This window comes from Pseudarthrobacter sp. DSP2-3-2b1 (assembly GCF_049895945.1).
In the GTDB taxonomy this organism is placed as follows: domain Bacteria; phylum Actinomycetota; class Actinomycetes; order Actinomycetales; family Micrococcaceae; genus Arthrobacter.
In genome coordinates this window covers 1-54,816 of the sequence record NZ_JAFCTI010000006.1, presented here as the reverse complement: position 1 = coordinate 54,816, position 54,816 = coordinate 1, and the positions used below count along the sequence as shown (strand labels likewise).

Here is a 54,816-nt window from a genome sequence, read left to right as displayed (position 1 = left end):
GCTGGACGTACGGGGTGGACGGACTGGTGGGCGCGACACCCGAGATGCTGATCCAGGTGGAGGGCCGCACCGCCCAGGCCCGTGTCCTGGCCGGAACACTGGACCGCCGCGATGCGCATGGCGAGGTTGGGATTCCGATGGAGTATGCCGAGCGGGTGCTGGCCGGATCAGAGAAGCAGCGGCATGAACACGAGATCGCCATCCAGTCGCTGACCTCGCAGCTGGCACCGTTTTCGGAGGCCATGAACGCCCACGACGAGCCTTTCATCCTGGAGCTGCCGAACGTGTGGCATCTGGCCTCGGACGTGAAGGCGGAGCTCGCCGAGGTGGAGGGCCACGTTCCCACCTGCCTCGCCCTGATCAACGCGCTGCATCCCACGGCCGCCGTCTGCGGGACGCCCACACTGGTGGCGGGGGCGCTGATCCGTAAGCTCGAACACCTTGACCGGGGCCCCTACGCCGGGCCGGTCGGCTGGCTGGACGCAGCAGGCAACGGTGAGTGGGGCATCGCGCTCCGCGGCGCCGTGATCGAGGATCCCCACACCGTAAGGCTCTATGCCGGCTGCGGAATTGTTGACGGTTCGCAGCCGGAGGCCGAGCTCGCTGAGACCTGGGCCAAGTTCCGGCCCATGCTGGAGGCACTGGGCATCCGGAGCTAGGGCTTGATCTGCCTGTGGTTAAGTTATCCAATAGTGAAACTATGTTTCGTGTGATGCACATCTCGCATTCAGCGATACACTATGAACCGATTTAGTACCGCACACCCCTGCAACAAAAGGTAAGAAACATGCAGCTCATGTCCCTGGCTTCGGCCAAAATGACCGCCAAGGCAGCAGCGATCCTGGCTGCCGGCGCTCTCACCCTCACTGCATGCGGCGGTGGCAGTTCCACCCCGGCAGCCTCCGAGGGCGGAATCCAGCTCATCAACGCAGGCAAGCTCACGGTCTGCTCGGACGTCCCCTACGAGCCGTTCGAATTCCAGAAGGACGGCCAGATCGTTGGCTTCGACATCGACATCGCCAACGAAGTAGCCAAGGACCTCGGCGCCGAACTCAGCGTTGTTGACAGCTCCTTCGAGGCCATCGAGACCGGAACCGCGCTCACCGGCTGCGATCTCTCCATCTCCTCGGTCTCCATCACGGACGTCCGCAAGGCTGTCATGGACTTCTCCGATCCGTACATGGATGACGACCTCACGCTGGTGGCCACCACGGAGTCCGGCATCACGGACATCAACAGCGCCAAGGGCAAGAAGGTTGGCGTCCAGCAGGCCACCACCGGCGCGAAATACGCGGCTGAAAACGGCATCGACGCCCAGCAGTTCGAGGACAGCGGCCTCCTGGTCCAGGCACTGCAGGCAGGCACCATCGACGCCGCGCTGGGCAACCAGTCGATCCTGGCCTACGCCATCAAGGACGATCCCAAGTTCGAGCGCGTGGAGGACTACGCCACGGGCGAGAAGCTGGGCATTGCCATCAAGAAGGGCAACACCGCCATGGCTGAGAAGGTCAACGGAACCCTCAAGCGCCTGACCGATGACGGCACCCTGAAGAAGTTCGAGACCACCTGGTTCGGCGAAACCGCCAAGTAACCCGCACGTCGGACTGATTTTTCACAGCCCTGAGAATTACGCCGCTGGGGCCCCTGACGAACTGCACTGCGGTCCGTCCGGGGCCTCAGCCACGCAAATGAATGTGAGCACCCCATGGCAATGACCGCACGTCAACGGGCCAGAGTGAGCCTCTATGTCCAGATCGGCATATTCGTCGTGGCCGTAGCCGCGCTGATCCTGGCCACCGACTGGAAAACCATCGGCACCAGCGTCTTCAACTTCGGCAAGATCGGCCCGATGTTCCCGGACATCTTCCTGGTGGGCCTCAAAAACACCCTGATCTACACGTTCCTCGGCTTCGTGGTGGGCCTCTCCGGCGGCCTGCTCCTGGCCCTGATGAAACTCTCCAGCTTCCCGCTGTACCGCTGGATCGCCACCGGCTACATCGAGTTCTTCCGCGGCATCCCGGCCCTGCTGGTGTTCATCGCCTTCGGTTACGGCGTGCCCCTGGCTTTCGGCGTCCAGTGGAACGTCACCGTGGTGGTCATGGTTTCGCTGGGTATGGTCGCCTCGGCATACATCGCCGAAACCCTCCGCGCCGGCCTGCAGGCTGTGCCCAAGGGCCAGCTCGAAGCTGCCCGTTCCCTCGGTATGCCGCAGTGGCGGGCCATGGTGTCCATTGTGATTCCGCAGGCGTTCAAGATTGTCCTGCCGCCGCTGACCAACGAAGTCATCCTGCTGACCAAGGACTCGTCCCTCATTTACGTGCTGGGCCTGACCGCCTCGCAGTACGAGCTCACCAAGTTCGGCCGCGACGGCATCTCCAGCCTGGGCGCAGGCCTCACGCCGCTGCTGGTCGCCGGCGCCTTCTACCTGGTGATCACCATCCCGCTGAGCCTCCTGGCCCGGAAGTTCGAAAGCCGCTCCGCGCGGACCAAGCGATAGGCAGGGAAGCCATGAACGACGTCGTAAATTCCTCCGCCGGAAACACCGGCACCATCAACGCAGCCGGAGTTTCCATCAAGGACCTCCGCAAGTCCTACGGCAGCAACGAGGTGCTCAAGGGCATCAGCCTGGACGTGGCGCCGGGCGAAGTGGTGTGCCTGATCGGCCCATCGGGTTCCGGCAAGTCCACCCTGCTGCGCTGCGTCAACCTCCTGGAGCAGCCCAACGAAGGCGTGATCCATGTGGGCGGCTTCGAGGCCACCCATCCGGATGTGGACATCGACAAGATGCGCCGCAAGGTGGGCATGGTGTTCCAGCAGTTCAACCTGTTCCCGCACCTGGACGCCAAGCGCAACTGCTCGATCGCCCAGACCAAGGTCCTGAAGCGGTCCCAGGAAGAAGCGGATCAGGTCTCCCTGCACAACCTGGAGCGGGTAGGCCTGGGGCACCTTGCCGACCGTTTTCCGGACCAGCTTTCCGGCGGCCAGCAGCAGCGTGTGGCCATTGCCCGCGCGCTGAGCATGGACCCCGAGCTGATGCTGTTCGACGAGCCAACCTCCGCCCTGGACCCTGAGACCGTGGGTGATGTCCTCTCGGTCATGCGGAACCTGGCCAAGGAAGGCATGACCATGCTGGTGGTGACCCACGAGATGGGCTTCGCCCGCGAGGTGGCCGACCGCGTGGTCTTCATGGACGGCGGCGTGGTGGTGGAGGAAGGCGTGGCCGAGCAGGTCATTTCCGCCCCCACCCAGGCACGCACCAAGGAATTCCTGCGCCGCGTCCTGGACCCGACACACATCGAGATCGAGGAGTAGGCCGCCTTTCGCCGCGCTTGCTGCCTTTCGACGCAGTGATGCCCTGACCCTGCCGGACCCTGGTAGCGTCAGGGCATTTGCGTGTCACGGAATCACTTGCGCATCGGATTCCCTACCCGGCGCTGCGGGCACAGCCACGATGTCGAAGCCGAGATCGAAGTAGCGGCCCACCCATCCCCTGGATCCAGTAATGCCAAATGAGAGCCTGTCCAGGTGCTCCGCCCGGGCCAGTACGCGGATCCGGCCGGACGAGGACTGTTCCCAGGAGGAGACGCGGACCTCCACCGGCGCCACTACGCCGTGCATCGCCACATTCCCCACGAGCACCATGCCGCCGTCGGCAGCCCTGACCTCCGTGGAGGAGAAGACAATATCCGGAAAGCGCGCGACGTCGAGCAGCCCCTTGGCTTTGACGTCGCTGTCGCGCCTGGCATTGCCAGACCTGAAGCTCGCCGCGTCCATAACTGCACCGGCGCCGCACTCCTCAAGCGATGCCCCGGATTCCAGCTGCCCGGCCGAGATGCTGAATTCCGCCCGCACAGTGCCCAGCCCGAACATGTGCCGGCTGGTGTAGGTGATGGTGGAACGTTGGGTGTCGATGCCATAAGTCCCGGCTGCAGGAACGGCTTGGACGGTTGTGGCTGGCTGGCTGGTCATGGCGCTACTCCTTGGATGGTGCCGGACCCCAATCGCCGGGCATTTTGCTGATGTATCAACAACCTTCCCGCTGGTATGCTGACATGTCAACAACTTTCTTATACCCCGGCACGAAAGGACATCCCGTTGCCAAAGACGCGCTGGCTGAGCAAGGACGAGGAGGAGGTCTGGTCCGCCTACATCCTTTTCAGCCGCCAGCTGGCTGCTGGGATGGAACGGCAGCTGGCGTGGAGCGGCGTCTCGGGGGCCGACTACCAGATGCTCGCCCCGCTCGCCGAGGCCGGACCGGCGGGAATGCGCCCCCGGGACCTCGGGCACAGCGCCGGCTGGGACCGGAGCCGGCTGGCGCATCAGCTGCGCCGGATGGAGGAGCGCGGGCTCGTCAGCCGTGAACAGGCTGCGGACGATGGCCGCGGCACGGTAGTCCACCTCACCGAAGCCGGCCGGGCTGCCCTGCGCTCGGCTTCCCCGGGTCACATCGGATGGGTGCGGGAGAACTTCCTGGACATCATGACGCCTGAGGAGCGGCGGATGTTGGTGGAACTCTCCGCCCGTGTCATGGCCAAACTCGAGCCTGAAGAACTGCCCTAACCCGCCAGGACTCCGGCGACGGCGGTAGCCGCGGCCTTGTTGATCCGCGCGTGCAACGTGCGAAGGTTGCTCCGGTCAGTGCGCACTTCGATGATGTTGCGCCCCGCCACGGGGATGGAGAGCGCCTCGGCGAGTCCCGCCGTCGTACTTACCGAGCAGTGCCCGACGCCGTACGCCGCGGCAAGTGCCGCGATGTCCACGGTGTGCGGGGTTCCAAAGAGCCGTTCGACGGCGTCCGCGTAGCGCCCGGATTCACGCACCGCCCCGTGCTCCAGCAAATCAAAGATGGCCCCGCCGGAGTCGTTGAGGACCACCATCCGGAGCTGGGGCTGGTCCTCACCGGAGCCCAGGAGCAGGCCGCCGGCGTCGTGCAGGAAAGTGACGTCGCCCAGCAGCAGCGTGGTTTCCTGTTGGCCGCCCAGGGCAATTCCGGTGGCGGTGGAGATGGTGCCGTCGATCCCGGCGAGGCCGCGGTTGGCGTAGACAGTTGCTGCAGGAGCGGCTGCGGGAAGGCCTGCGAGGTCCACGTCCCGGATCCCGTTCGAGGATCCCAGCATCAGCTGGCCGGCGGTGTGCTTCCAGACCAGTGAACCCACGGCTGGCCCGGTGGCAGCGACCTCCGCAGCGAGGACGCCGTCGAGTGCGTGCTGCGCGGCGGAACCGGCCAGCAGCCACGTGTCCAGCCAGGCGGACGGGCCGCGGCCCGCGAATTCGGCGAGATCGGCCAGGTTCTCGAGCGGCAGCTCGGTCCGCCGCCCCGGCTCGTACCAGGCCACCGGAACCGGCTGGTACAGGGCGGAAGGGACGTCGGCGCGCTCCAGGAGGGCGGACACCGGCCGGGACAATGTTGGCCGGCCGAACAGCACCACCCGCTCGACGGGCGTCGCTGAATCCGGCCCGAAGTGCTGCAGCAGCAGCCGGTAGGGCCCCACGGCGTTGGGGCCGAAGCGGGCGTTCGATGACGGTTCCGCCAGCAGCGGCAGGCCGTGCGCGCGGGCGAACGCCTCGGCGACAGGACCGGCGTCGTGCCCTGCCAGCACCACGGTGCGCCGCTCCGCCAACGTGGTGGCAGCGGGCGGGAGGTCCATGGTGAGGGGGTCGGTGCCGATGCGAAACCGCTGCCGCGCGGCCGCCGTCGGAAGCTCCTCCCCCGGAGCAGGAACCAGCGGATCCCGGAAGGAAAGGTTGAGCTGGACGGGTCCGGGCGCGAGGTCGGAGAAGGCCCCGGTGGCAGCGGACAGTGCGGTTTCCACGGCGCGGACCGGGTTGCTGCCGGCCGGGACGTCGGTTGCGAAGCGCACGTGCTCCCCGAAAAGGTCCAGCTGGATCGTGGTCTGGTTCGCCCCGGTCCCCAGCAGCTCCTCGGGCCGGTCAGCAGAAATAACCACCAGCGGAACGGCAGCGTGGTTGGCCTCCATGACGGCAGGCATGAGATTCCCGACGGCGGTGCCGGACGTCGTGAGGACGGCCGCCGGCGATCCGGTTGCGAGGGCGAGGCCTAGCGCGGTGAAGGCCGCGGACCGCTCGTCGATGCGGACCAGGAGTTCCACCCGGCCGGCAGCCTCCGCCTCAGCCAGGGCGTAGGCCATGGGGGCTGAACGCGAGCCGGGCGAGACCACCACGTACTGGATGCCGCCGTCGGTCAGGGCGTCGACGGCGAGCCTCGCCGCCGCGAGGGAGTTCAGGGAAGTCACCGGTCCAGTCTGCCACCCCCCGACCCTCTGGCAGTTCCTGCCGCTTAAACCCAAACGCTCTTTCACTTCCCGCGGGTTAAACCCAAACGCTCTTTCACTTACCGCGGGTTAAAACCAAACGCTCTCGCAGTGGCCGTCCTGGATTGGCCGGACAGTGCGAGAGCGTTGGTCAAAAACCTGCAGGAAGTGATAGAGCGTCTGCAGGGGCAGCGGCGGGTTTAGCCGCCGTGGAACACCTGGATCACGGACGGACGGGGCGCGCGTGCCTGGCCGCGTGCCGGCGTCGTGCCTTCGGCAACGTAGTCCGGGAAGAAGGAGAGCTGCTTCTCAAACGTGCCGTCCTCGCCCGGGTGCTGCACGGCCACGAACACGGTGCGCTCTTTGTCGTGGATGATGGGTCCGCAGGTCTCGCCGTCACGCGGGACCGCCAGGAACTGCTCCACTTTGCCGCGCTCGGCACCGTCAAGGGTGACCTTGAACAGACCGTCGGCCTTGCCGATGCCGGCGGGGGCGCCGTCGGTGGAGATCCAGAGGTTGCCCACCGAGTCGAAGGCGAGGTTGTCCGGGCAGGAGATGGGCGAGACCTTATCCACCGGGAAGCCGGAGAAGTAGGTGACGTCGCCCTGCGCCGGATCGCCGCAGACCATGAGCAGGTTCCAGGTGAACTTCGTGGAGGTCTGACCGCCGGTTTCCGTGATTTCCACAATGTGGCCGTCGCGGTTCTGGTTCCGCGGGTTGACCTCGGTGGCACCTTCGCTGGAGCCGACACCGCGGTTGGAGTTGTTGGTGCAGGCCACGTAGACCTTGCCCGTGTGCAGGCTGGGCTCAACGTCCTCGGCGCGGTCCATCTTGGTGGGGCCAACCTTGTCCGCGGCGAGGCGGGTGTAGACCAGGACCTCTTCGATCGACATGCCGGGCACCGCAGATGCGCCGTCAACCACCAGGGGAAGCCATTCGCCCGTGCCGTCGAACGAGCCGTCGGCCGGGACCGCGCCCGTGCCGGTGATTTCGGCGGCCGGTGAGCTGCCGGTGAACTTGGCGACATACAGGTTGCCGGCGGAGAGCAGCGTCATGTTGTGCGCGCGGTTGCCTTCAATGTACTTGTCCTTGGACACGAACTTGTACAGGTAGTCGAAGCGCTCGTCGTCGCCCGAGTAGGCAACCACGTGCCCATTTTCGGCGATGATGACGTTGGCGCCCTCGTGCTTGAAACGGCCCAGCGAGGAGTGTTTCTTGGGGGTGGAGGTGGGATCGAACGGGTCAACTTCGACGATGTAGCCGAAGCGGTTGGCCTCGTTCTCGTAACCGGCCTTGTTGGTGTTGAAGCGGTCCTCGTCCAGTTCCCACTGCCTGGCGGTGGCCTTGTTGGTGATGCCGTAGCGCTTGTCCCCCGCGGACGTGCCGTTGCCGACGAAGTAGCCCTGGAAGTTTTCCTCGCCGGAGAGGATGGTTCCCCAGGGTGTGGTACCGCCGGCGCAGTTGCCCAGGGTGCCCTTGATGAAGCGGCCCTTCGGGTCCTCGACGGTCTTGACCAGTGATGAACCCGCGGCCGGGCCGGTCAGTTCGTAAACGGTGTGGTTCAGGAAGCGGCGGTTCAGGTCCGCGCCCTTGACGTAGCTCCACGGCCGGGCAGCGTTGGGGCGCTCGAGCTCGACGACGGAGAGGCCGTGTGCAGCCTGGCCCACGGCCCGCATCTGGTCGGCAGGCATGGTGGCCGGGAACATGATGTTCTCGTTCGTGTATTCGTGGTTGGCGAACAGCACGGCACGGCGGCCCTTGGTGCCCGGGATCTCCAGGATGTCCACGTAGTCGTTGTTGTAACCGAACTGCTTCTCCTGCGCCGCGGCCGTCTGGTTGTGCAGGTCGAAGTCCGGCGTGCCGTTGAAGATCGGGTCACCCCAGCGGATCACGGGCTGCCAGGTGAAGCCCTTGGGAACCGTGACGGCGTCGACGGCGGCGTCCACCGATGCGATGGGCGTGAACTTGAGCTTCGAAACGCCGAAGCCCTCTTTCGCCGTGGGTGCCAGGCCGGGGCCGCCGGCGACTGCCGGTTCCGCGGACGTGACGGCACTGCCGAGCACGACGGCGAGCGCCCCGGCGGCGCCGAAGCCCAGGGCGGCGCGGCGGGACATGGTGGCGGATGCGATGTCGCGGAAGTAACTGTTGGAGCTGGTGTTGCAGACGTCACCGGAGCAGGCGTTGTCGCACTTCAGGGCACAGGTGACGGGGCTGCGCTTGCCCTTGGTGTGGCCAAGCATGGGGAGCAGGGAGAATTTGCGGGCTGTCGTTTCAGACAAGGGTTGCCTCCATTGTTGCGATTGGGTCCCGCTCACCCTGTCAGGCCGTCCCGACGCCAAGCCATCAGTAAGATGAAATCCCGGTTAATCGCCGGTGACCTGCAGGGATATGCAAGAGCGTTGCCCCGGAAGCCGCGTTAAGTGAGAGAGCGTTGCCCCGGAAGCCGCGTTGAGTGCGAGAGCGTGTGGGGGTGGTTCAGGCGGTGGGGGTGGGGGTGCGGGTGAGGAGGGTGTGGACGCGGCGGAGGCGGTCAAGCCACCAGTCCCGGCGGTCGGCGGGGGCCGCGTATTGCTCCAGCAGCCCGGAATCGGCGGCGACGTCGCGGAGGCGGATGGCGCCGTCGTCAGCCACGAGCGGGTCCAGGGTGATGTCCGAGGTGAACAGCGACACCGTTCCCAGCCCGCACGCATACGGCAACTCGGGCAGGGCCGCCGCCAGGGCGAGGCCCGCGCGGATGCCAACCGAAGTGTCCAGAGCGGAACTGACGACGGCGGGGAGTCCGGCCTGAGCCACGATGTCCAGGGCGCGCCGCACTCCCCCGAGCGGCGCCACCTTGACCACGATGAGATCGGCTGCGCCGGCCCGCGCCACCTTCAGGGGATCGGATTCCTTGCGGACACTTTCGTCCGCGGCGATCAGCACGGGCGTTCCCGCTGCCTGAAGCCGCGAGCGCACCTCGGCCAAGCCATCAATGGTTGGCACGGGCTGTTCGGCATATTCAAGTCCGACGGCGGCGAGCCGCGTGAGTGCCTCGACGGCGGTGGGCACGTCCCAGCCACCGTTGGCGTCCACGCGGATGGCGGCGTCCGGCAGGGCTGAGCGGACGGCGGCGAGGCGGGCGGCGTCGTCGTCGAGGGTCTGGCCCTGTTCCGCCACCTTGACCTTGACGGCGTCCACCCGCCCAAAGCGAGCCAGCACTTCGGGCACGCGCTCAGCGGGGACGGCGGGCACCGTTGCGTTGACCGGAATCACGGACCGAAGAGGGGAGGGAAAGCCTTGCCAACCGGCCTCCAGCGCGGAGGCGAGCCAACGGGATGCCTCGGCATCGCCGTACTCCGGGAAAGGGCAGAACTCGCCCCACCCGAGGGGGCCGCGGAGCAGCAGCGACTCGCGCGCCATGATGCCGCGGAACTTCACCCGCATGGGCAGGCTCACCACGTAAGCGGACGCCACCAGCTCCTCGATAAGAGGAAGGACGGCGGGATGAGCGGGGCTGGCGGGCATGGCTTCACTGTACCGGCGGCCCAAGCGGTCCATGCAGAACAAAGGAGCTATGTGGACAACCTAGATCCACTTGTTCCGCATCCCCGAGCCCAGGCCCTCATGCCGTCCCCGTTTCCCGCCGCCGCATGCCAACCATGGCCACGGCACCGGCAACAACCGCGATGGCGAGCATCCACCACGCACCGCTCCAGTCCGTCGTCGTACCGCTGGGAACCGGGGTGTGCGTGAACGGCGAGAGGTCACGGATGCTTTTGTCCAGTCCCACCAGCCCGCCGAAGATGCCCAGCACCACGCCCGCCCCGAGGAGTGCCCAGCCGCCGGCAATGGTGGCGGCCGGCCAGAAGACGAACACCAGGGCGGGGACGGCGAGGTAGATCAGGGCGGCGGGAAGCTGAGCCACTGCGGTCGCCCACACGATTTGCCCGTCTATGGAGGTATCGCCGGCAGCGGCCAGGGACGCCCAGGTACCGAAGGCGGTCAGGGACAGCACCAGCACCACCGACGCAGCACCCAGCACCACGTAGCTGACCAGCCAATGCAGCCGGCTGATGGGTGCAGCGAGCAGGAGTTCGGCCGTGCCGCCGGCCTCTTCCTGGCGCAGCCGGAGGATTGCCTGCAGTCCGCAGGCCGCCGCCAGAACACCCGCAATCGAGAACATGGCCGAAATCATCAGCTGGGTCAGCGACACGCCCTGCGTTTCGAGCATGGCGCGCAGCGTCGCCGTGATGTTGCCGCTGGGCGCATCCGCGGCGGCAATCGCGCTGCCCAGCGAGCCCGCCAGCATCCCCATTGTCAGGCCGCCAATACACCAGCCCATGATCGAACCGATTTGCAGCCGCAGGGCAAGGGCGGTGGGGCTGCTGAGTCCGCGCCGCGCGGAAGCGCGCCCGGGCAGCGCGCCAAAGACGCTCGCGCCGCTGTCCCGCCGTTGGAGGAGGAGCCACGCCGCTCCCCCGCTGACCACGGCGAGCCCCAGCGGCAGGAGCAGCGGCCACCACCGGTCACCGGTGAACGCGAAGGTCTGCTGGCCCCACCCGATCGGGGAGAACCAGCTGGCCCCGCCGGCGGTCATGGACAGCCCATCCGCGCTCGGGGTCCCGCCGGCATCGCCAATTCCCCGCAGGAGATACGCGAGCACAACGGCCGAAGCCGCGTACCCGTTGGCGCCGCGGGATGTCCCCATCAGTTGCGAAATAAGGAGCCCCACGCCCAGGAATGCCAGTCCGACGGCGCCCGTGGCGGCTCCCGCCAGCAGCGAACCTTCGCGGTCCAGCCCCGCCGCCGCGAAACCGCCGAACACCGCGAGCGCCACGAGGACGTTGGCGCTGATGCCGTGCAGGACGGTTGCCACGGCAGGGGTCAGGCGGCCCGCAGGCGTGGCGGCGATGAGCTCGGCACTTCCGGTTTCCTCATCGGCCCGTGAGTGCCGCACGGCCAGGAAGGTACTCATCAGGCCGGCCAGCAGGGCCAGGAAAGCGTAGATCAGGAAGAACATAAAGCCGCCCTGGCTGGCATCGCGCGGCAGGCCGCGGAGCATCAGGATGGCAGGGGTGGCGATGGCCACCTGGAGGATTTCGGCGCGGCTCGATTCCTCGCCGTAGGTCTGCTCGATGGCGGACGCCGCGAACAGGGTCAGGGCGCCGATGCCCAGCACCCAGGTGATCAGCTGCCAGCGGTCCCGCCGGAGGCGCTGCCCCCACAGGATCCGGAGTTCGCGCACGTCAGTCACGGCCCCTCGCACCGAGCAGACGCCGCCGCCTGTGGCGTTCAGCGGCCTCAGCACGCTCCCCCTCAACGGCTTCCCCGCGACCACTGCCCCCGCGGGCAAGTCCTGACGTGTCGCCGTAATGCCGCAGGAACAGCTCCTCGAGCGAGGGCGGCGTGATAATCAGGCCCTGCACGCCCAAGGCACCAAGAGCCGGAAGCACCTCAGCGATCCGGTCCGAATCGGCACCAAACCTGACCCTGCCGCCGTCGGACGTCAGGTCATGGACAGCGCCCAGCTCCCCCAGCGCACTAATGTCCACGCCGTCGGCCGCGAAGGACACCTCGCTGCGGGTCAGGTGCCGCAGCGACTCAAGCGTCCCGCCGTCCACCACTTTGCCGGCCCGGATGATGCTCACGCGGTGGCAAAGGGCCTCCACCTCGGAGAGGATGTGGCTGGAGAGGAGCACGGTTGCACCGCGTTCGACGGCGGCGAGCACCTCCCGGCGGAAGACCGCCTCCATGAGCGGGTCGAGGCCGGATGTGGGCTCGTCGAGGAGGTAGAGCTCGGCATCCGTGGCAAGGGCGGCGATCAGCGCCACCTTCTGCCGGTTGCCTTTCGAGTACGCGCGGCCCTTCTTGCCGGGATCGAAATCGAGGGCCTCGCAGAGCCGGGCCTTGCGCTTCCGGTACGCGGCGGCGGCGGCCGTCCCGCCCCGCAGGCGCGAGAGCAGGTCAATCGTTTCGCCGCCGGAAATGTTGGGCCAGAGCCGGACATCGCCGGGAACGTAGGCCAGGCGCCGGTGCAGTTCGACGGACTGCGTCCAGGGGTCCATGCCCAGGACTGTGGCCGTGCCTGACGTTGCCCTGGCCAGGCCCAGCAGGACGCGGAGCGTGGTGGATTTGCCGGCGCCGTTGGGGCCAAGGAACCCGTGGATCTCGCCGCGCCGGACCTCGAAGTCAAGTCCGTCCAGCGCCCGCACCCGGCCGAAGTGTTTGTGCAGGTCAGCGGTCTGGATGATGGTGTCCATAGTCCGAACATACTCAGATTCATGATTTTGGGAAGATCGTAAAGTCCCCCCACTCTTCCAACACATATCCATATGGGTATACAATTTCAGCATGGCACGGGCAGCAACAACGGCAGATGCATTCAACGCGGTGGCCGAGCCGCGCCGCCGGGAAATCCTGGACGCCCTCACGCAGGGCGAGCGCCCCGTCAACGAACTGGTGGAGCTCCTCGGCCTGGCCCAGCCGCACGTCTCGCGGCACCTGCGGGTGCTCCGTGAAGTGGGCGCGGTGGACGTCCGTGATGAAGGGCGGCAGCGGCTCTACCGGCTGAACCCGGAGGCCCTGAAACCCATCCACGACTGGGTTGCCAGCTACCAGCACCTCTGGGAGGAACGCTTCGAGCTCCTGGAGGACGTGCTGGCAGACCTCAAGGAAGAGGAAAACTAAGAGAAGGAGCAGGACAATGGCACAGACCAGCAGCGGCACCATGGACGTCACCTTCCCCAGCGACCAGGAAATCCTGATCACCCGGACGGTCAACGCGCCCCGGCACCTGGTGTACCGCGCCTGGACCACGCCCGAGCTCGTCCGGAAGTGGTGGCCCGGCCGGCGCGGGGAGATGACGGTGGCGGACATGGACGTCCGGGTGGGCGGCGCATGGCGGTATGTCATGGTGGCCCACGGCGAATTCGAGGTGGCGTTCCACGGCACCTACCGGGAAATTGTCCCGAATGAGCGGATCGTCCACACCGAGGTCATGGAGACGCCGGGTGCGGCAACGGACAGCGAGGAGGGTGCCGTGATCAACACGGTCACCTTTGACGAGGCCGACGGCGGCGCCACCACTGTCCGGATCCGCACCGATGCGGGAAGCAAGGAAGTCCGGGACATGATTGCGCAATCCGGCATGGAAGGCGGCGTGCGCGAGCAGTTCGAACTCATCGAGGAGCTGGCCGCGTCGCTCACGTTGTGACGTTCAGCGCTCTTTGGCGCGAGTTCTTCAGCGTTGTTTGACGCCCAAGCAGCACATTTGTGCTGACCGTCTTCCCTGGCTCGGCGTGGATGCACTGGTATTCTCCGCTGGGATAGCTATAGTGCAGCGCTGGTATCCCAGCAGGTGGACCGGAGGACAAGAAATGCCAATGTGGATGCAGGCACTGATCTGGGGCACCGTGGCTGGCTGTGCGCTTGTCCTTGGATCCGGGATCGCCTGGATGTGGAAGGTCCCCCCGAAAATCGTTGCTACCGTGATGGCTTTTGGCGCTGGGGTCCTGATATCAGCATTGGCTTTCGAGCTGGTCGATGAAGCCGTTGAAGGGGGCGGATTACTGCCGACCGTCATAGGATTCCTGGCCGGGGCGTTACTATTTGTCGGCTCGAACATCCTACTCGCCCGTGCAGGAGCGAAACACCGGAAGCGGTCGGGGGAGAAACAGCCCTCGGAAAAGGACGCGCCGGGGAGCGGGACTGCTATCGCTGTGGGCGCTTTGATCGACGGCATTCCTGAGTCTGTTGTCCTCGGCCTGGGTCTTGTCGCCGCTGGGACTGTCAGCCCGGCAATGTTGGCTGCCGTGTTCATCTCCAACGTCCCCGAAGGGCTGTCCAGTACAGCCGGCATGAAGAGGGCGGGTCGGGGGCCGAAGTACGTCTTCGGAATTTGGTCGGCAATCGCCCTTCTCTGCGGAATCGCTTCACTGCTGGGCTACACCGCGCTGGAGAATGCCTCGCCCGGTCTCGTCGCCTTTATTACCGCCGTTGCCGCGGGCGGTATCTTGGCCATGCTCGCCGACACAATGATCCCGGAAGCATTCGAAGAGCATCATAATCTGACAGGTTTCACCGCAGCCGTTGGATTCCTCACGGCGTTCACCATTCACCACGTAGGTGGTTAGCAATGCCCTGACCCAGCGAATACGCCATGGCCCTGCCAGTTCGAGAACGTCAGCGCCAGAATTCGGTCAGTTGCGCACTAAGGGCAGTGCCTTGGTTGTAACCAGCCCGAGCAGCCGCCGGACGCAGCGATAGATCCATGGCATTGGCGCCGAACATGTGCTCGGAATTGCTATCCGGAAAGATCGTTTCTACTCTGCTTCCACGTGCGCGGAGTTCTTCGAGCTGGGCTGCAAGATGCATGCCCCACTTCGGCGGGGTCCGTGTTCTTCCGCCGAATGGCGACAGCACCAGCACTCGGCCGTATCCGATCGCCAGATCGGCATTCTCATTGAGTCGGTAGCCGCCATCAATATACCGCTCGTCGCCGATCCTGTAGGCGAAGCCACTAGCGCAACTGGCGGCGACGGCGTCCACCAGGTCCACCCCGCTGGCGCGGTGGAACACGATCGGTTCACCGGTACGCGCATCGACCGCCGTGACGAGCAGCGCTCGTTGCGGCCAGCGCTGACTGGACAACCGGGCCGCGACGATCGCCCGCCACCGCGTGTGCTCAGAGCCGTCCAACGAAGCATCCATCTCAAGTGCCGCCGCCCCTATCCTGCGGCGCATGTCAGCTGCATCCTCAGCGACGGCGATAATTTTTCCCGTTCTCTCCATATGATCCGCCGCTGGCCTGACAGGAGCGCGGCCACTCTCGCCCGGACCGGAACGCTGCTGAGGTGCATCGCCACGAATGTCGGCAAGCAACTGGGCCGGGGTCGAGCCAGCGAACTGGGCCGCGGCTGTCGCTCCAGCCGACGTTCCGATGACCAGATCAGCCTCTGTCACATCCAGCCCGGCATCGAACAGGCCGGCGACGACGCCGATCAGCCAGGCGTTGCCCGTCGATCCTCCGCCACCTAGGACCAATGCTCGCTCACTCGCGGCGTCGACGTGCTTCGCGGCGTCGACCTGTGGCTGATCCTGGCCTGACTTTGGCCGGTCTGAGCCCCACATCGAGGTGAAATGAAGAGATGAAGAAGGGGTTGTGCTCATGGAAGTAGCCTTTCGCGTATGACCCGGGGGCCCTCCCGGCCGCGACTACTTCACCCGCGTGATCGCAGGCTGCAGGGGAGCACCCGTTGCTGATACTGCATACATGGGTCGCACCTCCTGCTGCCGATGGGTCACGATTAAGGGCATAATCGCACACCAACGACGGGTGCGCAATCGGCAGAATGCCGGCCGCCGTCCACCGGTTTGGGCCGCGCCGTCCACCGTCCCACCGACGCGGCAGGACCCCCAGTCACGTGAAGGCTGGTCACAGGTTTCTGTGACACCCTTAACCGATGACCTTTTCACGGCAGGCCCCGGCCCGGACACAGCTGCGCCCCGCCCCGGGCTCCGGCTTTATGTTCGCCTTCGCCACGCTGGCCTGCATCGTGGGACTGATGGCCACGTATTACTACTTCGTGCAGACCACCACGGGCCAGTTCATCGACGAGTCCGCGCTGGTTGAAGCCGTGGACATCCACGGGCCGGCGGGCAAGGCAGCCACCGAGTTCCTCGACTGGCTGCCCACCATCTCCCTGGTGGTGGCCGCCGTCGTGGTTCTGTTCGTCACGGTGATCCGCCAGCGCTGGACCGCGGCGGCAATCGCGGTGGCGGCGTGCGTCGGTGCCAACATTGCCACGCAGATCCTGAAGGAAATCCTCCCGGCCCGCCCGGACAAGGGTGTGGTGACCCTGGAGCTGAACTCGCTGCCCTCCGGGCACACCACCCTGGCGGCGTCCGCTGCGGCTGCAGTCTTCCTGATGTCCTCACCGCGGTGGCGTCCGATGGCAGGCTTTGTGGGCGGCACCTTCGCGATCGCGTCCGGCGTGTCCACGCTGATCAACCAGTGGCACCGCCCGGCCGACGTCGTGGCCGCCTTCTTGCTGGTGGGCGCCTTCATGATCCCCGCGGGCTGGCTCATAATCCGTTCGGGCGGGGCCTGGAACGTATGGGACGGCTTCGGCAACCACGTCGGGTCGGCCAAGATCTGGCTCACGCTGCCAGTGGTGATCGGGCTGGCATCGGCCGCGGTGGCCGTGTATTCGCTGGCCAAGATCGCGCCCGGGCCCGCCCAGGAGGGCAGCACCACCAACTACTTTTGGGCCGGGATCTCACTTATTGTGATCGCCGGGTATCTGGCCACCGTGGCCACCACGTCACTGTTTGCATACGCCGCACGACGGCGGGACACGCCAAGGCGCTGAGCTCACCGCACCGCGCGTCCCCGGCGCCGTGCCTGCTGGCCTCAGTGGCTGTGGGGAGCCGGCGGAACCCCGTCGTCCTTGCCCACGTTCTGGACGCCCACCGGCTCACCTTCAGGGGTGTTAGTCCGCTTATTGATCAGGTAGGTGATGAACCAGAGCACCACACCGATCGCCATGAGTCCCCCGGCGATCTGGTACTGGATGATGTTGCGGCCCACCCATGGTCCGGCGAGGAACGCACACAGCAGCGCGGCCACCAGCGGCAACTGCCCGGGCGAGGTGAAGAAAACCTTCCGGTTGGGGTCCCGCTTGCGGCGCAGGACCACGCAGGTGATGTTCACAACGGTGAACACGAGGAGCAGCAGGAACGCCGTGGTGCCGGACAGGTTGGCCACCACGTTGCTCTTGGGGTCGCTGGTGACGTACCAGATCAGGCCCAGAGCCAGGACGGTGGAGAACAGGATGCCGGCCCACGGGGTGCGGCGCGTGGGGAGCACCTTCCCGAGCGGCCGCGGCAGGACGTTCTGGCGGGCCATGCCGTAGATCAGGCGGCTCGCCATCAGCATGTTGATCAGGGCGGTGTTGGCGACGGCGAAGACGGCAAGGAACGGGAAGATCCTGTCGATGGGGAAGTCCGGGGAGCCCTTGTGCACCACTTCGAGGAGGGCTGCACCTTCGGCCTCCCTGATGTTTTCGAGCTCGGTGGGTGAAAGGACGCTGACCACGGAGACGGCCACCAGCATGTAGAGGATCACCGCGATGCCCAGGCCGGTCAGCATGGTCCGCGGAAAGATCTTCTCAGGGTTCTGGGTCTCCTCCACCATGTTCACGGAGTCCTCGAAGCCCACCATGGCGAAGAACGCGATGGAGGTGGCTGCTGTCACGGCCAGGAACAGGCCTTTGTCCTGGTAGTCGTTGAAGACGAAGATTTCCCCCGGGTTCCCGGTGCCCTGCGCCATGACATAGAAGCCCACGCCGATCACGATGCACAGCGCGGTCATTTCAACGATGGTCAGGATCACGTTGAACTTCACGCTCTCGCCCACGCCGCGCAGGTTGATCACAGCCAGCAGGAGCATGAATCCCATGGCCACCGCGGTGATCACGGGCTGGTCCGGCACGGCCATCCACCCGTTGATGTTCAGGCCGCCAAAGAAGTTCTGGGCCAGCACGTTCGCCGAGGTGGAGGCGCTGGTAATGCCTGAACAGACCACGGCAAAGGCCACCAGGAACGTGACGAAATGGATCCCGAAAGCCTTGTGGGTGTAGAGCGCAGCGCCCGCTGCCTGGGGGTACTGGGTGACGAGTTCGAGGTAGGAAAAGGCTGTCAGCGTGGCCACCACGAAGGCGAGAAGGAACGGCAGCCAGACGATGCCTCCCACCGTGCCTGCCATGGTCCCGGTGACTGCGTAGACGCCGGCGCCCAGGATGTCCCCCACAATGAACAGGAGCAGGAGCTTGGGACCCATGACCCGCTTCAGCTCGTGTTTTTCACCTTCGGGAGTAACGTCGAACACTTGATCTGAAGCGGTGCTCATGCCTGGCCTCCACAGTCGAAACGATGCGACTCCTTCAGGGTGATCCTTGCGCGTCACTTTGGCAACAAGTTGGGCCCCGCTATGTGGACAACCCGCCCCAATTCTCCCTTGCGGGGACTTGTACAGAGGGCCCAAAATTGTCAGATCACAACCCTGCCGAAGACGCCCAGGGGGTAACCATGATCCTGAAGACCACGCCCGAATCGGAAGCCACGGGGCTGACGGCGGCACTTTACGACGACGATCTCAACACACTCGGTTACGTCACCCCGCAGACGAAGGCCATGGCCATTAATCCCGAAGTCTCCAAGGCGTTCGATGCCCTGCTCGGCGCCCTTAAGACCTCCATGGATCTGCGCCGCTATGAGCTCGTAACCCTTGCTGCCGCGCAGGGGGTTGGCTCGACGCATTGCCTGCTCGCCCACGGGGCCAAAGCGCTGGCGGTGTTCACGGAAGCCGAGGTCAATGCCGTGGCGCGGGATTACCGGAACGCAGGGCTGACGGACGCTGAAGTGGCCATGATGGAGTACGCCGAGAAACTCAGCCGGGATGCCGCCGCCATGACGGACGCCGACACCCTGGTTCTCCGCGGCCATGGCTTCACGGACCGCGAGATTGTGGACATCACGGTGGCCGCGGCGGCGCGCAACTACCTGAGCCGCGCAGTCCTGGCACTGGCCGTGGACCTCGACGTGCCGCCGGCCCTGAGCCCGGAGCTGCAGGAGGCGTTGCTGTCCCCGCTGGCTTCCCGCCACCCCACGTAGCCGCGTCCCGCGTCCCGGCTGAGGAGCCACCTATGGAAGCACAAACACTGGACGTTGTGGTGGTCGGTGCGGGGCAATCGGGCCTGGCCACCGGCTATTTCCTGCAGCGGGCCGGCCTCGATTTCACCATCCTGGAGACCAATGATCGTGTGGGCAGCGGCTGGCGGCGGCGCTGGCCGTCCTTGCGCCTTTACACTCCGGCCCGGTACAGCAGCCTGCCCGGGCTGAAATTCCCCTCCCCCGGCGGCAGCTATCCGGGCAAGGACGAGTTCGCCGACTATCTGGAAAGCTATGCGAAGCATTTCCGGCTGCCTGTGCAGACGGGCGTCCAGGTCCTCGCAGTGCGCCGGAACGGAGGCCTCTTCGAGGTCCAGACGAGCAGCGGCACCATCCTCGCCCGGGCCGTGGTGGCCAGTCCCGGCGCCACTTCTACTCCCTATGTTCCCGAGGTTGCGCTGGACCTGGACTACAAGATCCAGCAGCTCCACTCCCTGGATTACCGAGGCCCGGCGGGTCTGCCTGCCGGGGACGTGCTGGTGGTGGGCGCCGGGTGCTCGGGTGCGGAGATCGCGCTGGAACTGGCCCACGAGCACCCCTCCGGGAAGATCTACCTCGCAGGCAGGCCCACCCCCCATATTCCGGATGCCGCGTTTCGCTGGGCGGGGCCCATCTTCTGGCGCCTGATCAACTCGGTGCTCACGCTCGACACCAAATCCGGACGGAAGGTCGCCGCAGACTTCCATAGCCGCGGCGCGCCTCTCTTCCGCATCTCCATCAAGGACGTCGAGCGGGCGGGCGTGATCCGGCTCCCCCGTGTCAGCGGGGCGGTGGACGGCAAGCCAGTATTCGACGTCGGGACTTCCGACGGCGGGACAGCCAGCCCGGGTGCCGTGCCCGGCAACCTCGGGACCGTCATTTGGGCAACAGGCTACCGGCCAGACTACGGCTGGATTGAAGGCCTGCCTGTTGATGAGCTGGGCTGGCCAGTCAACACCCGCGGCGTGGTGGAGGAAATTCCCGGCCTCTACTTTGTGGGCATGCCGTTCCAGTACGCCCTCGCATCCGGGACCGTGGGCGGGGTAGGCCGGGACGCGGAGTACGTGGTGGAGAAGCTGCTCGCCGGCAATTCGCTGGCCCGAACAAATGCTTGACAGACTCTGCGGAAACCTTGATGAATTACCCCGGTGTATTTTGATCCGGCCCAAGAATAGTGATTCCTAACGGAGCCTGGGGGCTCCCATCCAGCGGATTACCGCACACATTCTTAGGGGTCTCACATGGGCAAGACAGCCGGACGTAAAAAGCGCATCATCATCACCACCGCCGCGATGCTGGCCATCGGCGGCGGCGCAGCTTTCGCATACTGGACGAGCACAGCGACTGCTGACAAAACAATGCAGTCAACAGCGGATTCCGCTCCCATCACCATCAGCGTCGGAGCATTGGCCGGCAGCGTCCTCTCCCCCGGCGGCCAGGCGCAGAACGCAACTTTCACGGTCACCAACCCCGGCACCGGTGTCCAGAAGGTCAGCACCGTAGTTGCAACCATCCTCAAGTCTGACGGCTTAGATTGGGCCGTTGGTACCTGCACCAAGGATGACTTCGAGGTCTCCACAACAGTTGTCCCCACTGAGCTGTCCGCCAACGAGAGCCTCACCGGCACCGTCACCCTCAAGATGATCAACCGCGTGGGAGTGAACCAGAACGACTGCAAGGGCGTCGAGGTTCCACTGCACTTCACAGCCAACTGACGTTCCCTGCCTTAGGTTCCACCCGGAAGGTCCCATGTTCCGCACCAGCCCCCGTCAAGGTCCCCCCGGGCCTCGGCGGGGGCTGGTGCTTGGCCGCCGTCTGCGCCGTGGAGCGTTGGCCGCGATCGCCTTCGCCGTTTGCGTGTTTCTGGGTTCGGGTGGCGCCCTCGCGTACTGGCCGGCGTCAGGCAGCGGAAGCACGACGGCGAGGGTCGCCACACTGATCCCGCCCGCCAATGTTTCCGCCCAAGCAGTCGCCTCAACTGTCTCAGTCAGCTGGACCGCTTCCGCCGGGGCTGTGATGCCGACGGGCTATTACGTCACCCGCATCACCGGCAGCACCGCCGCGTTCGCGTGCGGCTCCAGCCCCGCCACACCCGTCGCCACCACGGCGTGCACGGATACGTCTGTCCCGGTAGGCGCACACACTTACGTGGTGACTGCTGCCCACCAATCCTGGAGCGCCACCAGCCCGGCGAGCAACAGTGTCACAGTCCTAAGCCTGCGTGAGCTCGCTTTTCTGTCCCAGCCGCCCGCCACGGTGACAGCAGGCGCCCGCATTGCCGGACTGCGAGTCCAGCTGCAGGTCCCCAGTGTGGGTGGCCTCCCCGCGGTTCCCCTCTGGACGCCTGGTGTCGAGGTGCGGCTGAGCCTGGGCGCCAATCCGGCCGGCGGAACCCTCAGCGGCGAACTTACCGCCACGACGAACCTTTACGGCGTTGCCAGCTTCAGTGGCTCTGTCATTGAAAAGGCCGGCGCGGACTACACAATTACGGCGTCCAGCACCGGCTACTCCGGCGCAGTCAGTACGAGGTTCAGCGTCACCGCTGGAGCGGCTGCCCAATTGGTGGTTACGTCGCCCGCTTCAGTGACCGGCGTCGCCGCGGCATCCGCCTCCATCGGAACCATCACCCTGGAGCGCCGCGACAGCTTCGGGAATCCCGCCACGGCCGGCCCCAACATCGTGACGCTTACCTCAACAACTCCCGAGACCGATTACTTCGCAACAACCCCCGCCGGAGCAGACGCCGCGTCGGTGACCTTTGCCAACGGCTCCGCCAGGGCGTCGTTCTATTACGGCAACACCCAGTCCGGATCGAGGCCGTTCACGGTGAAGGGAATCGGCGCCGACCTGGTTGTTCCCGTCCAGATCACCCCGGCAGCGCCGAGCAAACTGACGCTCGTAATCGCCCCCGTGCTCGTGGACAAGAACCTGCCCTTCAGCACGACCGTTGCCATTCTGGATGCATTCGACAATCAAACCCAGGGCAGTGCCATTGTCAGCCTCACGTCCACCGGGACGCAGAAGTGCAAGGTCAACGGCGCTCCCGCCACCCAGACGGCAGCAAACGGTGTTGCCGGCTTCGCCAATCTTTCACACAACGGGAAGCAAGCAGGCTGCGAGCTCACAGCGGCCAGCGACGGCCTGCCCGCTGTCCACCTGATCTTCGACGTCGTTTAGCACGCGGGTCTTTCAGCAGGCTGGAATCGGCAATAATGTCTTGCAATAGAAGGCAATATTGTAGGACAATAAGCCATGGGGATCAGGTGGACGGCAAGCGCATCCAAACACGGCGTCGACCGGGAAGATGCATTGAACGCCATCCTCCATCAGATCTATCATGTCGAACAGTTCGACGAACCTCGGGTCGAACCGGGTATGAGGCCGGATTTGTTTATCGGCCCGGCCAGGGACGGACTCCGAATTTTAGAAGTCATGGCGGTCATCACCCCGCCAAACGACCTCCTGATTTTTCACGTCATGGAAGCACGTAGGAAGATCCTGGACATCGCGGAAAGGGAGACAGAAAAGTGAACGAAACAAAGAAGCGCAACGGCAGCAAGGAGTTCGACGCTGCACAGGAGGCCCACTACGACCAACTGGCCGCCTGGGCTGAAACAGCGGACATCGGACCGGACGCTCGAATCACCAAATCCGCAGAGCCAGAGGCCGGCCGTTCTCTCCTTGAGGCCGCACTCGGGTCACCCGAAGCGGTCAGGCGTGCCGTCGGCAAACCCTCACTAAGCTCCAAGGGAACATCACCGTCCCGCTCGCTGCGACTGCCTGCGGACATGGATGCCCAACTCGTGGAACGTGCGGAACAGGAACACCGGAACCCATCGGCCATCATCCGTGACGCCCTGGCGCAATACCTCGCCAAGGCTTCCTAGCTGAGAACCTAAGGCCCCTACCCCACCAGCGCCTTCCGCTCCCGCTCGCTGAGCGACGAGACCCCGGCGGCAGTTCGAGCACGTGATCTGGTAGGACCGGGACGTTGTGAAGAGCGGAATAAAGAAGAGCGTGAACTTCCGGGCGTGCTCGTCCAGGTAGTGCTGCACGAACTGGCCGCAGTTCTGGCAGGTAGCTGCCCGCCCGGGCAGGGCGCGGACCACGGTCTTAAGGCCAAAAATCAAAAGCATGAGGTTCCTTTCCAAGGGACCCTTCGAGGATACCGCTTAATCGAAAGTATGCTTAGTAATTCCGCCGGTGCTTCAGCCGCGGAAGGACGACGGCGAACACACCCGCCGCGGCGAACCCCAGGACGCCGGTGGCTGAGACCCCCGCACCCAGGGTTGCGAGGGCCGTCACCCCGGAGAGCAGGACGGGCCCGCCGGTGGAGCCTGCGTCGGCGATGAACCGCCACAGCCCCAGGAACTGGCCCCGGCCACGGTCGGGCGAGAAGTCGGCGCCGAGCGTCATGATCAGCCCGGAGCTGATGCCGTTGCCGAAGCCGATCAGCAGCGACGCCAGCAGCAGCCCCGAAAAGGAGGCGGTCAGCGGAATCAGGAACATCGCAATCCCCATGATCACCGTGGACGGGATGGCCACGAACAGCCTCCCGCGCCGGTCCATCACCTTGCCGGCCGGGTAGAACACCAGCATGTCGATCGCCCCGGACAGCCCGTAGATCACCGATGCTTGGGCCGCGTCCATCCCCAGGTGGTCCGCCCACAGCGGGATCACCACCTGCCGGGACGCGCGCAGCGCGCTGAGCAGCAGGATCCCCACACCCAGCGTCAGGAACACGCCGCCGTGCGAAACCGCCACATTCCGCAGCGTCGGCTCCGGACCCTTGTGGCCGCCGTCGGGCGCTGGCGGGACCACCAGATCAGGGATAGTGACGGCCAGGGCGGCGGCCGCAGCCATACCAACCACGCCCACCCAGTACGCCCCGGCGATCCCGGCGAACTGCATCACGCCGGCACCGATGAACGGGCCCACAAAAACCCCGATCCTGCTCACGCCGCCCAGGGTAGAGAGCGCCCGCGCCCGGAACTGGATGGGCACGGCCTCGGTGAGGTACTTCTGACGCGCGAGGCTGAAGACGCTCGCGGCCATCCCGACGACGACCATCGCCACCGCGAGCAGCCACAGTCCATTGGGGATCAAGGAGGACATCGCGGCGGCCGCGAGCGCCAGGGCTCCGGTGGCGGCGGCGCCCACAATGGACCAGCGTTCGCCGAACTTCAGCGTGATCAGCGATGCCGGAAGGTTGAAGAACCAGGAGCCAAGCCCGATCAGGGTCACGATCAACGCGGAGACAGCCACCGAGGCCCCGAGGTCGCGGGCGGACAGGACCACCACGGGAAGCACTGCGCCCTCGCCGATGCAGAACAGCAGTGCAGGCCCGAATGCGGGTACGGCGATGCTTCGGAAGTTGAAAGGCTGCGGGGATCCTGGCGAAGTCATCAGATTTATCCTATGGCCCCCGCCCAATTCCCCAGTTGATCACGCGGAGTGGGATCGACATCCTCTTCGGGGCCCGCCACCGGCTTCCGACGGCGTCATGATTCGCTCCGCCGTTCAAGATCGAGTTCGAGCATGGGCCGTTCTTTGATGCTTCTGATGAAGTATTCGTTGTCATCCTGCCACGCCTCTGCGGAGACAGTCCGGATGTTGACTTCTCGGCCAAGCCTGCGGCTCGCGGCCTCCGCCGCATCCGCTACGGCGAGCCTGCCCGGCTTTCCCACAATCAGCACGTCGATGTCCGCCGGATCGTTTCCGTCGATGCCCTCATGGCGCGCGGTCCACGAACCGTAGACATAGGCCTGTTCGATGCCCGGCACCCCAGATAGAACTTCGGGAAGGATCACGGGTGGACCGTAGGAGTATTCCAGCATCTGCACGAGGGGGCTAAACAAGGGGTGGTCCGTGTTTGCAGAGATCATTCGATTTCGGCCCAGCTTGCGCTCACGGACAATTCCACCTTGTACCAACCGATTGATTTCGCGCAGGACTGAGGGGAGGTTCGTACTTACCCGATCCGCCAAGGTTGTGATGTTCCATTCAACGTCAGGCCTCAACAGGAGCGCAGCCAACACGTCGCCCTGGAGATTGGACCTCAGCAGGGGCGCAAGCAGCGGCACCGTTGATTTCATATTTGCTATGTTATCTTAGCTTTTTTGAAAGTCAGCAAATAGAAGCAAATTCAGGGGGTCACAAGAAGCCGCAGGAGGACTACCGTTTGCCTTGAGGGGCACTGCAGCTGCGCCCTCATCAAACCAGAGGGAGGTTCCATGGGTGAGGTGTGGATTCGGACTATCCACAACAGTCTGATCCGGGCGGATAAAGTCACGGAAATTACTTCCACCCGCGGGTCGCTTCATGAGGACCAGGGGTACTCGCTGAAGGTCATTGTGGACGGCAAAGCGCACGTGGTGATTGACGACGCCCGCCTGCCTGGTTCGCTGGCCGAGCGGCTGGAGTTCGCGCGGCATCTTGAGGATGCCCTGCTGCTCGCATTGGACGAGGCCAGCGCGGCCGAAGCATCAGTGGTGGTGGCCTTTGAACCGGAGACCGATCGCTGGGCTTTCGCCCCGGCGGCGGAACTGACCGGCGGGCTCAGCCGATAATAGGCCGTTCCTCGGGCAGCCGGTACAGGCGGGGGTGGGCGGACAGCGCCAGCGCCGAAGCCACCGTCACCGTCCCGATGCGGCCAGTGAACATCAGTACCATCAGGACCCACTCGGCCGATGCAGGCAGGTGGTAGGTGATCCCTGTGCTCAGGCCTACCGTGGCGAACGCGGAGATCGATTCGAACAGCACCTTCTCGAGGCTGTAATCGGTGAGCATCAGCAGCAGCATGGTCCCGACGACGACGGCGGCCACGCCCAGGAGCGCCACTGACAGCGCCTGCCGTTGGGACGAAGCACTGATTGAGCGGTGCGCGATGGTCACCTCATCACGCCCGCGGACTTCGTTCCAGATGGCGAAGCCCAGCACCAGGAACGTGGTGATTTTGATGCCGCCGGCTGTTCCGGCGCTGCCGCCGCCGATGAACATGAGGATGTTCGTGGCCATCAGCGTCTCAGGCGACGCCACACCGTAGTCGATGCTGTTGAACCCCGCAGTGCGCGGGAAAACGCCGCCGGCCACAGACCCCATGATTTTGCCGGTCAGGGACAGGTTCCCCAGCGTCTCGGGCCTGTTCCATTCAAAAGCAACAAACAGCGCGATCCCCGCAGCCAGCAGCAGCAGTGTGCCGTAGATGGTCAGCCGCAGGTGGATGGTCCAGCTCTTGGACTTCTCCCCGCGCAGCAGCTGGATGATCACCGGGAAGCCCAGCCCGCCGGCGATGATGGCCAGGCATATGGGGGTGATGATCCAGGGGTCGGATGCCAGGCCGATCAGGTTGTCGCTGAAAAGCGAGAACCCTGCGTTGTTAAAGGCCGAGATGGCGTGGAAGCTCCCATGCCAGAGTGCGGTGGCCGGGTTTGCATCGTAGGCCAGCCAGAACCGGCCGGTCAGGAGGACTGCAGTGACGGCCTCAAAGCCGAGCATGATCTTGGCAACCCGCACCAGCACCGCCCGGACATCCCCGAGGTTCAGTGTGTGTGTCTCGGACTGAGCCACCAGCTGGCCGCGCAGCCCGATGCTCTTGCGGACCAGCAGCGCCAGCAGCGTGGCCAGGGTCATAATGCCGAACCCGCCGGCCTGGATGAGCCCCAGGATGACGGCCTGGCCGAACGGGGTCCAGAACGTGGCCGTGTCCACGGTGATCAGCCCCGTGACACAGACGGCCGAGACCGAGGTGAACAGCGCCGGCATCAGGAGTTCGGAGCCCTGATCCATGCGCGAGATGGGGAGCATCAGCAGCCCGGCGCCCACCAGGATCACCGCGAGGAAAGCAAGGGGAAGGGAACGGACCGGGTGTGACAGGGCCCGCCGGACGAAGTTCTCCTCCTTGCCGGCCCTGCTGTTGCGGGCACTGTTGCCGGCCCTGTTGATGGCCTTGCCGTTGACCGGCTTGCCGTCGATGAAGTTGCGCTGCGCAGCCGGGGACCTTTTCCCGCCCGCCGCCCTGTCCTTCATGATGCTCATCCGGCGTGGATGGCGGGGATTGCGTAGTGGGCTGGAGCCGTCAAGGACGTGTCTTTCGTTGCTGCCGGAGGCGGCCGGCATGCCCGGTTCGGAGAGCAGGATGCCGCCTATAACCAACGGAGCGTAGCACCGGCCTAACGCCCAAAACCCCGTGATTCCGGGGATCTTAATGCTTTCTTAACGCCTTGCATGGCGTCCTTTTTTAACGCCCGACGGCGGCGCCCACCACAGTGCGCGGCTTCACTCCTGGAAGCGGTAGCCCAGCCCTTGTTCGGTCAGGAGGTAGCGCGGGTTGGCGGGGTCTTTCTCCAGCTTCCGCCGCAGCTGCGCCAGGTAGACCCGCAGGTAGTTGGTCTCCCCGGCGTAGGCCGGCCCCCACACCTGGTTGAGCAGGTCGTCGTGCGTGACCAGGGCGCCGCGGTTCCGGGCCAGCAGTTCCAGGATCTTCCATTCCGTGGGCGTAAGCCGGACAGGCTCGCCGGCCCTGGTGACCCGCTGGGCCGCCAGGTCCACGGTGAAGTGCTCGGTTTCCACCACGGGAAGGTCGCCGGATGTCCCACGGCGCAGGGCAGCGCGCAGCCGGGCCAGGAGTTCGTCCATGCCGAACGGTTTGGTCACGTAATCGTCCGCGCCGGCGTCCAGGGCCAGGATTTTGTCTTCGGAACCGTGCCGGGCGGACAGGACCACGATGGGCACATCGCTCCAGCGCCGCAGCCGGCGGATGACCTCCACCCCGTCCAGGTCCGGCAGGCCGAGGTCAAGAATGACCACGTCGGTCCGGTGCGCGGCTGCCTGATCCAGTGCACCCTGCCCGGTGAAGGCCGTCAGGGTTGAGTACCCGCGGGCGTTCAGGTTGATCTGGAGGGCGCGGAGGATGGGGACTTCGTCGTCAACGATCAGTACGGCGGCCATCAAGTCCTCTCATGCCCGGTTCAGGAACGCGGTTCGGTGCGCAGTTCGGGGCGCGGTGCAGGCGCCACGCCCGTGGACAGCGGGAGGCGCACCACCATGGTCAGTCCGCCGCCCGGTGTGGGTTCGGCCAGCAGGACTCCGCCCATTGCTTCGGTGAAACCTTTCGCCACGGCCAGCCCCAGCCCGATGCCCGTGCCGGCGTTGGTATCGTCCGCGCGCTGGAAGGGCCGGAACATCGCCAGGACCTCCCCCGCCGGGATGCCCACGCCGTGATCCACCACGGTGAGTTCGCTGGCCGGCACGTCCCCGATTGTTGCACTGCCGGCACCGCCCACGGATCCGGAGATCACCACGTCCGAGTCCGGCGCATACTTCAGGGCGTTCTCCACCAGGTTTGCGATGACCCGTTCCAGCATGCCCGGGTCCGCATCGACCGCCGGCATGTTGTCCGGCAGGAGCACCCGGAGCCGTTCCGAGTCCATGCCGCGCAGGGCCTCCTCCACGGCGTCGGCCCAGTGGACCGGGCGGACCAGCGGCGAGACGGCGTCGGCGGTAAGCCGGGACATGTCCAGGAGGTTGCTGACCAGGCGGTCCAGGCGGTCGGCCCCGTTTTCGATGGTGGCGAGCAGTTCCTGCTGTTCGTCCGGACTCAGGCTGATGGTGCGGTCGCGCAGGCTGCTCGCGGCCAGTTTGATGCCGGCCAGCGGAGTTCGGAGATCGTGCGAAACAGCCCGCAGGATGGAGGTCCGCATCTTGTTTCCCTCAGCCAGGCGCAGGTTTTCGCGCTGGCTGGCCGAGAGCTCCTCGCGCTGGAGCATGGCCAGCAGGTGGGCACCGAACGCTGCCAGCAGCCGCCGCTCATCCTGGGAGAAATCCCGCCCGGTCAGCGTCAGCTGCCGGTCCGCATCCAAATGCTCGACGGCGGCGCCCGGCTGGGTGCCCGGAGGCGCCGTCGGCCGTTTCACGCCGGAGTATTCGCGCAGCATCCAGCCACCCGCGCCGCCAGCGCCGCGGGAGCCGGGCCGGGCGCGCTCCCCCGCCGGTTCCCGGACCCAAAGGCCCGCCCCGTCCACCTGGAAATGTTCGCGGACCTGGTCCAGGAACGCGGGAATGCTGTTCCCTTCGGCAACGGCCCGGCGGCTCAGTTCACCCAGCACGGCGGCTTCGGCGCCGGCCCGGTGAGCTTCCTTGCTGAGCCTGGCCGATCTGTCCACCACCAGGGAGACAGCCACCGCCACGAGCACGAAGATCAGCAGGGCCAGGACGTGTTCGGGATCGATCACGGTGAACGAACCGATGGGCCGCACGCTGAAGTAGTTAACCGTCAGCCCCGCCAGGACCGCAGCCACCAGCGCAGGCCAGAGCCCGCCGAGCAGTGCCACGGCCACTACGCCGGTCAGCTGGACCAGCATGTCGGTGGACAGCTGATCGTGCGGCAGCCGCTCCAGGAGGAACTGCAGCCCCGGCGGCAGCGCCACGGCGAGGACGAAGGCGGGGAGCTGCCGGTGGCGGCCCAGGCTGGGACGGCGTCTGGGGCGTTCCGCCGGCCCTGATTCCTGCGCAATCAGGTGGACTTCCAGGGTGCCCGCGTTCCGGACAACGTTGGCCACCGTTCCGACCCGCCCAGCCCAGCGCGGCAGACCCCCGGACAGCCGGGACGTCCCCAGGACGAGCACGCCGGCGTTGACGCCGCGCGCGAACTGGAGCAACGCCGTCGGGATCTCCTCCCCGCCGATGGCGTGGAAGATGCCGCCGACGCCGAGTGTCACCGCGCGCAGCCGGTCGAGTTCCTTGGAGGAGGGCACAGCCCGGGCGGCGGTGGTGCGGACGTGGACCACGTGGAGCTCCCCGCCGGCGGCGGACAGCATGCGGGCGGCCCGGCGGATCAGCGCCTCGTCCCCGGCATGCCCGCTGATTCCGACGACGATCCGTTCGCCGGAGGTGGCGCTGCTCTCTGGTGACATGACTCCATTGTTCACTTGTTACGGCGCGGACGGCGGGAATGGGCTTACCCGTAATGTACCCGTCAGTAACGTTGCGTACGTCACAGGAGGTGCTTAGTCTTGACGAGGCTTATGCAAACGGGCCACAAAGCAAGGGCTGCAGCGTCGCAGCCGATGCCGGGGAAGGCTTTACCTCTTGAACTCTAAGCTGAACATTCTTGTCCGTGTGGATCTCGACCACGCCCGTGCCCAGGTTATCGCCAAGGGCCACATCACCGTCCACAGCGTTCAGGCCCTCTATGTTGTGGTCAAACGTGCCAACTCATTGAAGCAGGGTCTGGACCTGGAGTTGGACATCAGCAACGCCTGGGTGGACGACGAAGCACTGGAGCAGTTGCAGGCCTGCTCCCGCACCCATCACCTTCCCGCGAAAATCGACCCGCAGCAGAAGCCGTGCAACGTCAGTGTCCTGGCCCCGCGCGTCCCTGCCGTCACCGGGCCGGCTCTCATCGCCGCCTGAGTTGTGGGTATGCTAGTCACGTAGCGGCAGCATTTTCCGCTTTCGGCCTAAGCAGCGGGCCCCAGCCAGGACACTCAGTGTTCTGTTGCCGAAGGTCTGCTCCAATGCCACAGCCCCTCCCACTGAATGAACTAACCTTCACTGTTGCCCGCATCAAGGGCCTGCTTCTGACCCAGGAGAAGGCCCACGGCGCAGTAGGGCAACTGACCTCGGGAATCCGTGACGTTCTCCCGCCCGGGTCAGGCGCCGGCGTATCGCTCCTGGATGAGCGAGTTCTGGACGGACAGGGCGGCACCGACGACGGCGGGTGGACCAGCGTTGGCACCACCGGTTACGCGGTACTGAACGCTGACACCGTACAGTTTGAACTCCGCCAAGGCCCGTGCCTGACAGCGTGGTCCACACAGCGCACGGTGCTGGTCCGGGATGCCGGCACCGATGACAGATGGCCTCTGTGGTCCCGGATCGTCAGCGGCCTGTCTATCCGGTCAGTGGTCAGTTCGCCGCTGGTGGTCGGAACCAGGTGCCTTGGGACGCTCAAGATCTACTCACCCCAGCCCGCAGCGTTCGACGACTCTGTTGCCCGGACTTTGGAGAAATTCGCGGCAGCCGCATCAACACTGCTGGACAATATCCAGGGCTCCGAGGCTCCGCACCGCCTGACGGAGGCCCTGGGGGATGCCCTGCGCAGCCGGGACGATGCCGCCCGCGCCCAGGGGATCCTGATGCAGCAATACGGCCTCAGCCCGGACCGCGCCCTCGAGGAGTTGCTGCTGCTGTCCCGGGCCAGCGGAAAGCCACTGGTCAGCGTCATTGCGGAAATCGTCACGGGCGCTGGTGAGGCCTCCCTGCGGGACCCTGACCCGGCATAAACTTCGAAGTATGAAGATTGCGGTCGCCGGGGGAACCGGAACAGTGGGGCGGCATGTGGTCCGCATTGCGCGCGAACGTGGCCACGAGGTAGTCAGCCTGTCGCGCTCAGAGGGGGTGGACCTGGTCACGCGAAAGGGTTTGGATGAAGCGCTGCAAAACGTCGAGGCTGTGATCGACGTTTCCGGAATCAGGGAGCTGTCCACCAAGAAAAACGTGGACTACTTCACGAGCAGCACCCAGAACCTGCTGGCCGCCGGGAAGAAGGCAGGCGTCCGGCACCTTGTGGTCCTTTCCACCGTGGGCATCGACAACGCACCGTCCAGCGTCTACGCCGGGAAACGCGCTCAAGAGGAAGCGGTCCGGCACGGCGATGTGCCCTGGACCATTCTGCGGTCCACCCAGTTCTTCGAATTTGTGCCCATGACCCTTGGCTACACGTCGGCCGGGCCGCTGGCAGTGGTCCCCCGCATGCTCACACAGCCGGTGGCGGCAGCGGAAGTGGCAGAGGCCTTGGTGGACGCGGCGGAGGCAGGCCCGCATGGAAGGGTGAAAGACCTGGGCGGCCCGGGCAAGGAGCTGCTGGCGAACCTGGCCCGCGCCTACGTCCGCAAGACGGGACAGCGGAAACTGGTGCTGCAGGTCCCCGCGCCGGGACCCATGGGCAAAGCGATGCGCCAGGGTGACCTGATCCCCGAACCGGGCGCCGCCGTCGCCCGGCAGACGTTTCAGCAGTGGCTGGATGCGTACTCCGCGGAGCAGTGACTAGGTGCCTGCTGACCGCGGCGAAGACCCGGCAATCCCTGCAGGGGGCACGCGCTGTTTAAGCGTTTCCGGGCCGTACCTCTTCAAGACGCCCACTGCGATGGCCCAGGGCAGAATGCCGGACGCCACCTGGGCGAGGTAGTTCCCGGAGGACAGCACCAGATAGGACATCACCCAGTTGTAGAAGCCGTGCAGCACGATGATCCAGAACAGGCTGCCGGTGTTGTTGTAGATCCAGGTCAGCACAATGGTCCAGCCAACTGCGCCGAAAGTGAGCCCCAGGACGATGGCAACCGCCATGGGGACCGTCAGCAAACCGGCCAGGTAGGGCATCAGCAGGTTCGCGGGCAGGTGCCACAGGCCCCAGGCGATGCCGAGGATCCAGCTGGCCTTCTCCGCGGTGTGCCGCCGCTGCAGTTCAGGCAAGGCGTAGCCCCGCCAGCCCACCTCCTCCGCGAGTCCGGTGAAAATCAGCAGGTACACAAGGAAGGGCAGGGCCAACGCCAGCGGCACCAGTGGCGAGTAGCTGAGGTGGAAGCCGCCCAGGAGGAACCCCACGGCCACGCTCGCCACGGCCAGCGCAACGGGAGTGCCGAGAATTACAGCGATCCACCGGCCCGGTATCCGCACCTTCCCCAGCCGTGAGAACAGCTCCCGGATGCCCGTCCGGCCCTGGACCAGCGCAATGACAATGAGGCCGGCGAGGGTGGGTCCAAAGGAGAAGACGGCGAGCAGGAACACCCGCGCGAACCCCGGATCAAGTGTGCCTTGAAAGAGTCCCTGGAAGTGCAGCAGGTTCGCCTCGTTGGTGAGTGACTCACCGCGGCCGGTGGCATACAGGTACGCGGGGATCTGGATGGACCACGTGATGGCGTAGGCGAGGACAAAGTACAACGGCAACTGAAGCCTGCGAATCTTTGTGGACGCCATTTCGGAACCTCCGCAAACGCAACCGGACAACTGGAATTTTACGCCTGCCGAGGCGTGGGGTCAGGTGCCAAGGCGGGTGCGAATGCCGCCAGGAAGAGCTAGTCCGGACCCCCTACTGGATCAGGTAACTCGTGCGGTCCGCGTCCCGCGGGTCAGCCTTCACCGGAAAGATGGAGCGGACCAGAACACGGGCGCCTATTGCGGGCAGCAGGATGAGGGCGGCGGTGACGGACAGCGTTGTCAGTCCCACGTCCTCAAGAATCTCCCGCTTTGGCCTCCGACGAGGCCGTCCCCCGCCATCCGTCAGATTCATCATGATCCGAGACTAGGGACTGCCCGCGCTGCATGCCCGAGTGGTAAGTACTTGTTTCCGAAACCTACCGGTACCCGTCCACAATCGCCGCGGCGATCTCCTTGTACGCCCGCCGGGTCTCGGGCCGAAGCACGTCCAGGGTGACCAGGTCGCCGTCGGCCACGCCGCGGTCGTGCGGGACGGCGATGAGCTGGCGGCAGATCCCGGAGAGGTGCTCCTCGATGGCGTCCTTGTCCACGCGGGAGGAGACCTCGTCCTTGTCCGTGATGACCACCACGGCGTTCCGGGCCAGGTCCTCGTACCCGTGGCTGGCCAGCCAGTGCAGCGTGCTGCGGGCGCGCTTGGCACCCGAAACGGCATAGCCCGCGGCGATCACCAGGTTGTCCGCGGACTGCAGGATCCCGCTCATGGCGTTGTGGGTCACGCCGGTGCCGCAGTCGGTCAGGGCCACGGAGTAGTAGTTGGAGATCAGCTTGCGGATCCGCAGGTACTCGGCGGCGGTGAGCGAGTCCGAGACCTCCGGGTCCTGCTCCCCCGCGATCAGGTGCAGCCGGCCGGCGTGGTGCATGTACCGGGCCAGTGCCGTGAGCGAGTCGATGGATTCGATGTTGTTCAGCAGGTCCGTGATGGTGCGCGGGCTGGACTGCTGGTAGATCCCCTCGCCCAGGGCGCGTTCCACGAGGTCGCCGGAGTCCGGGTTCGCGTCGATGGCGCAGGGCGCGTCGCCGCGGAATTCGGCCAGGGTCAGGCCCACGCCCACCGTGGTGGAGGTCTTGCCGATGCCGCCCTTGAGGCTCAGCACCGCCGTGTTGTAGCTGCCCTGCAGCTGGCGAGAAATGCGGCGGCCAAGTTCATCTTCCTGGCGCTGCTTGGCGCCGGGGCCCATGTTCCAGGCCCCGCCGGTGGCGTTGTAGACGGCACCGCGGACGCCGCCCACCGGCCGCGGCTTCTGCTCGCGCACGAACAGGCCCGGCGAGCTGATGAAGTCAGGCATGGGGGTCTCGGCGATGACGTCCGCCGCGGTGGGCCGGACCCGCCGGAACTGGGGGGCTTCCGGTGTGACGGACGACGACGGCGGCGCGGCTTCCACGCCGCCGCTGACGGCTTGTGACGTGGCCGAGTCCGCCGTGGGAACGCTGGTGATTTGCGGCTGGGCGGTGACCGGCGGCCTGGCCGGCCGGCGGGTGGGGGCGGGTACGGAAGCCGGGCTGGTGGCCTGATCGGCGGCGGCGGCGGCCTCCGCCCAGGAGCTGCGGCGCGGAACTGATCTGCCGGCGTCGGGCGTTTCGGAAAGATCGGGAGTTACGGCTGGCATGGTTCCTGTCCGGGCACCCGGCAGCGGCCCGTCGGCACCACGGAGGTCGCGGCGCCGGCGGGGCGCCTGCGGTGGCCCTGCATTGTCTGCACTGGCGTGTGCGTTCTTATCCGCCGGATCTGGCATAACTGTCCCCCCGGACGTCGGCAAAGGTTCTGCGGCACTTACTGAACAGCAAGTCTAGGCGCTGGCGCAGAACGGCGGGGTCAGACGCGGGTGAGGGCGGCCACAACCACGCCGGCCGTCAGGAGCAGCAGGACGGCCAGGACAGCGTAGGCCTGCCACTTGGGACGGCCCTTGTGGGGGTTGATGTCTACGTACGGCATGTCAGCTGCGGGTACTCATTGTGGCGGGCACCCGGACTGCCCGGCGCTTGAGCCGCAGCACCTGGTACAAGGCGGCAAACGGAATGAGCAAGGTGCCAAGCAGCGCACAGAGCGCCAGGGCGTAGTCGATGAGAGCCACAGTGGCCTCCATTGGTAGCAGTGATCCCCCATGTGATCACCAGCCACGCTAGCCGCGCGTCACACCTGTGACAAGTCACGTCACGCCGCGCCGCAACGGAACAGGGGCATCGCCGGCACGCGCTCAGCCCGCGTTTCCCGTGATGGCGGAGCCGTTGGCGAAAGGCACAACGGCGGGGCCTGATCAAGTCACGCCGGATGTGACGCCATGGCGTCAGCCGCCGTCCGGTTCCCTGTCCTGCTCCCCCGGGGAACTGTTGGGCGGTGGCCCCTTGGCCGGCCTGGGCGGGATGAGGTCCTTCAGGTACGGTGCGTGCGGCGGGGGCGCCATCTCGTCAATGAGTTCGTTCGCCGCGTGCGCGATCAGGTCGCGCTGGACGGGCGGCAGGGACAGCAGGGACTGCATGTAGGCGTCCACTTCGTATTCACCCACATTGCCGCCGATGCTGAAGTAGCGCAGCCAGAGGTCCCCGCACGTGATGCCGGACCTTGTCATGGCATGGCGCAGGAGCCTGCTTTGCTCCTGCTCAAGCCCTGTCCAGAGCTGTTTCCTGCTCTCGCTGGCTTCCGACATCTCAGGTACTCCTGCGGCCCTCGAGGATCTCAGTGCTGACGGTAAGAAGGGATTGCCCGCCGGCTCTGGCCAGCCGCACAAGCTCGTGCAGGGCCTGCTCCGGGGTCACGCCGTGAAGGTGCATCAGGAATCCCTGTGCGCGGTTGATGGTGTCCCGGCTGTCCAGGGCCTCCGAAAGGACTTCGGTGAACCGCTGGGGGGCTTCGGAGGTCTGGATGTTTCCCAGCAGGGTGGCTGCGGGGTAGGCCAGCTTTTCCAGCGGCCGGGCGGAGGACTGATCATAGGCCCCGGCCCGCGTTGCGTAGATTTTCAACGCGCCCAGGCACGAGGACCCGTTCACCAGCGGGGTACTGATGACCGAACGCATGGGCAGGTCCTGAATCGCCCGGGACCACAGGGGCCACCGGTCATCGGCCGCGACATCGGTCACGATGACAGTGCGCTCGGTGGCCCACGCGGCGATGCACGGCCCCTGGTTCAGCCTGTACTGCGCAGCGTCCGCTTCCTCCACCACCGGGTCGGTGGCACCGGTACTGGTTCTTCGGCCGTGCTGGTCCATGAGCGAAACCCCGGCACCGGCACTGTCCGGGAAGGTATCGCGGATGCCTTCCGCGAGCAGCTGTACCGCCCTCTCCACTGTTTCCTGCGTGAGGAGCAGGCCCTTGATACGGGCAAGGGCGAGAGTCAATTCATCGAGGGGAAGTTGCCGTGGCATGGGAGCCGACCTTCCAGAACAGGACATCGTTGTCCTCTAAAGGTGCCTGCTGCTAGACCCGAACTGCACAATCACTCTGCATATTCACTCCCAGCCTAGCCCGCACAATGGACTCTTTGGGAGGTATGCGACGCACGGCGTGAGGGCGACTAGCTCCCTGCCGACTGCGCCGCTATTCCGGCAGCGCCCTGGGCCACTGTGACGATGTCCAGGCCGCTGTTCCTCACCGCCTGCATGTCGGCGTCGAGGACGTCCGTGGCCGTGGTGTAAACGCCGCCGCCGATGTTCTCGCCCACCTCGTGGTAGGACAGGATCAGCCACGCGTTGGTGGCTTTGGCCGTATCGATCCAGCCCTGCACGGTGGCCGTGGTGGTGCCGGATTCGACGAACTTCACCCTGAGGTTGTAGGGATCGTAATTGGTGCGGGTGTTGAAGCCGGAGTTGTCGGTGCCGTCGTCGTCGTATGCGCGCTGGGTGGTGTAGAGCAGCCGGATGGCGGCCAGCGTGGCGTCGTCGTACTCGGCATAAGGCGATGCGAATCCGGTAGCGGCGGTGGGGCCGAACAGCTGCCGGAGCGTGGCCTGGCTTTCGGTCAGCTCGGCGTTGAGCTGGCCCGGGGAGAGTTCCCGGAGGTGCGGGTGCGTCACTGAGTGGGAGGCGATTTCATGGCCGCGGTCCGCGAAGTCCTGGATCTGCGCCTGCGTCATGTAGGCGGGCTGATCGTTGATGGATCCGGAGATGATGTACATGGTGGCCGGGATTCCGTATTTATCCAGGACCGGCAGGGCGTTCTCGTGCTGGCTGGTCCAGCCGTCGTCGAACGTGACGGTGATCATCCCGCGGTCAAATCCGTCCGCCCGGGTGAAGCCGCCGAGTGTCAGGATCAGGACCATACCGGTCAGCAAAGCAAGCAGTTTTTTCATCAGTGTGTCCCTCACTGCAGGCCGCCGGGACCCTGCCACCCCGCCTCCATTTCGGGACGTTCCAATCGTGGCGGCGCCTTCAATTGATGCCCGCCGGGGTGCGCCGATTGGCAGCGCCGGCGGATAGAGGAAAGCTTCCTCCCGGCGGCACGGTTTGTCGATCCCTAATCTGCAGTGAGGCCGGGCGCCGGAGCCCTGCCCGGCGTAGGATGCAACCATCCCGCCCAGCCCGATGGCGGGAAACGTGTCCGGGAGGCCCCGATGAATACTTCAGAAGCATCCACGCGCTGGTTCCCCCGCCTGCCCGGAACGCGGACGACGGCGGCATGGGCCATGGTTGCCGCCGGCACCTTATGGATCGCGCACGGCTATTTCCTGTTTATGATGCCCTACGGACCGGACGCGCTCTGGCGTGAGGATCTCGGCTATATGACCATCCTCAGCCCCGGCCTGTTTCTGCTTTACGGTCTCCCCGGCGTGTTGGCCGTGCTGCTGACGGCGTGGGGTTTGCGTTCCTGCCTCCCGGCCTTGGTTCCGGCCGGTGCGTTGAATCGTGCAGCCCGGATTCTGGGGCTGGCTGCCTTGGTCTTTGGCGTGATCGCCGCCCTGGGACTCATCATCCAGTTCACGCCCCTGACGATCGGCGGAATCAGCTTTGGGTTGCCAGCCCTCGGCCTGGCCCTGTTCCTGGCGGGTCTCGCGCTGGGCAGGGCCAGCGAGGGCTTCGGCGCCGGCCCCGGATTCCTGCGGGCTGTGCTGATAGTGACAGGTTGCCTCGGGATGGCCACCCTGCTTGTGCGGCCCATGATTTATGCGCTGGGGCTGCTGCCGCCCGTCTCCGGGACCGCAGTGCTTGCGCTGATTGGTGTGGCGTGGGTGTCCCTGGGCATCAGCATGCGGCAGGCCACGGCCTCAAGCCCAGCGCGCTGACTGCACGCACCGGCCCGCGGCTTCTTCTCGATCCGCGTGGCCAGAGCGTACCCAGCGGTCAATGGGTACCCGGCAGCGTGGATCAGCGGCTAAGCGCCATCATCACCACGGCTGCCGTGGCCACGCCCAGCACAGCAAGCGCCACATAGGAAACTGACTGCATTCGACGTCGGCGGAGCTCGCCCCTGGACTGCCGCGCGTAGCGCGCTCCCCCATACCTACCCATGCTGCGATGCTATGAAATGCACCCTCAAGATTTGCTCAAGTGACACAAATTATGACGCGGATTTGAGCCCGGAATGACGCGGAAAAACCGACAATGCGGCACGGCAACATTTGACCGTAAGCATGCTTAGCATTAGTGTTTTCTGGGTGAACGGCACTCAGCGAACAACGTAATTCCATAGCGGCAGGAAGAATCTCGGGTCACTGACCACCAACTTCCGCAACCGCGAGCCAGCCGAATTTCACCGCCGTATTCCACGGTCTCACAAGAAAGCAACCAATCGAGGACCCTGTATTGGGCCCAAAAAGAGGGAGCAAAACTATGTCATTTCTCAAAAAAGCCACCGCAGCAGCCGCCGGAACCCTTTTCCTGGTCGGCGCCGTAGCAGCACCGTCGCAGGCCAAGGAAAACACCACCGTCAATGACGGTCTGGTCAACGTCACCGTTGGCGATGTCATCGTCAAGGACGCCGTTGACGCCAACGTTGCAGCGGCCGTTGCCGCCACGCTCTGCGATGTCGCGGACATCGGCTCACTCGCCGTCCTCGGCGAAGCAGTGGACGCGTCAGGCAACGATGTGACTGTTTGCGACACCCTTGCGGGTCCTGTCGAGATCGTGAATAACTGATAGTCCGCAGAACCAAAAGCAGCCCTCGGCCAGACGGCCGGGGGCTGCGTTGTGTCCTTTTGAACATTTGCAGTGCCTGCGGCGGTCCTTGGGGACAGCCGGAGCCGTGTGCCCTTATCCCTCCGGGGCCGGCCGCTGCCGCGGGAGCAGGAGCGCCAGCACCGTCCCCCACAGGACCATGGCCACGCCCCACATCGGACCCTCCATGGCCCCTTCGCGGTCAGGGTACGCGAGCATAGCCGCGCCGATGTAGGCCGCCGACAGGCTTGCGGCAATCCTCATCAGCGGCCTGCCCGCAGGCCAGCAGGCCAAGGCCAGTGCAGTCAGGCACAGGGCAATGCCGGCGGAGCCCTGGACGGGCCAATGCTCGATGTTCCAGGTGGCGTGGCCGGCATTCGGATTCGTCCGGGACATCTCCAGCGCGTGCAGCGCATAGAGCAGCCAGAGCGGAACCCCGGCCGCGGCAACCAGCAGGTACGGCCAGCTCACAGCCCACCCCCGGGGAAAGGGCTCGAAGTGCTTCCAGCCCAGCCACAGGAGAAGTACGACGGCGGCACTTAACAGTGCCGCCACCGGCAGCGGCCTGCCGTCCAGGCCGGCGATCGAACCGAGCACGAGTGCTGCGACGGCGATCGCAAGCAGCACTGTTCCGGGCCACGGCCTGGCCGGGTTGAGGGCAATGCCGGCAAATGAGCCGGCGATGATGAAGGTGAACAGGCTGCCCCAGCTCGCCTCCAGCGAGACCGCCCATTCATACCGCTGGTCAACCCATCCCGGCAACGTCATCAGATCCACGATCCCGAAAAGTCCGACGGCGGCCACCGCCACCATCACCCACGCCAGGACGCGCACCAGGCGAAGCCGTGGCGGCCTGGACTGCACGACGGCGGCTGCCGCAGTTGCCATGGCTGGACCCCCTCGGTGGGCCGGACCCGCGGCACTACGTCATGCCGCGGGCGATGCATCTCTTCTGGCTACCGGTTGACGTACCCGGCTGCACAAGCTGCGTCCGCGGCGGGTGTTCCGTAGACGTACAGGTCGTTGTTCTCGCCGGCACGTCCCTGATGCACCAGCACGTGCAGCGGGTGGGCCCGGTTCAGCGTTTTCGGGATGTCCACGTTGGGGTTGTTTTCGAAGACGGCGTCGGGCAGGACAACGTGCTCTTCCCCTGCCCCTTCAGCCAGAACAACGCACTGGCCGTTGCCAACGACTTTGGCGTGCGTGTGGTCGGCGACGGCAGCGCCGGAGGATGCAAGCAGCAGGAGCCCTGACGCGGAAGAACCTAGGGCGGCGGTGACCAGTGCCTTAGTGAATTTCATGACAAACCTTTCGACGTGGACCGAACCAATGGCGTGCAGCCCGAGGGTCCCCCAGCCGGTCGAACAGGATGTCACAGGCACAATGGTGGCCAGAACGGCCGCCACGGTCAAGAGGACGGACTCCCGAGTCCACAGGATGTTCCTCGACTAGTGCAGCGGCCGGGTCTCCTGAAGGCGCTTGATGAACCAGCGCGACTGCTCGGGCCCGTACGGCAGCACCGGGATGGCCTTGGTGGCGTCGGTGGGGGTTTCGCGGATGGACTGCTGGGCCTGGCGGACGGCGGTGGTCATGGTGTTGGCCATGGTCCTGACGAACTGGTCGCTGCAGAGATGGCCGTGGCCGGGCACCAGGAACTCGTAGCGGTGCCGCAGGGCGGAAATGTGCCGGAGCGAATCGGCCCAGTCCTCCGGGAAGGAATCCTCGAAGGACGGGTGAGCGCCCTGCTCCACGAGGTCGCCCACGAAGAGGGAGGTGGGGCTGCCCACCAGGAGGTCGCCGTCGGTGTGGCCGCGGCCCAGGTAGAAGAGTGTGGCGGTCACGCCGCCCAGGTCCACCAGCACGGGCTGGTCCCGGACGATCGCGTTGGGCACCACCAGTTCCACGTTCTCGCCCTCACCGGTGGACATCTCCGGCTCCAGGGTCCCCACAAACCTGCGCTGCAGGTCCCCGTGCGCCTCGATCTCGCGCGCACAGTTCTCGTGCGCCCAGAACTCTGTAACGCCGTCGGACGCGAAGATGGCGTTGCCGAAGAAGTGGTCGTAGTGGGCGTGGGTGTTGACGACGACGAGGGGCAACTGAGTCTTCTCCCGCACCGCATCGAGGATCTCCTGCCCCTGCCGCGGCCCGCAGCCGGTATCGATCACCATGGCCCGCTCCGAGCCCACAATCAGGCCGGTATTCAACAGTGAACCTTCGGTGACCAGCACATAGTTGTCCGCGCCGACGTCGAGCCATTCTGACATTGTTACTCCGTACCTCCGGAAAGCACTTGCGTTCGTCTTGGCCTTCGATTCTACCCACGGGTCCCTGCGGGAGGGCGGCTCATTGGACCAGGGTGTTCCACGCTTCCAGGAACTTGTCGGCAAGGTAGCGGTGGCCTGCGGTGTCCACGTGGGCGCCGTCGGTGTAGAAGTCCTGGCTGTTGGCAGCCGTGAACCAGCCGGCAGCGTAGGCGTTGATGAACGGCGCGTTGGCGGCTTCGGCTCCCACCCGGACGGCGTTGTTCGCGTCGCGGAGCTGTTCAGCCAGCGGCTGGGGCGCGGAGGGCCCCAGCACCACCACTTGGACGCCCGGCCAGAGCGTGCGGGCCGCTTCGATGGTCTCCGTGGTGGCGGTCTCGAGTGCGGCGGGGTCGTTGGCCACAGCATCGTTCTGGCCGCCCTGGAGAATCAGGAGGTTGGGGACGAAGGCCGGGTCCGTGGCGGCGATTTCCTGCAGCCGGACACTGTATTCAAGGCCACGGTCATCCTGCCCGCCGCCCCACATGAACCCGGTTCCGCCCACGCCGTCGATGTTGGTGGGGAAGCCGAGCTCGCCGGCCACCAGGTACGCCCAGCCCTGGTCTTCCGTGTCTGCGCCCACACCCGCAGTGTACGAATCGCCCACAATCAGGAGGACGGGCTCGGTGGGAAGCTGGATTTTCGGCGGCTGGGCCGCCGCGGTGGCAGCCTGTGTGGGTGCCGGAGCGGCAGCCGGCGCTGAAACGGCAGAGGCAGCGGCCGACGGCGGGGCAACAGTCACAGGGGCAGCCTCCCCAGTGCCGCGCGTGTTCATCAGGGCGAGTGCGGCCACCCCGAAGGCAAGAACGGCCAGCACCAAGAGTGCACCGTATTTGATCCACTCCTGCTTGGTCACCCTGGGGCCCGCACCGTTTCTCGTCACCGGCAAAGTTTACCGGCCCGGCGGCGCTGACCTACTGAGGCGGCTCCGCCTGGAATTCGAACGGCTGTATAGCCATGGGTTGCCGGTCCCGCGGTTCAAAAGACTCCAGCTGCATCGCCGGAGCGGCACACGCATCACAACGGCCGACAAACTGGTGGGGGCAATCCCCAGGATCCAGGCCGTCCCCGCTGGGCACTCTGATTCTCATGGGATCCCTGCCGCTTTCTGTTGTCGCGTCGGGCGGGCGCTGTGGTTATGCAGTAAGGCGATGATGGTGCCGGCGGCGACCGTAGGGCACCAACCCAGAGTCCCGCCGACAATTACATTAAAGGGATTGTCCCGGCCCAAAGCACGAGTAGCCCGTACTCAGCTTTTTCAGCACGACTACTGACCAGTACGACGCAGGGGTTCAACCCACGGCCCGTCCCGTACGCGGTGGTCCCAGGGGATTTATCATTCCGGATACCTGCACGTAACTTCCGTCCCCTTACACTCTGGATATGGGGACAAACAACACAAAACCTTCTGCCCGTCGTGCGGCAAGACCACCAACCACGTGACGCGCTATCAGAAGGACGACGGCGGCGGGCCGCTGATTGCCACGGTCCGGTGTGCTGAGCACTCGGAGGCAGCGGCCTAACGTCCGCTGGCGCGGTGCACCAGAAGGAAAGGGCCATGGGAAAGATCGTTGTGAGCAGCCTTGTCAGCGTGGACGGCTACACCGAGGGTCCGGGCGGCAACGTGATGGCCATGCCCATGGACCAAGCCTCGGAATGCACAACGCCGAACGCATGGCCCAGGCCAGCTCGCTCCTCTTCGGTGCCACAACATTCCGGGGCATGCTCGCGTAATGGCCCCAGCAGCTGGACAATCCGGACGCGAGCGAGGATGAGAGCTACATCGCCCGGCGCTACGCGGACGGCATCCCCATCACCGTCATCTCCGATACCCTCACGCCCGAGGAGACCGGGCCATGGCGTGGGCAGACCACCATTGTGCCCCGCGCCCGGGCTATGGACGCCGTTGCCGACCTTCGCAAGCGCGACGGCGAGACGCTGGTGTTCGGGAGCCGGACCCTCTGGACCGACCTGCTGGCCCACGGGCTCGTCGACGTCCTCTACCTGATGATCGGGCCGAAGATCGTCGCCGGCGATCACCGCACCTTCAAGGGCGTGCCCCCGACCGGCCTCTACTTGCTCGATGCCCGCCGGCTGGAGGACTCGGAGATCGTCCTGCTCACGTACACGGTCGCAGCGACTTCCTGACGACGGCGTCAGCATGATCGACGCGTCGTAGCCCACTCCGGACAGCCGTCGTACTTACGCCTGCCGCATTACCCTGGCTTCTTCCCGCTGCGGGGTCCGGTCTTCCGGTTCCAGCTTTCCGGACGCCCAGCGGCGGAGGGGCCGTTCCACGAATCGGAATGATAGGTAGGCCATCAGTACCGTTAGGGCCGCTGCCAGCGGTACGCGAAGCCAAAGTGACGGCACAAGCGGCATCAGCAGGAGATAGACGGGCAGGTGCCAAAGGTAGGCGGCGTAAGAGAGGTCGCGGCCGGGGTTGGCAAGCCAGGGGTGGCTCAGGATCCTCGAGGCCGGACCGGCCGGCCGGAGGACCAGCGACCCGATGACCACCCCGGCCAGCAGCGCCAACAGCGTGGGGCCAAAGGTCCAGAAGATGCTGAACCACGTCCCCGGCGTACCGGGCTCTCTTAGGGCGAATACCGCAACCACCAGGGCCAGCCCGGCGAGGGGACCGGCCCAGCGCGCACCGGCCTGCAGGGAAGCATGGACCCGGGAACCGGGAGTGACGGAGGCAAACACCAGGGCCAGCGTGCACCCGAGCAGCAGCTGATCCGCCCTGGTGTCCGGCCCGTTGTACAGCCGGGACAGCGGCGCCCCGGCTATGACAAGGAAGAACCGTGACACCAGGAAGCCTGCCGCCAGAACGGCGGTCAGCCAGGTGACGGTTCGGACTTTCCAGAACCGCAGCATGACAAGCAGCAGCACCGGCCACACCAGATAGAACTGCTCCTCCACGGCCAGGGTCCAGGTGGGGCTCAGCGCGTTGCCGCCGGTGGAGGAACCGAAGACGCCGAAGTTGGCCAGGTTCATCACGTAGGACGCAGCTGGAATGGCGTTGGCTTCCTGGCCGCCCCACCCCGACCGGGGAAAGACAAAGCCCACAGTCACCACCACGGCGCAGACAGCCAGCAACGCCGGCCAGAGCCGGGCGAGCCGCTTAGCGTAGAAAACGCCCAGGCGCAGCCGGCCCGTTGCCTGGTATTCCTTCATGATCAGCAGGGTGATCACAAACCCGCTAAGGGTGAAGAACACGTCCACGCCGATGGACCCGCCGGGGACCAGCTCCGTCACGGTATGGAAGAGGAAGACGAACGCCACCGCAACAGTCCGCAGTCCGTCGAGCGCATGCTTCCGCCCTGACATCAGCCCGTTTCGGGGCCCAGCCGGGCGATCCGTTTTTGTTAAAGTTCCACTGCTTGACCAAGAATTCACCCATCCAGCTTACATAACGTTTCTATAACTACCCTGAGTGCAGGCTGGATGGTCCCCTATGGGAAGGCCGCTTAGATGTCGGCCAAGACCGACCCCGGGTTCTCGATCGCGTCCGCTACGAACCGGAGGAACCCGGCAGCTGTGCCACCGTCGCACACGCGGTGGTCAAAGGTCAGCGTCAGTTCGCTGACCTTGCGCACAGCCAGTTCCCCGTCCACCACCCACGGCTTGTCCATGATGCGTCCCACCCCGAGGATTGCCACCTCAGGGTAATTGATAATGGCGGCGGAACCGTCCACACCGAAGACACCGTAGTTGTTCAGCGTGAACGTCCCGCTGCCCAGTTCCTCCGGCGTCGCCTTGCCGTCGCGTACGACGGCGGTGAGCCGGCGGATCTCCCCGTCCAGTTCGCGGGCACTCAGTTTGTCCGCGCTGCGGATGGAGGGAACCATCAGCCCGCGGTCCGTCTGCGCCGCAAAGCCAAGGTTGATCCCGTCGAACGACACGATCTCCGGGGAGCCGTCCGATGAGGTTTCGATACGTGTGTTCAGCTCCGGGAAGCGTTTTAACCCAGCGGTGACAAAACGAGCGATGAACGCCAGTAGCCCGGGGGTCATGTGCGGATCGGACTTCTTCAGCCCTGCCCGGAGCTCCACCAGCGCAGTGGCATCCACGTCCACCCAGACGGTGGCTTCAGGGATCTCCGAACGGCTGCGGGCCATGTTGGCGGCAACGGCCTTACGGACGCCCTTCACCGGGGTCCGGGCGGAAATGCGCAGCCCTGTGCGGGAGTCAGTTCCTTCGGCGCCCTGAGTTGGCTTCGGCGTTTGGGGCGCAGCGGAAACTGGCGTTTCCACGTCGGTGGAGCCTGCCGCTGCCGGCACCGGACTGCTGATGGCAGCTTCCACGTCCTTGCGCATGATCAGGCCACTGTCGCCGGAACCATGGACAGCACCGAGATCAACGCCGTGTTCCCGAGCCATCCGCCGAACGAGCGGTGAGATGACGGCGCCGAGCTTTCCGGGGACCCGGGTGCGGAGCAGCAGCAGGTCATCGGCCGCCTCCTCGGAATCTGAAGGCTGCGGCGGTGCGCTGTCGCTGCCGGACCCCAGAGCCGCAACGCTGCGGGGAGCCCGCGTCCGCCCGGTGGCGCCACTCCCGCCCGGCGTCCCGTAACCGATCAGAACATTCCCTGAACCGGCCTTCTCTTCCTCACGATAAGTATCGGCCGCCGCCTCGGCCGCCGGGACCGGTGCACCCACAGGAGCCACTGAGATGAACGGTTTGCCCACCTCCAGGGTCTGCCCAGGCTCGCCGTGGAGCACGGTGACAGTGCCGGCATAGGGCGAGGGCACTTCAACTACGGACTTGGCTGTTTCCACTTCGGCGATGGGCTGGTCCACCCGGATCTCATCCCCCACGGCCACCAGCCAGTTGAGCAGCTCGGCTTCGGTGAGGCCTTCGCCCAGGTCGGGGAGCATAAATACTTGCAGTGCTGAGGTCATGGTCAGTTCTCCCACTGGAGGTCGTCAACGGCGTCGAGGATACGGTCCACGCCGGGCAGATAGTAGTGCTCAAGCTTCGGTGCCGGGTAGGGGATATCGAACCCTGTCACGCGGCGGATCGGTGCTGCCAGGTAATGGAAGCAGCGCTCCTGGACCCGCGCCACAATCTCGGAGGATACGGAAGCGAAACCATGCGCTTCGGCGATCACCACGGCACGGCCGGTCTTGCGGACGGACGCACAGACCGTCTCGTCGTCGAAGGGGACGATCGAGCGGACGTCGATGACCTCCAGCGAGCGGCCCTCCTCGGCGGCCGCTGCTGCCGCGGCCAGCGCGGTGGGAACGGATGGTCCATAGGCAATAAGGGTCGCGTCGGTCCCGGGGCGGACGACGGCTGCCCTGCCTTCGGAGGATGTGCCAGCTTGCGTATTGGCGGCGTGCTGCGCACGGAGGTCCGTCAGGTCCACCATGTCCTTGGACCAGTAGAGCTTCTTGGGTTCCATGAACATCACCGGATCGTCCGAATCGATGGCCTCCCTTAGCATGCGGTAGGCATCGGCGACGGTCGCGGGGGTGAACACCTTCAGGCCGGCGGTGTGAGCGTAGTAGGACTCGGATGAGTCGCAGTGGTGCTCCACTCCCCCGATCCCGCCGGCGTACGGGACCCGGATCACCATGGGCAGCTTCAGGGCGCCCTTGGTGCGGTTGTGCATCTTGGCGACGTGGCTGACGATCTGCTGGAACGCCGGGTAGGCAAACGCATCGAACTGCATCTCCACCACGGGGCGCATCCCGTTCATGGCCATACCCACTGCCATGCCCACAATGCCCGACTCGGCCAGCGGTGTGTCGAAGCAGCGCTGCTGTCCGAAGGTTTTGGTCAGTCCGTCGGTGATGCGGAAGACGCCCCCAAGGAGGCCCACATCCTCACCGAAGACAAGCACGGACGGGTCGGCCTGCATCGCATCGGCCAGCGCCGTGTTGAGGGCTTTGGCCATGGTGATGGCCTGCGGTCCTGTCGCTTCTTCGGCTGCGGCGGCGGTTGCGGCTGCCCGTGCAGTTGCCGCGCTGACGTTGCCGTTCGCCTCGGACGATGTGGTCACGGTGGGACTCATTTGCTGGGCTCCTCAGATGACGCTTCGCGGGCCAGTTCATCCGCGAGCATGGCGGACTGTTCCTTCAGCTGGGGTGTGGGTACGGAGAACACGTGCCGGAAGAGTTCCAGCGGGTCCACGGGGACGTCCTCGCTCAGGCCCTCGCGAAGCTGGGTGGCAACTGCTTCTGCCTTCGCCGCGATCCTGGCGTTCCCGTCGTCGTCCAGCAGGCCCCGGTCCGTGAGGTAGGTCTTCATGCGGCTGATGGGGTCCTTGGCCAGCCACTCGGCCACCTCGCTATCCGGCCGGTAGCGCGTGGCGTCATCGGCGTTGGTGTGTGCCTGCATCCGGTAGGTGTTCGCTTCCACCAGGAGCGGCCCGGAGCCGTTCCTGGCAAGCTTGACTGCCCGGTCCAGTACTGCGAGGAGGGCCACCACATCGTTGCCGTCCACGCGTTCGCCGGCCATGCCGTAGCCCACAGCCTTGTGGGCGAGCGACGGCGCCACTGACTGCTGCGACAGCGGCACTGAAATGGCGTACTTGTTGTTTTGGACGAAAAAGATCACGGGCAGGTGGAAGACGGCGGCGAAGTTCAGGGCCTCGTGGAAGTCGCCTTCACTGGTGGCGCCGTCGCCGCACATCGCCAGCACCACGGTGTCCTCACCGCGGAGCTTGGCCGCATGGGCCACGCCCACAGCATGGAGGAGCTGGGTGGTGAGAGGGGTGCACTGGATGCCCACCTTATGCTTGGCGGGATCGTAGCCGCTGTGCCAGTCGCCCCGGAAGATGGTCATGACCTCCACGGGATCGACTCCCTTTGCCATGACTGCCACTGCGTCGCGGTAGGTGGGAAAGATCCAGTCGCCCTCAGAAAGGCAGAGCGCTGCTGCCACCTGGCATGCTTCCTGGCCGTGGCTGGACGGGTAGACAGCCATGCGCCCCTGGCGGACGAGGGCCGAGTTCTGGTCGTTGACCCGGCGCCCAACGACGAGTTGCTCGTATGCTGCCAACAGTTCTTCGTCGGCGGGCAGCGGGTATTCGTGGCCGGGTTCGGTGCCCTGCTCGTTTTCGGCCTTGAGCCGTCCGTCCGGGCCCACCATTTCAATCTGGTGGTGGGCGGGAAGCATGTAGTCCTCGGCAGTGATGCCGAACTTCCGCACCGCTTCGGATACGGCGTCTTGAGCCGGAAACCGTTGGGCTTGGTCCGGCGCAGAGTGGTCCGCGGAGATCGTCATTGGTCAGTCCTTCTGTAGCCACTAGTCATTCCCAGTATCGTCCCGAGATGCGTTTCGTATCCACTAATTCACTGAATCGTGGAAGGTACCGACAAATCAGCCTAGTCTGGAAGACGAATCGCAAATGTGATCAGGACAACGAGTGGGAGAGTGGACAAATTGGCAGGACGTGAAGGAGACACCACCGAGGTGCCGCTGGACGATGTCGACCGCAGGATCATTACTGAACTCACACGGGACGGCAGAATGTCCGTGACGCAGGTGGCCGAGAACGTCCACATCTCCCGGGCCCATGCCTATACACGCATCGCCAGGCTGACCTGCGAAGGCGTTCTGACCAAGTTCACGGCCCTAGTAGACCCCATCAAGGCGGGCCTGAAGTCCTCCGCCTACGTGACGCTCAAAGTCAGCCAACACTCCTGGCGCGAACTGCGGGAGGAGCTCAAATCGATCCCGGAGGTGCACCACATCGCTCTGGTGGGAGGAGACTTTGACGTCATCCTTCTGGTGCGTGCCATCGACAACACCGACCTGCGGCGGGTCATTTTCGATCAGCTCCAGTCAATGCCGGGGGTGCTGGATACCCAGACGTTTCTGGTGTTTGAGGATGTTGATACGCGATAGGAGCAAGGATGTCATGCGGCGGACCACACCTGATTGGCCCACGTGCAGCTTATAGACCCCACCGACGACTGTATGTATGTCAATGCTCGCCAACCCAGAGGACGATTCCCTAGCCGCCGGCGATGGCGGCATCCATGTGGCGGGATGGGTTGCCGTCGCAACTTTAGACTTTGGCATCTTTGTAAGGGGCCCAGTCCGAGCCCACCCTGCTCGTGGAATCACTCGGACTACCGACGCTCGTAATCCAACTACGTGTGCGAAGCACAACGTTGAGGGCGGCCGCTGCCCTGGCGCTGATATCACGCCCGTAGAAACCTGCCAGCAGTTGCAATTCAAATGACTGACCAACTGCTTTACCTCCACACCATCCGGAAGAACTGACCGGCCACCAAAGGTTACCTAGCCGCGCAGTGACAAGTCCGCCTCTCGTCTTGCCCCAACACCCAAGGAGCCCAGGGCGGAGTGAAGGCTGCCTCAACCTCTGGTCTTTTCTGAGGGCCTGCCCTACGAGCAGGGGACCTACTTTGCCGGTGCCAGCGGGCAGTCTCCAGGGATGGAACATGCGGAGATTCCCACCAATGGGGTGTCGCGTGCCAGTTGCCCGAGACGCGGAGCTGGCGAACAACGGGACTTCGCGCCAGAAGGCGTGCGGGGTCCGCTATCCCCACGACTGTTAGGTGGGCAGCGCCGCGAGTTCTGTCGAAGTCGGGACGAAGGGGAGAGGCACGAAGAGACGCAATTGTCTACCACCTCGGCCGCAGTCACTCCAAGCATTCCTGGCGGGTACCATTATAACGACACATCAAGGCCAGAGAACGCCCGGCGCCGTACCGCCGAAGGCTCGTTCTACTTAGGGGGACCCAGTTGGACATACGAGACTATCTGCGCGTATTGCGCCAAAACTGGATCCTGATCGTTGGTGTTACATTGGCCGGCCTCCTAATCGGAGGAGGCTCGGCGATGCTGACCAAACCAACCTATACGTCGGCGACACAACTCTTTGTGGCCATACAAAGTTCAGGATCGGTGCAGGAGCTTCAACAAGGCAACTCCTTCAGTCAAGCGCGGGTTCAATCCTATGTGAAGACAGTCAATTCACCGGCCGTCCTCCAGCCTGCAATTGATGCTCTGGGGTTGTCACTGACGGCTGAGGAACTGTCCGGAAAAGTATCGGCCACTACCGAGCTAAACACAGTACTCATAAACATTTCGGTTACGGACACGTCACCCGTCCAGGCTGCCGCTATGGCACAGGCAATAGCGAACAGTCTAGTGGTGACAATCGAGTCGCTGGAACGGCCAACTGCGGGAGGCTCCTCGCCCGTAAGTCTGTCAGTTATCAAACCTGCCAAAGCTCCGACGTTGCCTTCCGCGCCGAATACGAAATTGAATCTTGCCTTGGGATTGGTCATTGGCTTGGCTGTCGGAGTCGGTTCTGCAGTAATGCGTTCTACTCTCGATAGTCGCATCAGGAGCGAAAGCGACCTGCGGCAAGTTACCAACGCGCCACTGCTAGGGGGCATTGCATTCGAAAATGATGCGACGCGAAGCCCGTTGCTCACGCAAGCCGCGCCGCAGAGCCCGAGAGCAGAGTCATTTCGACAATTGAGAACGAACCTGCAGTTCGCCAACGTATCCGGAAAAGCCAATACGGTGCTGATAACATCTTCGGTCCCCGGAGAGGGTAAGAGCACAACGGCAACCAACTTGGCAATTGCTTTGTCGCAGGCAGGACAGACAGTATGTCTGGTTGACGCCGACCTCAGACGCCCTATGGTCAACGAGTATCTGGGCCTCGACCGGACAGCTGGGCTAACCACAGCCCTCGTCGGCGCGGCAGAGCTCACCGAGCTCCTTCAGCCTTGGGGAACGGATAACCTTTTTGTGCTCACGTCTGGTCAGATCCCACCAAATCCTAGTGAACTCTTGGGCTCCCAAGCGATGCAAGACGTTCTGACGCACCTAGAACAGATTTTTGACACTGTCGTTGTGGATGCTCCCCCGCTACTGCCAGTAACGGACGCGGCCGTTCTTTCCCAGAATGTGGGCGGCGTGGTCTTGATCGTTAGCGCGCAGAGGGTTAAGCGTCATGACTTGGAGAAGTCGCTGCGCACCCTAGAGATGGTTAACGCAAACATATTGGGAGTTGTTCTCAACAGGTTGCCCTCAAGGGGACCCGACGCATACGCCTACGGCTACTACCGTCACGAATCGGTTGAAGAGTTGGCCGCCGCTCAGAGGGTTTCAAGTTCTACCACTTTTGATCAACACATCGACCAAGAGAAAGTGTCGAACTACTCTTTTGACACAAATTTCACTGCCAGCGGACCAAGGGCCCCTAGGACCTTTCCCGATACACGCCAGAGTAAGTAACTCGCCAAGTCACACACCACGACCAAGTGACGCGCTGCATGTGAGACCGGCCTCGGCGCGATTCCAACAATTTCTTAAAGAACGGTTCAGTGCGACTTGAAGCTTGCTGAGAAACTCTTTGCCAACCGTCCGACCCTGATCATGCTTGGGCGAATAGCAAGCAGCTCCCTGAGCCTGATAAACGCACCTCTGATAGCTCGTGCTCTAGGGCCTGATGGTCGAGGTGAAACCGCAGCAGCAATCGCCGCTTTCTTTCTCATCCCAATACTCTTGAGTATCGGCGTCCCGCTGGAAGTGCGACGGCTAGCTGCCAGGGTGGCCTTCGGGCCTGTTGTTCGATGCGCGAGATTAATCGCTCTTTGCGCTTTTCCATTCGCACTGCTGCTCGGACTGGCTCTCGACAAATTGTTCTTTGATTCCCTCGAAGGCACTGAGCACGCCATACTGGTCGCGGGCGTGGCGATGGCCCCGCTCATGATTTCGTGGATGTGTGACGAAAGCGTACTGATAGCCAACGAACGCTTCAGGGCGGTAGCACTGCTGCAGTTGACCCAACCATTGGTTAACACAGTTCTAATCGTCATCGGAACACTCGGGGGACAACTCACCGTGACCTGGGTGATGCTGGCTAACCTTGGCGGACTCGTAGCCACCGCAATGGTCGGCTGGGTCTCGGTTCGAGTTGCAATCTTCGGACCCTTCTATCCGCTCCGTGGACTGATCCGCGGCAGTATCCCCTTCGCCGGAAGTTCCATAGCCGAGGCCGTCTCAAATCGCATCGATCAAATCATCGTTCTTCCACTCATTGGAAGCTTTAACTCCGGGCTCTACGCCGTTGCCGTCACAATCTGCACGATACCTATCGGACTAGCTCATGCTCTTGGCGCAGGCGAATTCCGGGGAATTGCATCCATTGCACCGGAGCACCGAAAATCGGCCCAACAAAGGGCCCTAAGGTCATCAGTTGCCGTTGGAGCTATTTTTTGTCTCGCGCTCGCTGCGGCTTCGCCCCTCATAGTCTCGGTACTTTTTGGTGACAAATTCGATGGGGCCGTCACTAGTATTTGGATTCTTCTGTGTGGAAGCGTATTCATGATCGGGAACTATGTAGGGTCAATGGCCCTTGTGGCTGGCGGCTTAGGCCTTCGAATGACGTCCTCCCAAGTAGTGGGCGCGGTGATAGGTCTAATCTCCCTGTTTATTCTGGGTCCACTATGGGGTGCAAATGGAGCGTCGGCAGCGGCCGTTATAGGCTACCTGACGACTCACGCGCTCCTTGCGTTTGCTGTCGGGGGAAATCCAAGAGATTTCCTCCCGAAGCCGTCAGACTTCACCCGGGCTCTCCGAGTTCTCTTTCGAACACCTGCTACAGGCAACAAGAGAGTAAAATCCGAGACCACCGGAGAAGAGGCCAGACATGAAACGCCGTGACATTGAACTGGCCGGAAGTATAATCACTACAACGAAACCCTTTTCCCTTCGGACACTATTACTAATTTTTGCCCTGCCGTTTATCATGTATGGATTGTTCGGGGACGTCCGCATGGCGCTCGTTACCGCCGTCGGTACAATTTGGCTGTACTTCGCTGTACTCGTAAAAGAAGAGGCATCTATTGGCCTCAGCGCGGCCAGGATATACCTTCCGGTCTTCTTCCTCTACAGCGGTCTGTCTTTCTTAGGCCCGCCGATGGTGCATACAAACCAGATGATTCTGATGTGCACGCTGTCGGGCCTAGCCTTTGCTCTCGGGTGGGTGATTGCACTGCCACCCGGTCGTCGAACTGTAGCTTTGCCCAAAGCCTCGGGCTCCGAGCCGGTCCGGCAAATATTCAAACGCCAACTCGTACTTACCGTGAGTGTGATAACTCTTCTCACCTACGGGTATGCATACTCTCAGGCGGGAGTCCTCCCCGCATTCAGCGGGAACCCCAATCTCACCCGGGTTACCTTCCTCGTGAATGGATACGTCTCCACAGTTGTTGTTGTGGGATTGCATATCATGATCGCCTGTGGCTTCATCGAGATGTTAATTCTTAAGGGTTATCGCGCAAAGTTTATTCCAGGTGCAATTTGCCTGCTGGCAATAGTCCTCGCCCTAGGGATGAGCAATCGCGGCGTGGCCGTGAATCCTCTAGTCTTTGCACTACTCTTCGTATTATGGCGAAAAAACTATAAACTTCGCAAACTGGTGCCTATCGGTCTATTTTCCGTAGCGGCTTTGAGCGTCGCTGGTTATGTCAGGAATCTATCTTCTTGGGGTGAGTCATATAATACTGACCTGCAACTCCAAGGATTTTCAGGTGCTGGTGTTTGGTTTGCTCCTATACTCAATTATGTCTACGGGACTGCTCAGACGTTCGACACAACAATGAGCGTCTTTCCAGGCTCGTTGCCTTTGCAAATGGGACAACAGTTTTTTTCGCCAATACTCATGGAGCCTAGCGTTGACCTCTACCTCAAAGATGTTTTCGGATATGATTTCCAAGGTTTTGGCTTGGCACTAGGATCCGTCAACGCATTTTACCTCGACTGGGGGCCGCTTGGAACATTTATTGGGCCCTTGATTATCGCATTTTGTCTCGCGTTTGTATATCGCAGAGCCCTCAGCACTGATGACCCTAGATGGATTATCTTGTATTGCTACCTATTGATGCAGCTTATATTTAGCGTATACGGGCATCCATTTGCGTACCTATTCTATGTCATTGAGCCTTTTGTTTTTTTCTTTCTCATTAGAAATCACATGGGGACGAGGCAGATTGAACCACAACCGGCATTTCATTCCCCTCAATCGTCCGACAGGTCCGTCTGACCGTCTGATTCATCGGGCCCTTCGCGTTTAGCTCATCGGGGCCGAGCGCATTCACCCCTTTCATCCTGTCGGCCGCCGCGATGCACTGGGTGGCTTCGGCCTTGATGGCTCTCTTCACTTTGGAGTTGTGGGCCGGTTGGTCTGGCGCCTTGATGGCTTGTATCTCTTAAGTACCCCTGTTGACGTGGGGTGGTCGTCGTTTACGGTGGCCTTGGGAGGGGCCGGGGTGGTTCCGGTTTTCGGCTGGGCGTCATGGCCCGTGAAAGAGATCGTCGCCCCGGCCTGTCTTCCAAGCAGACCCGATTGAGGGAATTGGTGGCCGGAAGAGAACGGTGCGAAGCACCGGGGTTTCGTCCGGGCGGGCACCGAATGACTCACAAGCGCGGGAACTGTATCCGACGCTTCCTCAGCAGTCGCGGGCGTGTGAGGGAGG

General features: G+C 64.5%; 55 protein-coding genes and 1 pseudogene (1 of these 56 only partly in view). 26 read left to right on the top strand and 30 right to left on the bottom strand.

Annotated elements, in window-relative coordinates; translation table 11 throughout:
• The 4 genes from ACP7AX_RS09200 to ACP7AX_RS09185 form a co-directional block, all read left to right on the top strand.
• A protein-coding gene (locus ACP7AX_RS09200; RefSeq protein WP_426226211.1) for an isochorismate synthase crosses the window boundary here: on the top strand, positions 1 to 659 show its 3' portion. 745 nt of this gene lie to the left of the window's left edge; only the last 659 of its 1,404 coding nucleotides appear in the window; its start codon lies off the left edge, out of view; its stop codon occupies positions 657 to 659.
• A gap of 128 nt (positions 660 to 787) precedes the next feature.
• Complete coding sequence (locus ACP7AX_RS09195; RefSeq protein ID WP_131683672.1) at positions 788 to 1,591, top strand: transporter substrate-binding domain-containing protein; 804 nt, start codon at positions 788 to 790, stop codon at positions 1,589 to 1,591.
• A gap of 114 nt (positions 1,592 to 1,705) precedes the next feature.
• Positions 1,706 to 2,497, top strand: a complete 792-nt coding sequence (locus ACP7AX_RS09190; protein WP_131683673.1) for an ABC transporter permease subunit — start codon at positions 1,706 to 1,708, stop codon at positions 2,495 to 2,497.
• Between the two features lie 11 nt (positions 2,498 to 2,508).
• Entirely contained in the window at positions 2,509 to 3,312 is an 804-nt protein-coding gene (locus tag ACP7AX_RS09185; protein ID WP_131683674.1) for an ATP-binding cassette domain-containing protein, read from the top strand.
• Positions 3,313 to 3,396: 84 nt separating this feature from the next.
• Here the strand turns inward: ACP7AX_RS09185 and ACP7AX_RS09180 are convergent, their stop codons facing one another.
• A complete protein-coding gene (locus ACP7AX_RS09180) occupies positions 3,397 to 3,969 on the bottom strand; it encodes a YceI family protein (RefSeq protein WP_426226210.1) in 573 nt (190 codons plus the stop codon).
• A 126-nt stretch (positions 3,970 to 4,095) separates the two neighbouring features.
• Here ACP7AX_RS09180 and ACP7AX_RS09175 point away from each other — a divergent pair, with 126 nt between their 5' ends.
• Entirely contained in the window at positions 4,096 to 4,560 is a 465-nt protein-coding gene (locus ACP7AX_RS09175; RefSeq protein WP_426226209.1) for a MarR family winged helix-turn-helix transcriptional regulator, read from the top strand.
• Here the strand turns inward: ACP7AX_RS09175 and menD are convergent.
• From menD to ACP7AX_RS09150, 5 genes are all read right to left on the bottom strand, one after another.
• The gene (gene menD / locus ACP7AX_RS09170) at positions 4,557 to 6,254 is read right to left on the bottom strand and encodes a 2-succinyl-5-enolpyruvyl-6-hydroxy-3-cyclohexene-1-carboxylic-acid synthase (protein ID WP_426226208.1); all 1,698 of its coding nucleotides are present in this window, start codon (positions 6,252 to 6,254) and stop codon (positions 4,557 to 4,559) included. The two genes, ACP7AX_RS09175 and menD, sit on opposite strands and share 4 nt — an antisense overlap.
• Positions 6,255 to 6,472: 218 nt before the next feature.
• Positions 6,473 to 8,551: a PhoX family protein gene (locus ACP7AX_RS09165; RefSeq protein WP_426226207.1), complete on the bottom strand. Its 2,079-nt coding sequence runs from the start codon at positions 8,549 to 8,551 to the stop codon at positions 6,473 to 6,475.
• 196 nt (positions 8,552 to 8,747) lie between these two features.
• On the bottom strand, positions 8,748 to 9,776 hold the full coding sequence (locus ACP7AX_RS09160) for an o-succinylbenzoate synthase (protein WP_426226206.1): 1,029 nt from the start codon (positions 9,774 to 9,776) through the stop codon (positions 8,748 to 8,750).
• 97 nt (positions 9,777 to 9,873) lie between these two features.
• Positions 9,874 to 11,505, bottom strand: coding sequence for an ABC transporter permease (locus tag ACP7AX_RS09155; RefSeq protein WP_426226205.1), 1,632 nt, complete (start codon positions 11,503 to 11,505; stop codon positions 9,874 to 9,876).
• A complete protein-coding gene (locus ACP7AX_RS09150; RefSeq protein WP_426226204.1) occupies positions 11,498 to 12,511 on the bottom strand; it encodes an ATP-binding cassette domain-containing protein in 1,014 nt (337 codons plus the stop codon). Before ACP7AX_RS09150 ends, ACP7AX_RS09155 begins: the two co-directional genes overlap by 8 nt.
• A 91-nt stretch (positions 12,512 to 12,602) precedes the next feature.
• Between ACP7AX_RS09150 and ACP7AX_RS09145 the strand changes: the two genes are divergently transcribed.
• The 3 genes from ACP7AX_RS09145 to ACP7AX_RS09135 all read left to right on the top strand — a co-directional run bounded on the left by ACP7AX_RS09145 (position 12,603) and on the right by ACP7AX_RS09135 (position 14,383).
• Positions 12,603 to 12,938 carry an ArsR/SmtB family transcription factor gene (locus ACP7AX_RS09145; protein ID WP_426226203.1) on the top strand — a complete coding sequence of 112 codons (336 nt, stop codon included), beginning with the start codon at positions 12,603 to 12,605 and terminating at the stop codon, positions 12,936 to 12,938.
• 16 nt (positions 12,939 to 12,954) lie between these two features.
• The gene (locus tag ACP7AX_RS09140; protein WP_426226202.1) at positions 12,955 to 13,464 is read left to right on the top strand and encodes an SRPBCC family protein; all 510 of its coding nucleotides are present in this window, start codon (positions 12,955 to 12,957) and stop codon (positions 13,462 to 13,464) included.
• 163 nt (positions 13,465 to 13,627) lie between these two features.
• The gene (locus ACP7AX_RS09135) at positions 13,628 to 14,383 is read left to right on the top strand and encodes a ZIP family metal transporter (protein ID WP_426226201.1); all 756 of its coding nucleotides are present in this window, start codon (positions 13,628 to 13,630) and stop codon (positions 14,381 to 14,383) included.
• 49 nt (positions 14,384 to 14,432) lie between these two features.
• On the opposite strand, the gene ACP7AX_RS09130 is transcribed toward ACP7AX_RS09135, so the two are convergent.
• Positions 14,433 to 15,419, bottom strand: coding sequence for a patatin-like phospholipase family protein (locus tag ACP7AX_RS09130; RefSeq protein ID WP_426226200.1), 987 nt, complete (start codon positions 15,417 to 15,419; stop codon positions 14,433 to 14,435).
• 293 nt (positions 15,420 to 15,712) lie between these two features.
• Between ACP7AX_RS09130 and ACP7AX_RS09125 the strand changes: the two genes are divergently transcribed.
• Complete coding sequence (locus tag ACP7AX_RS09125; protein WP_426226199.1) at positions 15,713 to 16,621, top strand: phosphatase PAP2 family protein; 909 nt, start codon at positions 15,713 to 15,715, stop codon at positions 16,619 to 16,621.
• Positions 16,622 to 16,662: 41 nt separating this feature from the next.
• Here ACP7AX_RS09125 and ACP7AX_RS09120 read toward each other — a convergent pair whose 3' ends face one another.
• Positions 16,663 to 18,159 (bottom strand): APC family permease, encoded by a 1,497-nt coding sequence (locus ACP7AX_RS09120; protein ID WP_426226198.1) that lies wholly within the window; start codon positions 18,157 to 18,159, stop codon positions 16,663 to 16,665.
• Between the two features lie 137 nt (positions 18,160 to 18,296).
• On the opposite strand from ACP7AX_RS09120, the gene ACP7AX_RS09115 reads away from it, so the two are divergent.
• From ACP7AX_RS09115 to ACP7AX_RS09090, 6 genes are all read left to right on the top strand, one after another.
• Positions 18,297 to 18,923 (top strand): carboxymuconolactone decarboxylase family protein, encoded by a 627-nt coding sequence (locus tag ACP7AX_RS09115; RefSeq protein ID WP_426226197.1) that lies wholly within the window; start codon positions 18,297 to 18,299, stop codon positions 18,921 to 18,923.
• A gap of 32 nt (positions 18,924 to 18,955) precedes the next feature.
• The gene (locus ACP7AX_RS09110) at positions 18,956 to 20,074 is read left to right on the top strand and encodes a flavin-containing monooxygenase (protein WP_426226196.1); all 1,119 of its coding nucleotides are present in this window, start codon (positions 18,956 to 18,958) and stop codon (positions 20,072 to 20,074) included.
• A 126-nt stretch (positions 20,075 to 20,200) separates the two neighbouring features.
• On the top strand, positions 20,201 to 20,674 hold the full coding sequence (locus tag ACP7AX_RS09105) for a hypothetical protein (RefSeq protein ID WP_426226195.1): 474 nt from the start codon (positions 20,201 to 20,203) through the stop codon (positions 20,672 to 20,674).
• A gap of 34 nt (positions 20,675 to 20,708) precedes the next feature.
• On the top strand, positions 20,709 to 22,136 hold the full coding sequence (locus ACP7AX_RS09100) for a hypothetical protein (protein WP_426226194.1): 1,428 nt from the start codon (positions 20,709 to 20,711) through the stop codon (positions 22,134 to 22,136).
• Positions 22,137 to 22,211: 75 nt separating this feature from the next.
• Positions 22,212 to 22,490, top strand: coding sequence for a hypothetical protein (locus tag ACP7AX_RS09095; RefSeq protein ID WP_131683687.1), 279 nt, complete (start codon positions 22,212 to 22,214; stop codon positions 22,488 to 22,490).
• Entirely contained in the window at positions 22,487 to 22,846 is a 360-nt protein-coding gene (locus tag ACP7AX_RS09090; RefSeq protein WP_131683688.1) for a ribbon-helix-helix protein, CopG family, read from the top strand. The genes ACP7AX_RS09095 and ACP7AX_RS09090 overlap by 4 nt, the downstream gene beginning before the upstream one ends.
• Before the next feature lie 117 nt (positions 22,847 to 22,963).
• On the opposite strand, the pseudogene ACP7AX_RS09085 reads toward ACP7AX_RS09090, so the two are convergent.
• The 3 genes and pseudogenes from ACP7AX_RS09085 to ACP7AX_RS09075 form a co-directional block, all read right to left on the bottom strand.
• A pseudogene (locus ACP7AX_RS09085) lies at positions 22,964 to 23,095 on the bottom strand (zinc-ribbon domain-containing protein); the annotation flags it as partial.
• Positions 23,096 to 23,147: 52 nt separating this feature from the next.
• Positions 23,148 to 24,365, bottom strand: a complete 1,218-nt coding sequence (locus ACP7AX_RS09080) for an MFS transporter (protein WP_426226193.1) — start codon at positions 24,363 to 24,365, stop codon at positions 23,148 to 23,150.
• 95 nt (positions 24,366 to 24,460) lie between these two features.
• Positions 24,461 to 24,844, bottom strand: a complete 384-nt coding sequence (locus ACP7AX_RS09075) for a hypothetical protein (protein WP_426226192.1) — start codon at positions 24,842 to 24,844, stop codon at positions 24,461 to 24,463.
• Positions 24,845 to 25,192: 348 nt separating this feature from the next.
• Here ACP7AX_RS09075 and ACP7AX_RS09070 point away from each other — a divergent pair, with 348 nt between their 5' ends.
• Positions 25,193 to 25,528, top strand: coding sequence for a hypothetical protein (locus ACP7AX_RS09070; protein ID WP_426226191.1), 336 nt, complete (start codon positions 25,193 to 25,195; stop codon positions 25,526 to 25,528).
• Here ACP7AX_RS09070 and ACP7AX_RS09065 read toward each other — a convergent pair.
• The 3 genes from ACP7AX_RS09065 to ACP7AX_RS09055 form a co-directional block, all read right to left on the bottom strand.
• Positions 25,518 to 26,996 carry a TrkH family potassium uptake protein gene (locus ACP7AX_RS09065; RefSeq protein ID WP_426226190.1) on the bottom strand — a complete coding sequence of 493 codons (1,479 nt, stop codon included), beginning with the start codon at positions 26,994 to 26,996 and terminating at the stop codon, positions 25,518 to 25,520. The genes ACP7AX_RS09070 and ACP7AX_RS09065 overlap by 11 nt on opposite strands.
• 240 nt (positions 26,997 to 27,236) lie before the next feature.
• Positions 27,237 to 27,908: a response regulator gene (locus tag ACP7AX_RS09060; protein WP_426226189.1), complete on the bottom strand. Its 672-nt coding sequence runs from the start codon at positions 27,906 to 27,908 to the stop codon at positions 27,237 to 27,239.
• Positions 27,909 to 27,928: 20 nt separating this feature from the next.
• Positions 27,929 to 29,872: a DUF4118 domain-containing protein gene (locus ACP7AX_RS09055; protein ID WP_426226188.1), complete on the bottom strand. Its 1,944-nt coding sequence runs from the start codon at positions 29,870 to 29,872 to the stop codon at positions 27,929 to 27,931.
• A gap of 175 nt (positions 29,873 to 30,047) precedes the next feature.
• Here ACP7AX_RS09055 and ACP7AX_RS09050 point away from each other — a divergent pair, with 175 nt between their 5' ends.
• From ACP7AX_RS09050 to ACP7AX_RS09040, 3 genes are all read left to right on the top strand, one after another.
• On the top strand, positions 30,048 to 30,371 hold the full coding sequence (locus ACP7AX_RS09050) for a hypothetical protein (protein ID WP_131683696.1): 324 nt from the start codon (positions 30,048 to 30,050) through the stop codon (positions 30,369 to 30,371).
• A 104-nt stretch (positions 30,372 to 30,475) separates the two neighbouring features.
• Positions 30,476 to 31,243, top strand: coding sequence for a GAF domain-containing protein (locus ACP7AX_RS09045; protein WP_426226187.1), 768 nt, complete (start codon positions 30,476 to 30,478; stop codon positions 31,241 to 31,243).
• A gap of 10 nt (positions 31,244 to 31,253) precedes the next feature.
• Positions 31,254 to 32,006 (top strand): SDR family oxidoreductase, encoded by a 753-nt coding sequence (locus ACP7AX_RS09040; RefSeq protein ID WP_426226186.1) that lies wholly within the window; start codon positions 31,254 to 31,256, stop codon positions 32,004 to 32,006.
• On the opposite strand, the gene ACP7AX_RS09035 is transcribed toward ACP7AX_RS09040, so the two are convergent.
• The 7 genes from ACP7AX_RS09035 to ACP7AX_RS09005 form a co-directional block, all read right to left on the bottom strand.
• Positions 32,007 to 32,936, bottom strand: a complete 930-nt coding sequence (locus ACP7AX_RS09035; protein ID WP_426226185.1) for a CPBP family intramembrane glutamic endopeptidase — start codon at positions 32,934 to 32,936, stop codon at positions 32,007 to 32,009. It lies immediately after the preceding gene.
• A gap of 112 nt (positions 32,937 to 33,048) precedes the next feature.
• Positions 33,049 to 33,252 (bottom strand): hypothetical protein, encoded by a 204-nt coding sequence (locus ACP7AX_RS09030; RefSeq protein ID WP_426226184.1) that lies wholly within the window; start codon positions 33,250 to 33,252, stop codon positions 33,049 to 33,051.
• 61 nt (positions 33,253 to 33,313) lie between these two features.
• Entirely contained in the window at positions 33,314 to 34,564 is a 1,251-nt protein-coding gene (locus tag ACP7AX_RS09025) for a MinD/ParA family ATP-binding protein (protein WP_426226183.1), read from the bottom strand.
• 327 nt (positions 34,565 to 34,891) lie between these two features.
• Positions 34,892 to 35,029 (bottom strand): hypothetical protein, encoded by a 138-nt coding sequence (locus ACP7AX_RS09020; protein ID WP_426226182.1) that lies wholly within the window; start codon positions 35,027 to 35,029, stop codon positions 34,892 to 34,894.
• Between the two features lie 213 nt (positions 35,030 to 35,242).
• The gene (locus ACP7AX_RS09015) at positions 35,243 to 35,602 is read right to left on the bottom strand and encodes a hypothetical protein (RefSeq protein ID WP_426226181.1); all 360 of its coding nucleotides are present in this window, start codon (positions 35,600 to 35,602) and stop codon (positions 35,243 to 35,245) included.
• Position 35,603: 1 nt separating this feature from the next.
• On the bottom strand, positions 35,604 to 36,317 hold the full coding sequence (locus ACP7AX_RS09010) for a GAF and ANTAR domain-containing protein (RefSeq protein ID WP_426226180.1): 714 nt from the start codon (positions 36,315 to 36,317) through the stop codon (positions 35,604 to 35,606).
• Between the two features lie 149 nt (positions 36,318 to 36,466).
• Complete coding sequence (locus ACP7AX_RS09005; protein WP_426226179.1) at positions 36,467 to 37,240, bottom strand: polysaccharide deacetylase family protein; 774 nt, start codon at positions 37,238 to 37,240, stop codon at positions 36,467 to 36,469.
• A gap of 261 nt (positions 37,241 to 37,501) precedes the next feature.
• Between ACP7AX_RS09005 and ACP7AX_RS09000 the strand changes: the two genes are divergently transcribed.
• Complete coding sequence (locus ACP7AX_RS09000) at positions 37,502 to 38,170, top strand: hypothetical protein (RefSeq protein WP_426226178.1); 669 nt, start codon at positions 37,502 to 37,504, stop codon at positions 38,168 to 38,170.
• 82 nt (positions 38,171 to 38,252) lie between these two features.
• Here the strand turns inward: ACP7AX_RS09000 and ACP7AX_RS08995 are convergent, their stop codons facing one another.
• Complete coding sequence (locus ACP7AX_RS08995) at positions 38,253 to 38,396, bottom strand: hypothetical protein (RefSeq protein ID WP_426226177.1); 144 nt, start codon at positions 38,394 to 38,396, stop codon at positions 38,253 to 38,255.
• Between the two features lie 321 nt (positions 38,397 to 38,717).
• On the opposite strand from ACP7AX_RS08995, the gene ACP7AX_RS08990 reads away from it, so the two are divergent.
• On the top strand, positions 38,718 to 39,023 hold the full coding sequence (locus ACP7AX_RS08990) for a hypothetical protein (RefSeq protein WP_426226176.1): 306 nt from the start codon (positions 38,718 to 38,720) through the stop codon (positions 39,021 to 39,023).
• A 114-nt stretch (positions 39,024 to 39,137) separates the two neighbouring features.
• Here the strand turns inward: ACP7AX_RS08990 and ACP7AX_RS08985 are convergent, their stop codons facing one another.
• The 4 genes from ACP7AX_RS08985 to ACP7AX_RS08970 all read right to left on the bottom strand — a co-directional run bounded on the left by ACP7AX_RS08985 (position 39,138) and on the right by ACP7AX_RS08970 (position 42,224).
• A complete protein-coding gene (locus ACP7AX_RS08985; protein WP_426226175.1) occupies positions 39,138 to 39,929 on the bottom strand; it encodes a hypothetical protein in 792 nt (263 codons plus the stop codon).
• A 68-nt stretch (positions 39,930 to 39,997) separates the two neighbouring features.
• Positions 39,998 to 40,342, bottom strand: a complete 345-nt coding sequence (locus tag ACP7AX_RS08980; RefSeq protein ID WP_426226174.1) for a hypothetical protein — start codon at positions 40,340 to 40,342, stop codon at positions 39,998 to 40,000.
• Positions 40,343 to 40,489: 147 nt separating this feature from the next.
• Positions 40,490 to 41,305 carry an MBL fold metallo-hydrolase gene (locus ACP7AX_RS08975; protein WP_426226173.1) on the bottom strand — a complete coding sequence of 272 codons (816 nt, stop codon included), beginning with the start codon at positions 41,303 to 41,305 and terminating at the stop codon, positions 40,490 to 40,492.
• Positions 41,306 to 41,384: 79 nt separating this feature from the next.
• Positions 41,385 to 42,224 carry an SGNH/GDSL hydrolase family protein gene (locus tag ACP7AX_RS08970; protein ID WP_426226172.1) on the bottom strand — a complete coding sequence of 280 codons (840 nt, stop codon included), beginning with the start codon at positions 42,222 to 42,224 and terminating at the stop codon, positions 41,385 to 41,387.
• Positions 42,225 to 43,087: 863 nt separating this feature from the next.
• Between ACP7AX_RS08970 and ACP7AX_RS08965 the strand changes: the two genes are divergently transcribed.
• The gene (locus ACP7AX_RS08965; RefSeq protein ID WP_426226333.1) at positions 43,088 to 43,489 is read left to right on the top strand and encodes a dihydrofolate reductase family protein; all 402 of its coding nucleotides are present in this window, start codon (positions 43,088 to 43,090) and stop codon (positions 43,487 to 43,489) included.
• Between the two features lie 54 nt (positions 43,490 to 43,543).
• Here the strand turns inward: ACP7AX_RS08965 and ACP7AX_RS08960 are convergent, their stop codons facing one another.
• The 4 genes from ACP7AX_RS08960 to pdhA all read right to left on the bottom strand — a co-directional run bounded on the left by ACP7AX_RS08960 (position 43,544) and on the right by pdhA (position 48,574).
• Positions 43,544 to 44,671, bottom strand: a complete 1,128-nt coding sequence (locus ACP7AX_RS08960) for an acyltransferase family protein (protein WP_426226171.1) — start codon at positions 44,669 to 44,671, stop codon at positions 43,544 to 43,546.
• 140 nt (positions 44,672 to 44,811) lie between these two features.
• Positions 44,812 to 46,245 carry a dihydrolipoamide acetyltransferase family protein gene (locus ACP7AX_RS08955; protein ID WP_426226170.1) on the bottom strand — a complete coding sequence of 478 codons (1,434 nt, stop codon included), beginning with the start codon at positions 46,243 to 46,245 and terminating at the stop codon, positions 44,812 to 44,814.
• A gap of 2 nt (positions 46,246 to 46,247) precedes the next feature.
• Complete coding sequence (locus tag ACP7AX_RS08950) at positions 46,248 to 47,360, bottom strand: alpha-ketoacid dehydrogenase subunit beta (protein ID WP_426226169.1); 1,113 nt, start codon at positions 47,358 to 47,360, stop codon at positions 46,248 to 46,250.
• Positions 47,357 to 48,574 (bottom strand): pyruvate dehydrogenase (acetyl-transferring) E1 component subunit alpha, encoded by a 1,218-nt coding sequence (gene pdhA / locus ACP7AX_RS08945; RefSeq protein WP_426226168.1) that lies wholly within the window; start codon positions 48,572 to 48,574, stop codon positions 47,357 to 47,359. The genes ACP7AX_RS08950 and pdhA overlap by 4 nt, the downstream gene beginning before the upstream one ends.
• Before the next feature lie 159 nt (positions 48,575 to 48,733).
• On the opposite strand from pdhA, the gene ACP7AX_RS08940 reads away from it, so the two are divergent.
• From ACP7AX_RS08940 to ACP7AX_RS08925, 4 genes are all read left to right on the top strand, one after another.
• Positions 48,734 to 49,198 (top strand): Lrp/AsnC family transcriptional regulator, encoded by a 465-nt coding sequence (locus tag ACP7AX_RS08940; protein ID WP_426226167.1) that lies wholly within the window; start codon positions 48,734 to 48,736, stop codon positions 49,196 to 49,198.
• An 864-nt stretch (positions 49,199 to 50,062) separates the two neighbouring features.
• The gene (locus ACP7AX_RS08935; RefSeq protein WP_426226166.1) at positions 50,063 to 51,571 is read left to right on the top strand and encodes a polysaccharide biosynthesis tyrosine autokinase; all 1,509 of its coding nucleotides are present in this window, start codon (positions 50,063 to 50,065) and stop codon (positions 51,569 to 51,571) included.
• A gap of 96 nt (positions 51,572 to 51,667) precedes the next feature.
• Positions 51,668 to 53,002 (top strand): lipopolysaccharide biosynthesis protein, encoded by a 1,335-nt coding sequence (locus ACP7AX_RS08930; RefSeq protein WP_426226165.1) that lies wholly within the window; start codon positions 51,668 to 51,670, stop codon positions 53,000 to 53,002.
• Positions 52,989 to 54,383: an O-antigen polymerase gene (locus ACP7AX_RS08925; protein ID WP_426226164.1), complete on the top strand. Its 1,395-nt coding sequence runs from the start codon at positions 52,989 to 52,991 to the stop codon at positions 54,381 to 54,383. Before ACP7AX_RS08930 ends, ACP7AX_RS08925 begins: the two co-directional genes overlap by 14 nt.
• Positions 54,384 to 54,816: the final 433 nt, after the last annotated feature.

What these genes read in the sequence shown, in the direction of transcription:
- ACP7AX_RS09195 (WP_131683672.1), top strand. Translation starts at nt 788, where the DNA reads ATGCAGCTCATGTCCCTGGCTTCGGCCAAAATGACCGCCAAGGCAGCA.
- ACP7AX_RS09190 (WP_131683673.1), top strand. Translation starts at nt 1,706, where the DNA reads ATGGCAATGACCGCACGTCAACGGGCCAGAGTGAGCCTCTATGTCCAG.
- ACP7AX_RS09185 (WP_131683674.1), top strand. Translation starts at nt 2,509, where the DNA reads ATGAACGACGTCGTAAATTCCTCCGCCGGAAACACCGGCACCATCAAC.
- ACP7AX_RS09180 (WP_426226210.1), bottom strand. Translation starts at nt 3,969, where the DNA reads ATGACCAGCCAGCCAGCCACAACCGTCCAAGCCGTTCCTGCAGCCGGG.
- ACP7AX_RS09160 (WP_426226206.1), bottom strand. Translation starts at nt 9,776, where the DNA reads ATGCCCGCCAGCCCCGCTCATCCCGCCGTCCTTCCTCTTATCGAGGAG.
- ACP7AX_RS09150 (WP_426226204.1), bottom strand. Translation starts at nt 12,511, where the DNA reads ATGGACACCATCATCCAGACCGCTGACCTGCACAAACACTTCGGCCGG.
- ACP7AX_RS09145 (WP_426226203.1), top strand. Translation starts at nt 12,603, where the DNA reads ATGGCACGGGCAGCAACAACGGCAGATGCATTCAACGCGGTGGCCGAG.
- ACP7AX_RS09140 (WP_426226202.1), top strand. Translation starts at nt 12,955, where the DNA reads ATGGCACAGACCAGCAGCGGCACCATGGACGTCACCTTCCCCAGCGAC.
- ACP7AX_RS09135 (WP_426226201.1), top strand. Translation starts at nt 13,628, where the DNA reads ATGCCAATGTGGATGCAGGCACTGATCTGGGGCACCGTGGCTGGCTGT.
- ACP7AX_RS09130 (WP_426226200.1), bottom strand. Translation starts at nt 15,419, where the DNA reads ATGAGCACAACCCCTTCTTCATCTCTTCATTTCACCTCGATGTGGGGC.
- ACP7AX_RS09125 (WP_426226199.1), top strand. Translation starts at nt 15,713, where the DNA reads ATGACCTTTTCACGGCAGGCCCCGGCCCGGACACAGCTGCGCCCCGCC.
- ACP7AX_RS09120 (WP_426226198.1), bottom strand. Translation starts at nt 18,159, where the DNA reads ATGAGCACCGCTTCAGATCAAGTGTTCGACGTTACTCCCGAAGGTGAA.
- ACP7AX_RS09110 (WP_426226196.1), top strand. Translation starts at nt 18,956, where the DNA reads ATGGAAGCACAAACACTGGACGTTGTGGTGGTCGGTGCGGGGCAATCG.
- ACP7AX_RS09105 (WP_426226195.1), top strand. Translation starts at nt 20,201, where the DNA reads ATGGGCAAGACAGCCGGACGTAAAAAGCGCATCATCATCACCACCGCC.
- ACP7AX_RS09100 (WP_426226194.1), top strand. Translation starts at nt 20,709, where the DNA reads ATGTTCCGCACCAGCCCCCGTCAAGGTCCCCCCGGGCCTCGGCGGGGG.
- ACP7AX_RS09095 (WP_131683687.1), top strand. Translation starts at nt 22,212, where the DNA reads ATGGGGATCAGGTGGACGGCAAGCGCATCCAAACACGGCGTCGACCGG.
- ACP7AX_RS09080 (WP_426226193.1), bottom strand. Translation starts at nt 24,365, where the DNA reads ATGACTTCGCCAGGATCCCCGCAGCCTTTCAACTTCCGAAGCATCGCC.
- ACP7AX_RS09075 (WP_426226192.1), bottom strand. Translation starts at nt 24,844, where the DNA reads ATGATCTCTGCAAACACGGACCACCCCTTGTTTAGCCCCCTCGTGCAG.
- ACP7AX_RS09070 (WP_426226191.1), top strand. Translation starts at nt 25,193, where the DNA reads ATGGGTGAGGTGTGGATTCGGACTATCCACAACAGTCTGATCCGGGCG.
- ACP7AX_RS09065 (WP_426226190.1), bottom strand. Translation starts at nt 26,996, where the DNA reads ATGAGCATCATGAAGGACAGGGCGGCGGGCGGGAAAAGGTCCCCGGCT.
- ACP7AX_RS09060 (WP_426226189.1), bottom strand. Translation starts at nt 27,908, where the DNA reads ATGGCCGCCGTACTGATCGTTGACGACGAAGTCCCCATCCTCCGCGCC.
- ACP7AX_RS09055 (WP_426226188.1), bottom strand. Translation starts at nt 29,872, where the DNA reads ATGTCACCAGAGAGCAGCGCCACCTCCGGCGAACGGATCGTCGTCGGA.
- ACP7AX_RS09045 (WP_426226187.1), top strand. Translation starts at nt 30,476, where the DNA reads ATGCCACAGCCCCTCCCACTGAATGAACTAACCTTCACTGTTGCCCGC.
- ACP7AX_RS09040 (WP_426226186.1), top strand. Translation starts at nt 31,254, where the DNA reads ATGAAGATTGCGGTCGCCGGGGGAACCGGAACAGTGGGGCGGCATGTG.
- ACP7AX_RS09035 (WP_426226185.1), bottom strand. Translation starts at nt 32,936, where the DNA reads ATGGCGTCCACAAAGATTCGCAGGCTTCAGTTGCCGTTGTACTTTGTC.
- ACP7AX_RS09030 (WP_426226184.1), bottom strand. Translation starts at nt 33,252, where the DNA reads ATGATGAATCTGACGGATGGCGGGGGACGGCCTCGTCGGAGGCCAAAG.
- ACP7AX_RS09025 (WP_426226183.1), bottom strand. Translation starts at nt 34,564, where the DNA reads ATGCCAGCCGTAACTCCCGATCTTTCCGAAACGCCCGACGCCGGCAGA.
- ACP7AX_RS09015 (WP_426226181.1), bottom strand. Translation starts at nt 35,602, where the DNA reads ATGTCGGAAGCCAGCGAGAGCAGGAAACAGCTCTGGACAGGGCTTGAG.
- ACP7AX_RS09010 (WP_426226180.1), bottom strand. Translation starts at nt 36,317, where the DNA reads ATGCCACGGCAACTTCCCCTCGATGAATTGACTCTCGCCCTTGCCCGT.
- ACP7AX_RS09005 (WP_426226179.1), bottom strand. Translation starts at nt 37,240, where the DNA reads ATGAAAAAACTGCTTGCTTTGCTGACCGGTATGGTCCTGATCCTGACA.
- ACP7AX_RS09000 (WP_426226178.1), top strand. Translation starts at nt 37,502, where the DNA reads ATGAATACTTCAGAAGCATCCACGCGCTGGTTCCCCCGCCTGCCCGGA.
- ACP7AX_RS08995 (WP_426226177.1), bottom strand. Translation starts at nt 38,396, where the DNA reads ATGGGTAGGTATGGGGGAGCGCGCTACGCGCGGCAGTCCAGGGGCGAG.
- ACP7AX_RS08990 (WP_426226176.1), top strand. Translation starts at nt 38,718, where the DNA reads ATGTCATTTCTCAAAAAAGCCACCGCAGCAGCCGCCGGAACCCTTTTC.
- ACP7AX_RS08985 (WP_426226175.1), bottom strand. Translation starts at nt 39,929, where the DNA reads ATGGCAACTGCGGCAGCCGCCGTCGTGCAGTCCAGGCCGCCACGGCTT.
- ACP7AX_RS08980 (WP_426226174.1), bottom strand. Translation starts at nt 40,342, where the DNA reads ATGAAATTCACTAAGGCACTGGTCACCGCCGCCCTAGGTTCTTCCGCG.
- ACP7AX_RS08975 (WP_426226173.1), bottom strand. Translation starts at nt 41,305, where the DNA reads ATGTCAGAATGGCTCGACGTCGGCGCGGACAACTATGTGCTGGTCACC.
- ACP7AX_RS08960 (WP_426226171.1), bottom strand. Translation starts at nt 44,671, where the DNA reads ATGTCAGGGCGGAAGCATGCGCTCGACGGACTGCGGACTGTTGCGGTG.
- ACP7AX_RS08955 (WP_426226170.1), bottom strand. Translation starts at nt 46,245, where the DNA reads ATGACCTCAGCACTGCAAGTATTTATGCTCCCCGACCTGGGCGAAGGC.
- ACP7AX_RS08950 (WP_426226169.1), bottom strand. Translation starts at nt 47,360, where the DNA reads ATGAGTCCCACCGTGACCACATCGTCCGAGGCGAACGGCAACGTCAGC.
- pdhA (WP_426226168.1), bottom strand. Translation starts at nt 48,574, where the DNA reads ATGACGATCTCCGCGGACCACTCTGCGCCGGACCAAGCCCAACGGTTT.
- ACP7AX_RS08925 (WP_426226164.1), top strand. Translation starts at nt 52,989, where the DNA reads ATGAAACGCCGTGACATTGAACTGGCCGGAAGTATAATCACTACAACG.